Raw genomic sequence first — 56,379 nt, forward strand, 5'->3', positions numbered from 1 at the left:
CTTTCCCCCCCCCCCCCCCCCCCCCGGGAAGCCCCCCCCCCCCCGCCGCCGTACGGATGGAACGGGGTCCGGACCGGGGAGGTCAGGCACCCATCGCGTGCAGACCGCCGTCGACGTGGATGATCTCGCCGGTGGTGCTGGGGAACCAGTCCGACAGCAGCGCGACGACGCCCTTGGCGGCCGGCTCCGGGTTCGACATGTCCCACTCCATCGGGGAGCGGTGGTTCCAGACGTCCGCCAGGTCGGAGAAGCCCGGGATGGACTTCGCGGCCATCGAGCCGAGCGGACCCGCCGAGATCAGGTTGCAGCGGATCTTCTCCTTGCCCAGGTCGCGGGCGAGGTAGCGGCTGGTGGCCTCCAGCGCGGCCTTGGCCGGGCCCATCCAGTCGTACTGCGGCCACGCGTACTGCGCGTCGAAGGTGAGGCCGACGACCGAGGCGCCCTCGTTCTCCGGGAAGAGCGGCTTGCAGGCCATGGTCAGCGACTTCAGCGAGAACGCCGAGACGTGCATGGCGGTGGCGACCGACTCGAAGGGGGTGTTCAGGAAGTTGCCGCCGAGCGCGTCCTGCGGCGCGAAGCCGATGGAGTGGACGACGCCGTCGAGGCCGCCGAGCTCCGCGCGGACGAGCTCCTCCACGCGGGCCAGGTGCTCGTCGTTGGTGACGTCGAGCTCGATCACCTTGACCGGCTTGGGCAGCTTCTTGGCGATGCGCTCGGTCAGCGTCGGCCGCGGGAACGCGGTGAGGATGACCTCGGCGCCCTGCTCCTGGGCCAGCTTGGCGACGTGGAAGGCGATGGAGGACTCCATCAGCACCCCGGAGACGAGGAGGCGCTTGCCGTCGAGAATTCCGCTCATGGTGATCAGTGACCCATGCCCAATCCGCCGTCAACGGGAATGACGGCACCAGTGATGTACGCGGCGTTGTCGGACGCCAGGAAGCTGACGGCGGCCGCGATCTCCTCGGGCTGCGCGTAGCGGCCCAGGGGCACCTGGCCGACGATGCCGGCCCGCTGCTCGTCGTTGAGCACCTTCGTCATGTCGGTGTCCACGAAGCCGGGCGCGACGACGTTGAAGGTGATGTTGCGGGAGCCCAGCTCGCGGGCGAGGGAACGGGCGAAGCCGACCAGCGCCGCCTTGGAGGCGGCGTAGTTGGCCTGGCCGGCCGAGCCGAGGAGGCCGACGACCGAGGAGATCAGGACCACGCGGCCCTTCTTGGCGCGGAGCATGCCGCGGTTCGCGCGCTTGACCACCCGGAAGGTGCCGGTGAGGTTGGTGTCGACGACCGAGGCGAAATCCTCCTCGGACATGCGCATCAGCAGCGTGTCCTTGGTGATGCCCGCATTGGCCACGAGGACCTCGACCGCGCCGTGGGCGTCCTCGACCTGCTTGTACGCGAGGTCGACCTGGTCGGAGTCGGTGATGTCGCAGCGGACCGCCAGCACGCCCAGGGCCGTGAGCTCTGCCGGGGGCTCGCCCGACCGGTACGTGATCGCGACCTTGTCCCCCGCTTCCGCGAAGGCTCGGGCGATGGCGAGGCCGATGCCCCGGTTACCTCCGGTGACGAGAACCGAGCGGCTCAACGGATCACCCTTTCGACTAGCGGTCTGAATACCAAAAACCTATAGGTCAAGTACCCCTTCCGGAGAATCGAGCTCCGACAGGGCCTCGGTACGGGCTCTGTCGAGTCCCTACAGAAAGATGTAGGCACGGCAAGCCCCGACGCGACATGATCGTGCCTGCTGTCCAGACCCCCGGGAGGACCTCCGTGCCCCATTCCATCGACGCGGCCTTCACCGCGCTGCCCTTGCGGGCGCTGGCCGACGCGGCGCTCGCGCGGGCCCGCGCGCTGGGCGCCGATCATGCCGATTTCCGCCTGGAACGGATCCGCAGCGCCTCTTGGCGACTCCGCGACGCCAAGCCCTCCGGCGGGTCCGACACCACCGACCTCGGCTTCGCGGTCCGCGTGGTGCACGGGGGCAGCTGGGGGTTCGCCTCCGGTGTGGACCTGACCATGGACGCCGCCGCCAAGGTGGCCTCGCAGGCCGTGGCCATGGCGAAGCTCTCCGCCCAGATCATCAAGGCGGCCGGATCGGACGAGCGGGTCGAGCTCGCCGCCGAGCCGGTGCACGCCGACAAGACCTGGATCTCCGCCTACGACGTGAACCCCTTCGAGGTGCCCGACACGGAGAAGGCCGCGCTGCTCGCCGACTTCAGCGCGCGCCTCCTGGCGGCCGACGGGGTGGCCCACGTGGACGCCTCGCTGCTCGCGGTCCACGAGAACAAGTTCTACGCCGACACCGCCGGCACCTCCACCACCCAGCAGCGGGTCCGCATCCACCCGCAGCTGACCGCCGTCGCCGTGAACGCCGACACCGGCGAGTTCGACTCGATGCGCACCATCGCCCCGCCGGCCGGGCGCGGCTGGGAGTACCTGACGGGCACCGGGTGGGACTGGAACGCCGAGCTGGAGGCGATCCCCGGGCTGCTCGCCGAGAAGATGCGGGCGCCGAGCGTCGAGGCCGGGCGCTACGACCTGGTCGTGGACCCGTCCAACCTGTGGCTCACCATCCACGAGTCGATCGGCCACGCCACCGAGCTGGACCGGGCGCTGGGCTACGAGGCTGCGTACGCCGGGACCTCCTTCGCCACCTTCGACCAGCTGGGCAAGCTCGCCTACGGGTCCCCGATCATGAACGTGACGGGCGACCGGACGGCCGAGCACGGGCTGGCCACCATCGGGTACGACGACGAGGGCGTCGAGGCCCAGAGCTGGGACCTGGTCAAGGACGGCACCCTGGCCGGCTACCAGACGGACCGGCGCATCGCGAAGCTGACCGGCCTCGGCCGCTCCAACGGCTGCGCGTACGCCGACTCCCCCGGGCACGTGCCCGTCCAGCGCATGGCGAACGTCTCGCTCCAGCCGGATCCGGGCGGGCTCTCCACCGAGGACCTGATCGGCGGGGTGGAACGCGGGATCTACGTGGTCGGCGACCGCTCCTGGTCCATCGACATGCAGCGCTACAACTTCCAGTTCACCGGGCAGCGCTTCTTCCGCATCGAGAACGGGAAGCTCGCCGGACAGCTCCGCGACGTCGCCTACCAGGCCACGACCACGGAGTTCTGGGGCTCGATGGAGAAGGTCGGCGGTCCGCAGACCTACGTCCTGGGCGGCGCCTTCAACTGCGGCAAGGCCCAGCCGGGCCAGGTCGCGGCGGTCTCGCACGGCTGCCCGTCCGCGCTGTTCCGCGACGTGAACATCTTGAACACCACGCAGGAGGCCGGACGATGACCTCGTCGAGTCGCACCACCAAGCCCCACGAGATCGTCGAGCGGGCGCTGGAGCTGTCCACCGCGGACGGCTGCGTCGTCATCGCCGACGAGGAGTCGAGCGCGAACCTGCGCTGGGCGGGCAACGCCCTGACCACCAACGGGGTCACCCGCGGGCGGACCCTCACGGTCATCGCCACCGTCGACGGCAAGGAGGGCACGGCCTCGGGGGTCGTCTCGCGCTCCGCCGTCACGGCCGCGGAGCTGGAGCCGCTGGTCCGGGCCGCCGAGGCGGCCGCCCGCGGCGCCGGACCGGCGGAGGACGCACGGCCGCTGGTCACCGGCACCCCGTCCTCGCCCGACTTCGCCGACGCCCCGGCCGAGACCTCCTCGGCGGTGTTCGCGGACTTCGCCCCGGCCCTCGGCGAGGCCTTCGCCCGGGCCCGCGCGGGCGGCCGCGAGCTGTACGGCTTCGCCAACCACGAGCTGGTGTCCACGTACGTGGGCACCTCTACGGGGCTGCGCCTGCGCCACGACCAGCCCAACGGCACCCTGGAGCTCAACGCCAAGTCCCCGGACCGCCAGCGCTCGGCCTGGGCCGGCCGCGCGACCCGGGACTTCAAGGACGTGGACCCGACCGTGCTGGACGCGGAGCTGGCCGTGCGCCTCGGCTGGGCGGAGCGGAAGATCGACCTTCCGGCCGGGCGGTACGAGACGCTGCTGCCGCCCACGGCCGTGGCCGACCTGGTGATCTACCAGATGTGGTCGGCGGCGGCCCGGGACGCGGTGGAGGGCCGGACGGTCTTCTCCAAGCCCGGCGGCGGCACCCGGCTCGGCGAGCGGCTCTCCCCGCTGCCGCTGAACCTGCGCAGCGATCCGAACGCACCGGGCCTGGAGTCCGCGCCGTTCGTGATCGCGCACAGCTCCGGCGACGACGCCTCCGTCTTCGACAACGGCCTGCCGGTCCCGGCGACCGAATGGATCAAGGACGGTGAGCTGGCCCGGCTGACCACGACCCGGCACACCGCGGAGCTGACCGGCCTGCCGGTCTCCCCCTCCTTCGGGAACCTGATCCTGGACGCCGGCGGTGAGAAGTCCCTGGAGGAGATGGTGGCCGCCACCGAGCGCGGGCTGCTGCTGACCTGCCTCTGGTACATCCGCGAGGTGGACCCGGCGACGCTGCTGCTCACCGGGCTGACCCGGGACGGCGTCTACCTGGTGGAGGACGGCCAGGTCGTCGGCGAGGTCAACAACTTCCGGTTCAACGAGTCCCCCGTGGACCTGCTGTCGCGGGCCTCGGAGGCCGGCCGGACCGAGAAGACCCTGCCGCGCGAATGGAACGACTGGTTCACCAGGACCGCGATGCCGGCGCTGCGGATCCCGGACTTCAACATGAGCTCGGTCAGCAAGGGAGTCTGATCAAGGGCGTCCGACCAACGGGACGGATCAACAAAGCGTGAGAGGTGCGGGGCTTCCCCGCCTAGACTGGCGGGGAATCCCTCAGCTTTCTGTTCCACCTCGTTCAAGGAGACCCAGAACCGTGACGGACATCGTCGACGAACTGAAGTGGCGCGGGCTCTTCGCCCAGTCCACCGACGAAGAAGCGCTGCGCAAGGCGTTCGCGGACGGTCCCGTCACGTTCTATTGCGGCTTCGACCCGACGGCGGCCTCGCTGCACGTGGGGCACCTGGTGCAGGTCCTCACCGTGCGCCGGCTCCAGCAGGCGGGCCACCGTCCGCTGGCGCTGGTCGGCGGGGCCACGGGTCAGATCGGCGACCCGCGCCCGACCGCCGAGCGCACCCTGAACGACCCGGAGACCGTCGCGAACTGGGTGACGCGCCTGCGCACCCAGATCGAGCCGTTCCTGTCCTTCGAGGGCGAGAACGCTGCGGTCATGGTCAACAACCTGGACTGGACGGCGGGCATGTCCGCCATCGAGTTCCTCCGGGACATCGGCAAGCACTTCCGCGTGAACAAGATGCTGACGAAGGACTCGGTCGCCAAGCGGCTGGAGTCCGACCAGGGCATCAGCTACACGGAGTTCAGCTACCAGCTGCTCCAGGGCATGGACTTCCTGGAGCTGTACCGCCGGCACGGCTGCGTGCTCCAGCAGGGCGGGTCCGACCAGTGGGGCAACCTGACGGCCGGTCTCGACCTGATCCACCGGGTGGAGCCGGACGCGCACGTCCACGCCATCGCGACCCCGCTGATGGTCAAGGCGGACGGCACCAAGTTCGGCAAGTCCGAGAGCGGCGCCGTCTGGCTCGACCCGGAGATGACCACCCCGTACGCGTTCTACCAGTTCTGGCTGAACGTGGACGACCGGGACGTCTCCACCTACATGCGCATCCTGTCCTTCCAGACCCGTGAGGAGCTGGAGGCGCTGGAGGCGCAGACCACCGAGCGGCCGCAGGCCCGTGCCGCCCAGCGGGCGCTGGCGGAGGAGCTGACCACGCTGGTGCACGGCGCGGACCAGTGCGCGGCCGTGATCGCGGCGTCCAAGGCGCTGTTCGGCCAGGGCGAGCTGGCGGACCTGGACGAGGCCACCCTGGCCGCGGCCCTGTCCGAGCTGCCGCACGCGAAGGTGGCGGAGCCGGGTCTGGTCGTCGACCTGCTGGCGGAGACCGGGCTGGTCGCGAGCAAGTCGGCCGCGCGCCGGACCGTCAAGGAGGGCGGCGCCTACGTGAACAACGCGAAGGTCGTCTCCGAGGACGCGGTCCCCGCCAAGGAGGACCTGCTGCACGGGCGCTGGCTGGTGCTCCGCCGCGGCAAGAAGAACCTGGCGGCGGTGGAGGTCACCGGCTAGGCGCCGCCTCGGCAGCACAGCGGAGGGGCCGGCCCGGACAGTGCGGGGTGGTGGCGGCCCCCCTTCGGTCGCTCCCCCCATATAGGGGGTTTACTTGTTGGGGTACCCTTTGGCCGCCAAGGGGGGGGCTCCCGCCCAGCCGGTTCTCCGAGCCCCCCCCCTCCGTCGTGCTCCGCCTCGGCGAGGGCGGGAGCCCTCAGGTCATCTGCTTCTTGCCGCCGCGCAGCGAGCTGTAGATCAGGTCGCCGAGACCGACCACCACGACGGCTCCCGCAAGCTGCAGCAGGTGCCTGATCCAGTCGACGCCCTTGGTCTCGTTGACGCCGATCCACGTGGCCACGGCGTTGCCGAGGACCGCGCCGACGATGCCGAAGATGGTGGTCAGCCAAAGGGGCTGGTGCTGCTTGCCCGGCAGGATCGCCCGGGCAATCAGTCCCAGTACAAAGCCGACGATGATCGCCCACAACCAACCCATGTCGAGCCTCCTCCTGGCGCGTTGTGCGCATGTGGGCCCAGTCTCGACCCGTCCGGCCTATTGCGCATTTCGGGCGGCTCCATTCGGGGGACACCCCCTCTGCCCGGCTCCGGGCGGGCGGCGTACCGTGGAGGCGTCCGGGCCGGGGAGTGTCCGGCGATCGATCGGGTGGTGGGTTGTGGAGCGGACGAAGCGGAACGGGTCCGAGGTCTTCCGGATCACGGGGGCGCGGATGAGCCTCGCCGAGGACGTACGGGGACGCCAGCGCCGGTACGTGATCTCGATGCTGATCAGAACCCTGTCGGTCGTCGCGACGATCGTCCTGTGGAACGTGCAGCGGCCCGTGGCCATCGTGACGCTCGTCGCGGGGGCGCTGCTGCCGTACATCGCGGTGGTCATCGCCAACGCCGGGCGCGAATCGACGCCGTCCCTGCCGTCCCACTTCGTTCCGGCGCCCGTGCGCCCCGCTCTGGGCGACGGGAACCTCAAGAAAAGCTCAGATCAATCATGAAGTTCCAGTGCACCGCACCGGGTCCTGCGTGACATACTGCCTACGCGCTCCGCATCCCCCGTCGGAGCGACGGACCGACGCCGGGCAGCTCCCCCCGTGGCTGCTCGGCGTCGCCATTCCGTCTTAGGGTTGAGCCGTGAATCCCCTAGACGCACTTCTGAACGACGCTTCCGCCGACGAGGCGCCCACCTGTTCCGCCAAGGCCTGCCGCGAGCCGGCCGTGTGGGTCCTGGCGTGGAACAACCCGAAGCTGCACACCCCCGAGCGCCGCAAGACCTGGCTGGCGTGCGAGGAGCACCGCGAGCACCTGTCCCAGTTCCTGGGGGTCCGCGGTTTCCTCAAGGACGTCGTCAAGCTCGACGAGTGGGAAGCGCCCGAGGGCTCGCAGCGGCCGTAGCCACTGCGAGCCCTCGGGGTCGCTCCGAACCGCCGGTGACGGCGGTGACGGCGGTGACGGCGGTGACGGCGGTCAGCCGCCGATCGCCGACATCGGGCGGTCGGGCTGCAGGAAGGTCGGGTCGTCGAGGCCGGACCCGGCCTTCTTGCCCCACATCGCCACCTTCCACAGGCGGGCGATCTCCTCGTCCGGGGCGCCCGAGCGCAGGGCGGCGCGCAGGTCGGACTCCTCGGTGGCGAAGAGGCACGTACGGATCTGGCCGTCGGCCGTGAGGCGCGTACGGTCGCAGGCGCCGCAGAACGGGCGGGTGACCGAGGCGATGACGCCGACGGTGGCCGGGCCGCCGTCGACGACCCAGCGCTCGGCCGGGGCGGAGCCGCGCTCCTCGGACCCTTCCTCGGTGAGCGTGAAGCGGGTGCGCAGGGATTCCAGGATGTCACCGGCGGTGATCATGCCGTCGCGCTTCCAGCCGTGCTGGGCGTCGAGGGGCATCTGCTCGATGAAGCGGAGCTCGTACTCGTTCTCCACGGCCCAGGCCAGCAGGTCGGGGGCCTCGTCGTCGTTGAGTCCGGGCATCAGGACCGCGTTGACCTTGACGGGGGTGAGGCCGGCGTCGCGGGCGGCGGCCATGCCCTCGATGACGTCCTTGTGGCGGTCGCGCCGGGTCAGGGTCTTGAAGACCTCGGGCCGCAGCGTGTCCAGGGAAACGTTCACCCGGTCCAGGCCGGCGGCCTTGAGGGCCTGCGCGGTGCGCTTGAGGCCGATGCCGTTGGTGGTCAGCGACATCTTGGGGCGGGGTTCCAGGGCCGCGCACTGCTCGACGATCCCGACGAGGCCGGGGCGCAGCAGCGGTTCGCCGCCGGTGAAGCGGACTTCCTTGATCCCGAGCTGGGTGACGGCGATGCGGATCAGCCGGACGATTTCTTCGTCGCTGAGCAGATCGGACTTGCCGAGCCACTGCAGGCCCTCCTCGGGCATGCAGTACGTACAGCGCAGATTGCACCGGTCGGTGAGCGAGACACGCAGGTCAGTGGCCACGCGGCCGTAAGTGTCGAGAAGCACTGTGAGCCCCCTCCCCTGTCCGGTTTGTAGAGGTTTGCGCCGTAGTGGATGAGAGTACGAGCGCTACTGACGAGCCTACGCGACCCCCGTGACGTATAGGGGTGCCCGAATGAACGAGACGGGGCGCGGCCGTGTCGTAGGGAAATACGACACGGCCACGCTGGGTGTTCGGAGCAATCCGGTGAGGCGCAGGCCGTCAGTGGGCGCCGGTGCCGGTGAGCGAGCGGACCTCGAGCTCGGCGAACTTCTGCGGGTCGGCCTTCTCCTTGGAGAGGACGGTTCCCAGCCATCCGAGCAGGAAGCCGAGCGGGATGGAGATGATGCCGGGGTTCTCCAGCGGGAACCAGTAGAAGTCGGCGCCCTTGAACATCGAGGTGGGCTTGCCGGAGACGACCGGCGAGAAGAGCACCAGGACGACCGAGGAGACCAGGCCGCCGTAGATGGACCACAGGGCGCCCTGGGTGGTGAAGCGCTTCCAGAAGAGGCTGTAGAGGATCGTCGGCAGGTTGGCGGAGGCGGCGACCGCGAAGGCCAGCGCGACCAGGCCGGCCACGTTGAGGTCGCGGGCCAGGGCGCCGAGACCGATGGCCACGGCTCCGATGACCACGGTGGACCAGCGGGCCGCCCGTACCTCTTCCTTCTCGGTGGCCTTGCCCTTGCGGATCACGTTGACGTAGAGGTCGTGCGCGAAGGACGAGGAGGAGGCCAGGGTCAGGCCCGCGACGACCGCGAGGATCGTGGCGAAGGCCACCGCCGAGATCACGGCGAGCAGGACCGCGCCGCCGGTGGAGCCCGAACCGCCGCCGATCTCCTGGGCGAGCAGCGGGGCCGCGGTGGTGCCGGCCTTGTTGGAGGCGATGATGTCGGCCCGGTTGAGCAGGGCCGCGGCGCCGAAGCCGAGGACGATCGTCATCAGGTAGAAGGCGCCGATGATGCCGATGGCCCAGTTCACGGACTTGCGGGCGGCCTTGGCCGTGGGGACCGTGTAGAAGCGGATCAGGATGTGCGGCAGGCCGGCGGTGCCCAGGACCAGGGCGAGGCCGAGCGAGAGGAAGTCCAGCTTCGAGAGCGAGTCCTTGCCGTACTTCAGGCCGGGCTCCAGGAACTTGACGCCCTGCCCGCTGTTGTCGGCGGCCTTGCCCAGCAGGTCCGAGACGTTGAAGTTGAACTTCCACAGCACCAGGAAGGTGATCAGCAGCGTGCCCGCGATCAGCAGCACGGCCTTGATCATCTGGACCCAGGTGGTGCCCTTCATCCCGCCGATGGTGACGTAGAGGATCATCAGGATGCCGACCAGGGAGACGATCACGACCTTGCCGAAGTCGCTGGTGATGCCGAGGAGCAGCGAGACGAGCACGCCGGCGCCGGCCATCTGGGCGAGCAGGTAGAAGATCGAGACCACGATGGTGGAGGTGCCGGCGGCGGTGCGCACGGGGCGCTGGCGCATCCGGTACGCGAGCACGTCGCCCATCGTGTAGCGGCCGGAGTTGCGCAGCGGCTCGGCGACCAGGAGCAGGGCCACCAGCCAGGCGACGAGGAAGCCGATCGAGTAGAGGAAGCCGTCGTAGCCGAAGAGCGCGATGGCCCCGGCGATGCCGAGGAAGGACGCGGCGGACATGTAGTCGCCGGAGATGGCCAGGCCGTTCTGGAATCCGGTGAACTGGCGGCCGCCCGCGTAGAAGTCGGCGGCGTCCTTGGTCTGGCGTCCGGCCCAGACCGTGATGGCCAGGGTGGCGACGACGAACAGCCCGAACAGGGTGATGATCAGCGGGCGGTGCTCGGAGGCGCCGGCAGCGGTGGTCGTTCCCGCCGTGGCCGCTCCCGCGACCGCCACGTACAGCGGCGCGCTCATTCGCCCGCCTCCATCCTTGCCTTGATGGCCGAGGCCTTGGGGTCGAGCTGGGTCGCCGCGTGGCGCGAGTACAGCCAGGCGATGAGGAAGGTCGTCGCGAACTGGCCGAGGCCCAGGACGAGGGCCACGTTGATGTTGCCGAAGAGCTTCGTCCCCATGAAGCCGCCCGCGTAGTTGGAGAGCAGGACGTAGAGCAGGTACCAGGCGATGAACGCCACGGTGAGCGGGAAGGCGAAGGAGCGGTGGGCGCGTCGCAGTTCGGCGAACTCCTCGCTCTGCTGGACGCGTACGAACTCTTCGGCCGCGGGGGTCGCCGGCGGCGTTCCCGTGCTGCCCGGGGGCGGCGCTGCTTCGGTGGTCACGGGGGACTCTCCTTGTGACGCGGGTGCGGTGGGGATGACGGACAAAACAACCTCCGTGGGGGGACGGTGGTGCCGATCCCCCTGTCAACGGCACGTCCGGCGCGTCGGGGTGGTTCAACACCTGTTTGTTTCTTCGGGAACTGATTCCTCGAACTAATGGCGCAGAGGGGAACGGAAACGCTAAGTTCGCCTGTCATGAACCCGTCCGTCGCGACCGCGCCCGGACGGCTTTTTCAAGGATGATCTGGAGAACCCATGGCTCATCTGGGATCCGGCCGCCGGCGTGCTCTCGCCGTACCGGTCGGCCTGGCGCTCACCGCCTCGCTCGCCTTCCTGCCCTCGGTCGCGGCTTCAGCCGCCCCGTTGAGCATCACGGCGGACGCGGCTGCGACCTCTACGGCCGGGACGACCGGCCCGAAGCTGTCGTACGTGGCGAACTTGAAGACCTATGCCACGGTGACGGCGGCGAAGAAGGCCATCGAGCGGGCCGGTGGAACGGTGGTGACGGCCTATGAGCAGATAGGTGTCGTCGTCGCGCACTCTCAGAACCCCGACTTCGCCAAGCAGCTGCGTGCCAACCGGGGTCTGTTCGACTCGGTCGGCGCCACCCGTACGGCCCCCCTCTCGGCGGTGCAGACCACCGACGAGGGCGCGACGCAGCAGCTGAGCGCGGCGGACGCCGCCAAGGCGGCAGCGGCGGCCCAGGAGGGTCAGGAGCCGCTGGAGTCCAACCAGTGGGACCTGCGGACGATCAAGGCCGATCAGGCTCACAAGATCAACGATGGCAGCCAGAACGTCACTGTGGGCGTCATCGACACGGGTGTCGACGACACTCACCCCGACATCGCGCCGAACTTCTCCAAGGAGCAGTCGGCCAACTGTGTCGGCGGCGTCGCGGACACCAGCGAGGGCGCCTGGCGTCCGTACGTGGACGGCAGCGACCACGGCACGCACGTGGCCGGCACCATCGCGGCCCCGCGCAACGGCCTCGGCATCAGCGGTGTCGCGCCGGGCGTCAAGGTCGCCGGCATCAAGGTGAGCGAGCCCGGCACCAGCCTCTTCTACACCGAGGCGGTCGTCTGCGGCTTCATGTTCGCCGCCGAGAAGGGGATCGAGGTGACCAACAACAGCTACTACGTCGACCCCTGGCTCTACAACTGCAAGGCCGACGACGACCAGAAGGCGCTGGTGGAGGCCATCGGCCGGGCCACCAAGTACTCCGAGCGCAAGGGCACGCTGCACGTGGCCTCGGCCGGAAACTCCAACCACGACCTGGCGGGCGACTCGATCCTCGACGACACCAGCCCGAACGACACCACCCCGGTGCCGCGCACCATCGACCCGAGCGTCTGCCTCGACCTGCCCACCCAGCTCCCGGGCGTGGTCACGGTGTCGGCGACCGGTGACAAGGGCCTGCGCTCGTACTACTCCAGCTACGGCCTCGGAGTCGTCGACGTCGCCGCCCCCGGTGGCGACAAGTGGCAGATCCCGGCCACCCCGGACGCCAACGGCCGCGTGCTGTCGACGGTTCCGGGCGGCGGCTACGGCTACAAGCAGGGCACCTCCATGGCCGCCCCGCACGTCGCCGGTGTCGCGGCGCTCCTCAAGAGCGCCCACCCGTACGCCTCGCCCGCGATCATCCAGGCGCTGCTCAAGGGCCAGGCCACCAAGGCGGCCTGCCCGTCGCAGATCTTCAACGCCGCGGGCACCCTGATCGACGCCACCACCTGCGAGAGCGGCTGGGGCCAGACGGGCTACTACGGCTACGGCGTGGTCGACGCGCTGAAGGCCGTCAAGTAACCGGCTGGATCCTCCGGCACGCTGACACGCTGAAAACGCCGGCACCCTGAAACACCGAAGGGCCGGGCGGGGAACATCCCGCCCGGCCCTTCCGTGCGTCGAGGCCCTGCCGTCAGGGCTTGATCATGACCTTCAGCGCGCTGCGGTCGTCCATCGCCCGGTAGCCCTCCGGGACCTCGTCCAGGGTGACGGCCCGGTCGAAGACCGGCGACGGGTCGATCGCCCCGCTGAGCACGTCCGCGAGCAGCTCGGGGATGTACGCCCGGACCGGCGCGACCCCGCCGCGCAGGGTGAGGTTGCGGTCGAACATGACCCCGAGGTCGAGGCCGGTGCCGCTGCCGTGCGGGACGCCGACGTAGCCGATGGCTCCGCCGTCGCGGGCGATGTTCACGGCGGTGCGCATGGACATCTCGGTGCCGACCGCCTCGATGACCGAGTGGGCGCCCTGGCCGCCGGTGAGTTCGCGCACGGCCGCCTCGGCGGCCTCGCCGCGCTCGGCGACCACGTCGGTGGCCCCGAAGAGCTTGGCGATGTCCGTACGGACGGCGTGCCGGCCCAGTGCGATGATCCGCTCGGCGCCCAGGCGCTTGGCCGCGAGGACCCCGCACAGGCCGACCGCGCCGTCGCCGACGACGGCGACCGTGGAGCCCTTGCGGACCCCCGCGCCGAGCGCGGCGTGGTGGCCGGTCCCCATGACGTCGGACAGCGCGAGCAGCGCGGTCAGCAGGTGGTCGTCGGATGCGGCGTCGGCGGGCAGCTTCACGAGCGTGCCGTCGGCGTGCGGGACGCGGACGGCCTCGCCCTGGCCGCCGTCGTGGCCGACCGAGCCCCAGAAGCCGCCGTGCTCGCAGGAGGTGTAGAGGCCCTCGGTGCAGTAGGCGCAGGTGCCGTCGGACCACATGAAGGGGGCGACGACGAGGTCTCCGGCGCGCAGGTCCGAGACGGCGGAGCCGGTCTCCTCGACGACGCCGAGGAACTCGTGGCCGATCCGCTGGCCCGGCCGGCGCTTGGCCTCGCCGCGGTAGGCCCAGAGGTCGCTGCCGCAGATGCAGGCACGCAGGACGCGGACGACGGCGTCCTCGGGGCGCTGGATCGCAGCGTCGGGCACCTCCTCCACGCGGATGTCGTGCGGGGCGTGGATGACGGTGGCGCGCATGGTGGTGCAGTCCTCCGGTTAGGAAGTGGTTGAGCCCTGTAGGGCCTCCCTACCGTACGCCCGCTCCGGCGCGAGTGCTCCCGTGGCCAGCAGGTACTGGGCCGCCACGTAGGTGGCCATGACCCAGAAGTCCGCGCGGGGCAGCTGGGGCCACTCGGCGACCCCGGTGGCGATGAGCGTGTCGGAGAGCAGGAACAGCGCCCCGCCGAGCCCGGCCCTGCGCCCCAGCGCGCTGGAACGGTAGGCCATGGCGGTGAGCAGCAGGCTGTACCCGGCGACCGGGATCCGCAGTTCCGCGGGCAGGTCGCTCCAGAGCAGGGTGACGGTGGACAGCAGCGCGGCGGCGTACGCGGCCCCGAGCAGGGGGCCGGTCCGGCGGCGGCCGAACAGCACGAGGTAGCAGACGTGCCCGGCGGCGAAGGAGCCCATGCCGATCAGGAAGGCGAGGTCTGCGTCGAAGAGCAGGGCCAGGTCGCCGCCCCAGCCGAACAGCAGGGCCGCGACCAGCAGCCGGGGGGCGCGCAGGGTGATGACGTAGGCGACGAGCAGCGGCATCAGCAGCGGCTTGGCGATGAAGTGCCCGGTGTGCCAGCCCGCCAGCAGGGATCCGAGGTCCAGGGCGGTGGCTGCGGCGAAGGCCACGAGCAGCGCCCTGGTGGCGAAGCCGGAGCCCGGGGGGATGACGGGGCGCGCCCAGGCCGGCGTACGGGACCCCGCGCGCTCGGTGGATCCGGTGGCGCTCACGCGGCGTGCTCCGGGGCGGGAGCGGGCGCCTGGCCCGGGGCGGTCCGCGCGGTCTGCTCGGCCTGAGGCGCCTGCACCGTCTGCGCGGGCTGCACCGCCTGCGCGGGCTGCCAGCCGGGGCCGCGGAACACGCGTCCGGCGCGCTCGCGCCAGGTGGTGGCCCCGCGTACGTCCCGGGCGATGGAGGCGTACTCGTGGGTGGCGACGCGCAGCGGGTTGTAGGTGCCGATGTTCTTGGTGAGGCCGAAGACGGGCTTGTCGGTCTCACCGACCCAGGAGCCGAACATCCGGTCCCAGACGATCAGGATGCCGCCGAAGTTGCGGTCCAGGTAGCCGCCTTGGGAGGCGTGGTGGACGCGGTGGTGGGAGGGGGAGTTGAAGACGTACTCGATCGGCCGGGGCAGTTTGTCGATGCGCTCGGTGTGGATCCAGAACTGGTAGACGAGGTTGACCGAGTAGCAGAAGGCGATGGCGGCCGGGTGCACGCCCAGCGCGATCATCGGGAGGTAGAAGGGCCACGAGGTGGCGCTGGTCCAGGGCTGGCGCAGGGCGGTGGTGAGGTTGAACTTGCGGCTGCTGTGGTGGACGACGTGGCAGGCCCACAGGATCCGGATGACGTGGTGGCCGCGGTGCTGCCAGTAGTAGAGGAAGTCCTGGGCGAGCAGCATCAGCGGGATGGTCCACCACAGGACGGGGACGCGCAGCGGTGTGAGTTCGTAGACCGCGGTGTAGATCGCGACGATCGGGATCTTCCAGAGGAAGTCGAAGCCCAGGCTGCCGATCCCCATGCCGAGGCTGGTGACGGCGTCCTTGGTCTCGTACCCGGCGGCGTCCTCGTCGGGATGGATGCGGTAGCTCACGAGCTCGATCACGGTGAGCAGGACGAAGGCGGGTATGGACCACAGCACGACATCGGGCAGGTTCGGCATGTCCGCACCATAGAGGCGTGTTCGGGGGCTCGGCTAGAGGTTGTTACCGATCGGTATCCATCGGTGTTACCGACGGTTCACGAGATGCTTCCGGGTGAGGGTGTCCGGGCAAGGGGAGGGCATGGGGATGACGGACTCAGGGGCGGGTTTCGAGGCTGCGGTCTTAAGGACCGCCGAGGCGGTGGCGCTGGCCCTGGCGAGGTCACGGCCGGGACCGGCGCGCCGGCTCCGGCCGGCGAAACCGGGCGATCCCGCGGTACGGCGCCTCGCGCACGAGCTGGCGGGCCGGCTGACCGGGGCGCTCGCCGGGCCCGCGGGTCTCGGAGGTCTCGCGGGGCCCGCAGGTCCCGCGGAACTCGCCGAGGCCGACCGGCTGGCGGCGGTGACCGCCGTCGGCGAGGCCTTCGCCGCGCTGGGGCCGAGGGAGGCCCGGGCCCTCTTCTCGGCGGACACCGGCCCGGAGCTCGCGGACGGTCCCCCGGCGGACGCCTCCCTGAGCCGTGCCGCGGCGGCCGCCTACCGGCAGCTGTTCGCCCTGTGCCGCGCGGCGGGCGGGAGCGGGACGCAGGACCTGGCGGGCGGGAGCGCGGGCGCGGGAAGTGCAAGCGCGGCCGGCGAGGGAGCGGCCGGCGGGGGCGAGGCCGGCGGGAGCGAGGGCGCGGCCGACCGGGCGGCACGGTTCGAGGAGGAGTACGCGCACCACGTGGCCCGGGCCCAGGCGCGGGTCCAGCTGTTCGGGCTGACCTTCAGCCAGGACCGCCAGGACTGGCCCCTGGACCTCGCCTACATCAGCCTCGCCGTCAGCGGCGCACAGCTCCTGGAGGAGCCCGGCCCGCAGACCCCGGTCAAGGCCGAGGTGGCCCTGAACGCCGCGGAGCGGGTCCTGCTGCGCGGCCCGGCCGGCTCGGGCAAGAGCACCCTCGTCCAGTGGCTGGCCCTGAACGCCGCCCGCAGCAGCTTCGGCCCCCAGCTGCGCGACTGGAACACCCTGGTCCCCTTCGTCCTGCCGCTGCGCTCCTTCAACTCCCCCGCCGGGCTCCCGCGGCCCGGCGACTGGCTGACCGCGACCGGGGTCCCCCTGACGGCCCCGGAAGGCTGGGTCGAGCAGCTCCTGGCCGCCGGGCGGGCGCTGGTGCTGGTCGACGGGGTCGACGAGGTGCCGCCGCACCTGCGCAGCCGGACCGAGTCCTGGCTCCGGGAGCTGCTCACCGCGTACCCGGCGGCGCGTTTCGTGGTCACCACCCGCCCCTCGGCCGTGCCGGAGGACTGGCTCACCGCCCAGGGCTTCTCCTCGCCGGCCCTGCTGCCGATGGAACGCGACGACGTCGGCGCCTTCATCACGCACTGGCACGACTCCGCCCGCGCGGAAGCCGACGGCGAGGGCGCCGGCCGGGAGCGCGAGCTGCTCGACCGGTATGAGAAGGCGCTCCTGCAAGCCGTCGCCACCCGCCGGGACCTGGGCCGGCTCGCGACGAACCCCCTGATGTGCGCCCTGCTCTGCGCCCTGAACCGGGACCGCCGGATGCACCTGCCCCGGGCCCGCAAGGAGCTCTACGACGCGGCGCTGGACATGCTGCTGATCCGCCGCGACAGCGAGCGGGACATCTCCGGGGTCGAGGGCGTCTACCTCAGCCGGGACGAGCAGACCCTGCTGCTCCAGCGGCTCGCGTACTGGCTGATCCGCAACGGGCAGGTGGAGGCCTCCGCCGAGGAGGCGGTCAGGATGATCGCCGAATCGCTCGACGCCATGCCGCAGGTGAAGGCGCAGGGCAGCGCGCAGACGGTGTTCCGGCACCTGCTGATCCGCAGCGGACTGCTCCGGGAGCCCGTACCGGGCTCGGTGCTGTTCGTCCACCGCACCTTCCAGGACTACCTCGGCGCCAAGGCGGCCGTGGAGGCACGGGACTTCGGCGTCCTGGTCCGCAACGCCCACGAGGACACCTGGGACAACGTGGTCCGGATGGCCGTGGGGCACGCCCGCCCCGACGAACGCGCTTCACTGCTCAGGCAGTTGCTGCACCGCGCCGACCAGGTCGAAGCCGACCGAAGCCGCCTGGTGCTGCTCGCGGCCGCCTGTCTGGAGCACGCGCCGGAGCTGGACCCGGAGGTCTGGCGCGAGGTGGAGGCCCGTACGGCCCGGCTGCTGCCGCCGCGCTCCCCGAGCCAGGCCGGGGAGCTGGCCAAGGCGGGCGAGCTGGTCCTGGAGCTGCTGCCGGAGCCGGCCGGGCTCACCGAGGACGAGGCCGCCGCGACGATCCGTACCGCGGCGCTGGTCGGCGGCGACCGGGCCCTCCAGGTGATCGCGGGCTTCCGGACCGACGACCGCTACGAGGTGGGCCGCGAACTGTCCGACGCCTGGGGGCGGTTCCCCGTGGACGCCTACGTGGACACGGTGCTCGCGGACGCCCCCATGCGCGCGGCCCACCTGCACGTGCGCACCGCCGGACAGCTGCGGGCCCTGGACCGGCTCCCGCACGTCCACCGGCTGCACGTCACCTGGGACGGGCCGGTGCCGCGGGAGATCTCCGCGCGGCGGGACCTGGAGTCGCTGATCCTGCACCGCAACGCGCGCCTCGCCGACCTGTCCCCGCTGGCCGGGCGGACGGAGCTGCGGCACCTGGGCGTACTGGACTGCCCGAAGGTCACCGGCATCGAGGTGGTCGGCGAACTGCGCGCGGACAGCCTCGCCTTCGGCTACCTGCGGGACGACCTCTCGCTCGCCCCGCTGGCGGGCGCGGCCGGCCTGCGCTCGCTGGTCATCGGCTTCGAGCCGGAGCAACGGCGGATCGGGGACGTCCCCGCCGCGGACTCGCTGACCGCGCTGCACCTGTGGCAGGGCGCCCGCCGGATGACCCTCGACGGGATCGAGCGGTGGCCGCGGGTGGAGAAGCTGACGGTCGCCGGCAGCGGCCAGTACCGGCAGCTGGTGCGCTCGCTGCCGCTGAGGGGGCTGACCGCCCTGCAGATCCGGCACGCCGCGCCCGTATCGGCCGGGGCGCTCCTGCCGTACGAGCGCCTCGGCCGGCTGGTGCTGATCCGGTGCGCGCTGGAGGGCGGTCTGGAGGCGCTGCGCGATCTCCCGGCGCTGCGCCGGCTGGTGCTGAGCGAATGCCTCGGGACCGTGGACCTGTCGCCGCTCGCTCCCCTGGAGGAGCTGGTGATCGAGCTGCGCCGGGGCACGCACGTCACGGGGGCGGAGCTGATCCCGCCGGAGCGGCTCGTCCGCAGGGACTGAGCCGCACCGGCGGGACCGCCCGTGGCGCCGGCGGCCGCCGGGTCAGGCGGCCGCGTGGCTACGGGGCGTCCGCGCGCTCCCCGTCACCAGACCCGGACCGAGCCCCCGCGGGCGAAGGCCGGGCTGGTGGCGCCCGCCGGGACCTCCGTCAGGGGCTGCGCGACCTCCGAGACGAGGGGGCCGTGCTTGGCGGCCACCGCGTCGAGGAGGGCGAGGTCGAAGCCGTACACCCGGGCGGCGTTGCCGCCGACCATGGCGGCGACCTCCTCGCGGGGCAGGCCCGCGTAGGCGATGCGCAGGCCCTCGCGGGAGTAGGGCGTGGTGCCCTCGTCATGGGGGTAGTCGCTGCCCCACATGATCTTGTCGAGGCCGATCCGGTCCCGCAGCGGGACCTCGTGGGGGCGCATGAAGCTCGCTCCCACGAAGCAGTTGTCCCGCCAGACCTCGCTCGGCCCCTTGCCCATGGACTCGGCCAGGCCCGCCCCGAACTTGGCCTCGGCGGTGGACGAGGCCGCGACCAGGCGGCCGTGGTAGTAGTCCAGCATCTCGATGACGCCCGGGATCCAGCCGGAGCCCTGCTCCGTCAGGACCAGCTTCAGCCCTGGGTTGCGGCGGAAGGCGCCGCCGAAGACGAGGTGCCACAGGGCCCGGTGGGAGAACCAGGTGGTCTCCACCATGAAGACGGCCCGCGCCGCCGGCTCGTCGCCCAGGGGCGGCGAGGCGGAGCCGCCGTGGTGGTTGACCGGGACGTCCAGCTCGTCGCAGACGGCCCAGATCGGGTCGTAGACCTGCGAGTAGAGCTCGGGGACGGTGGAGCCGGGCGGGACGCCGGGCAGCAGGATGCCGCCCGTCAGGCCCGCGTTGCGGGTACGGCGGATCTCCGCGACCGCCGCGTCCACGTCGTTCAGCAGGATCTGGACCACGCCCGCCCGGCGGCCCGGCGCGTCCGCGCAGAAGTCCGCCAGCCACCGGTTGTGGGCCTGGAGCCCGGCCCAGCGCATCTCGTACTCGGCCGCCGTCGGGGGCTGGGCCATCAGCGAGGCCTTGGGGAAGAACGGCGGGATGGTGTTCGGGAAGAGCACCTCCGCGACGATCCCGTCGGCCTCCAGCTCCGCCAGCCGGCGCTGGGAGTTCCAGTTCCGGTCGGCCGTGTCCGCGAGGAGGTCCTCGTACGGGTTCACGTAGCCGGCGGCCCAGGCGTCGAACTCCTCGTGGTACCGCTTCTCCAGGTACGGCTTGTAGTCCAGCAGGTCGGCGCCCGCGTGGCAGTCGGCGGAGATGACCGTGTAGCGGTCCTCCGGGGTGGCCGGTGTCCGGGAGCTCACTCGTTCACCCCCAGCACCGGGAAGTCGTTGTCGGTCAGCCAGTGCCGGCCCACGTCGCGCGAGCGCGACCAGGAGGCTTCGACGGCCGACTGGTCCGCGCTCTGGCCGAGCTCGGCGGGGGTGGGGCCGATGCGTCGGGCGATGGGCGCCAGCTTCTCGGTGTCGAAGCCGAAGACGTCCGCCGCGGCCAGGCCCAGCATCCGGCGGGTCTCCTCGACGGGGATGTCGTGGAAGGTGTTCTTCAGCCAGTTCCGGGTGTTCGGCCAGGTCCCCTCGGGGTGCGGGAAGTCCGAGCCCCACAGGATGTTGTCCACGCCGATCTCGTAGCGCTGGGCCAGCTCGCGCCGCTTGGTGTTGGTGGCGCAGATGAACACCTGCCGGTCCAGGTACTCGCTCGGCGGCCGCTTCAGTTCCTCGAAGGGCGAGAGCTTCTTGCCGCCGTGCGCGCCGAGGTAGAGCCGGTCCATGAACCAGAGCTGGTTGGGCAGCCACCAGCAGCCCGACTCGGCGACGCCGAACTTCAGCCCCGGGTGCCGCTCGAAGACCCCGGACCAGAGCAGGAACCACAGCGGGCGGGCCGGCCACCAGGTGACCTCGGAGACGAAGATGCCCAGGTGGTCCCCGTACTCGTGGCGCGGCGAGGAGCCCGAGTGGGTGACGATCGGCATCTGCGTCTCGGCCGCCGCCGCCCACACCGGGTCGTAACGCCGGTCGTGGTACGGGGCCTTGTCCACCCACATGGCCGGGATCATCAGGGCGCCGAGCCCGGACGCCTTGGCCCGGTATATCTCGGCGACGACCTTGTCCGGTTCCCCGGTGATGGGCAGCAGGGCGACCCCGCAGTGCCGCTCGGGGTTCTCCGAGACGAACTCGGCCAGCCAGCGGTTGTGCGCCTGTGCTCCGGCCATGCCGAGCTCGGGGTCCTGGTCGCCGGAGAGGCCGAGGCCCACCCCGAAGGGGGCGGCGGTCTGGCTGTCCACGGCGTCGGCGTCGGGGAAGACGACTTCGGCGGCCACGCCGTCGCCGTCGAGTTCCTTCAGCCGCTGGGTGACGTCCCAGCCGCCCTTCAGGCCTTCCTCGTGGTCGTGGAACCACTTCTCGGCGAAGGCCTCGTTGCGCACGCCCAGCTTGGTGGCCTCGGCGCGGCGGGCGTCGCGTTCGCCGAGGAACTGGTCGAACTGCGGGTGGAAGGCGCTGTCGAGGTAGGGGCGGTACTGCTCGGTCGGCAGCCCCGCGTGGCAGTCGGAGGAGATGATCAGGTACGGGTCTTCGTACGCACTCACGATTGAGGCTCCTCAGTCGAGGATGAAGCTTTCCAGGTAGGCGGGGTTGGCGCGGTCGAGCATCGACTGCGACCGGGCGCGGATCTGCCGGTCGCTGTGCTCGCTGTCGGGCAGCATCCAGAAGCGGTCGGCGCGGATGCCCTCCACGACGTGGTCCGCGACGTCCTCGACCGGGGTGAAGTTCACCTCCTGGCCTGCCTGCTTCATGGCGGCTTCGTACTGGTCGAGGCTGCGGTACGGGGACTTGCGCGGGCGCTCCTTGGCGTACCGGTCGGGCCGGTTGCGGTGCGACTCCCACAGGCCGGTGCGCAGCATGTGCGGTCCGGGGAAGAGCACGGAGGCGCCGATGGCCGCGCCCTCCGCCTTGAGGTGGGCGTAGAGCGACTCGGTCATGGTGACCACGGCCGCCTTGGTGACCGCGTACACGGAGGCGGTGGGCAGCGGGGCGATGCCGCCGTCGCCGGAGGAGGTGTTGACGATGTGGCCGGGGCCGCCGCCCGCGATCATGCGGGGGACGAAGGCCTGGATGCCGTGGAAGACTCCCCAGACGTTGACGGAGAAGGCCCATTTCCAGTCGTTGGGCTCGTGCTCCCACATGCGGCCCTCGGCGCCGGAACCGACGCCCGCGTTGTTGCAGAGGACGTGGACCGCACCGAAGGTCTCGTACGCCGCGTCGGCCAGCGAGATCACGGAGTCCCGGTCGCTGACGTCGACGATCTTGGCGAGCACCTCGGCGCCGTCGGCGGCGAGTTCGTCGGCCGCCTTGCGCAGGGCGCCCTCCTCCACGTCGGCGAGGACCACCTTCAGCCCCTCGGCGGCGAAGCGGCGGGCCATTGCGAGGCCGATGCCGCTCGCGGCTCCGGTGACCACGGCCACCTGTCCCGGTTCGAGTCGCATCAGACGCTCCCCTCGGGCGGTCCGTCGAGGATCTGCATCGGGTCGTCGTAGCGCTGGTGGATGTACGGGAGCAGGGCCTGGGCGCTGACCCGCTCGACGACCTTGCCCCGCTGGTCGGTGGTCTTCTCGCCGATGGTGATCTCGACGAGACGGCGTACGGGGAGGTCCGCGATGGGGTCGAACATCGACTCCCGGAGCACCACGTCGCCGGTGATGTGCTCCAGCTTGCGGACCTTCTCGTTGCGGGTGCAGTGCACCAGCACCGGATCGGCGTCGAAGCCCGAACCGTCCACCGCGGGGAGGAACTTGAAGTAGAAGTCGGTCTTCACGGTGGGCTCGGGCAGCGGCAGCTCGCGGTCCACCGCCCCGCGCACCTCGACGAAGGCGATCCCGTGCCGGGCGAGGGAGGCCCGGACGACCAGGCCCTCGCGCTCGACGGTGATCTCGCCGAGCTTCTTCGGCTCGCCGAAGACCTCGCGGCCTCCGATCAGGGCACGCTCCATGCTCATCGGCATGACCAGCGGGTACCAGCCCTCGACCCCGCCGTGCTGGGCGGCGACGGCCACCGAGCCGGCGCCGAGCGGGTAGCCGGGCAGGTCCACCTTGCTGATGTTGGCCCGCACCAGGGGCCGCTCCGCGGGCTTCAGCGGCGGCGGGAGGACCGCCGCCACCACGTCCGGGTCGGTCTCCCAGACGGCCACCACACCGGTGGACCAGATGTCGGGGAGCTTGGAACCTTTTTCGCGCGCGGCGGCGATCTCTGCCTCGGTGCGCGCTCCGTACCGTACGCGTGCCATCTATCGCACCATCCTTCGTCCAGGACTCGGTCGGTTCTGACGCAGCTGGTTCTGTAACACAGTTACACCGCCACCGATGAAGGGTAAAGACCCTTGCACGTAACCGATCTGACGGATCGACAGAAAGTTGGGACGGACACGATGGCCAGAACCACGCTGACCCGCGCGGAGGTACTGGACGCCGCCGCGTCCCTGGTCAAGCAGCACGGCCCGGCCGCCCTCACCATGCGCAAGCTCGCCGCCGAGCTGGGCACCGCCGTGACCTCCATCTACTGGCACGTCGGCAACCGCGAATCGCTGCTCGACGCCCTCGTGGAGCGGACCGTGGAGGAGGTGGGCGCCATCCGGCCGGCCGGCCGCACCCCCGGCGACCGCATCCTCTCGGTCGCCCGGATCCTGCGCCGCGAGCTGCGCGAGCGCCCGCACCTGATCGCGATGGTCCACGAGCGCGGCCTCACCGACCGGATGTTCCTGCCCGCCCAACAGGCACTGGTCCACGAGGTGCACGCGGCCGGCCTGCGCGGGACCCGGGCCGCGGACGCGGTGCGCGCGATCCAGTTCCAGATCATCGGCTTCGTCCTGGTCGAGCGCAATCGCGAACGCTCCCCCGCCCAGTCCCCCGCCGAGAGCGAGCTCTGGGACCCGGCCGACGCCCCGCACGACCCGCCCCTGGCCCGCGCGCTGGCCCGGCCGGTGGATCCGGAGAGGCTGTTCCTGCTGTCCCTGAGGGCCCTGGTGAAGGCCCTGCTGGCGCCACCGGCCGGGTAACCGGCTTGCCGCCGCGCGGCCGCCCGTGATGGGATCTGCTCCACGGGGGCGGCTCCCCGGCGCGCATCCTCTCCCTTTCACGGAAAGTCCGCGCGCCCTCTCTCCGCCCCCGTTTTTCGTTCGCGGAGGGAAACGAGGGAAACCAGGCCGTGCCCGTCACCCGATCCGCCGAAGAGCTCATGCTGCGCCGGCTCCGGACCGTCTACGTCGACCGGCCGTCGGCCGCCGCCTCGCCCGGCACCGAGGGGGTCCGCCCGCTGGAGGGCGAACTCCTGGAACGCGGCCACACCCTGAGCCGGGAGCTGTACGCCGCCCTGGCCGTCCTCGCGCCGACCGACCTCGCCGAGGAGCGCTCGCGCCTGCTGGCGCTGGCCGACGGGCTCGCGGGCGACGGCCCGGGACCCCGGCCCGCCTTCCGCCGCTTCCCCTTCTCCATCCCGCACGACACCGAGCGCTGGTACACCGACCGCGTCCTCACCCTGCTGCGCCGGGACCCCGCCCGGCCGTGCTCCCTCTGCGCGGGTACCCGCCCGGTGCGTCCCCTCGCCCCGTGCGCCCATCTCGTCTGCGACTCCTGCTGGGACGGCTCCCGCCGGGACGGCGCCGACCACACCGACACCGGCTGTCCCGTCTGCCGGCGCCCCGTCGACCCGGCCGCGCCCTTCCTCTCGCTCGCCTCCCCCGCTTCCCCCGCTACCCCCGCTACGGAGCACCGCGCGGCCGACAGCGACGGAGCCGGGATCCCGCCCGGCCCGCTCCGGCTGCTGCGGCTCGGCACCGACCCCGCGGCCGACGCCGCCCGGGTGCTGGCCCCACTGCTCGCCCGGCCGGCCCCGCTGTCCCCCGAGGACCACGCCGACCTGCCCCTGCTGCTCCGGCTGGCCCCGGCCGACCACGACTGGCTGCCCGTACGGATCCCCGTACCGCAGACGCGGGCGCTGATCCTGGCCCGCCTGCTGACCGGCACCGCCCCGCAGGCCGCCGTACTGCCGCTGCTGGCCGGGCGGTTGACCAGCGCCACCGACGTGCTGCGGCTCCTCGCCGCGCTGTCCGGCGGGGATCCGGGGCTGCTCGCGCCGCCGCCGTCCGGGTTCCGCTCCCCCTCCCGGCCGCTGCGCCGCGCACTGCTCGGCGTACTCGACGCGCTGCCCGCCCCCGGCCTCGTCGAGGAACTGCTGCGGTATCCGACGGCCTGGAAGCGGGCCGCCGAGACCCTGCACCCCTTCGAGCAGTACACCCGCCGCCCCCGGGCCGCCCTGGCCTTCGCCGTGTTGCGGGGCACCGTGCTGTCCGGAGCCATGGGCGCGGCCCTGCGGGAAGGCGCCGCCGCCCATCCGGACGCCGTACGCGTCGAGGGCGACCGGCTCCGGCCCGCGACCTGGGCCGGGCGGCTGGAACAGGCCCTGGCAGGGGCGGACCCCGGGGCCGCCGCCGTGGTGGCCGGGGAACGCCCCGACGAGCTCGTCCTGCGCCTCGACCACCTGCTGCGCCTGCACACCGGCGACTGCCTGGCCCCCGAGGCGGCCCGGGAGCTGGCCCGCGCTCTCCCCGCCGTCGGCGCGGGCCCGCTGCTGGCCGCGCTCGGGGCCCTGCGCGGGCGCGCCTCGGACCGGACCGGTTCGCGGCGCGTGTTCTTCCCCAAGGGCCCGGCCGGCCATGTCCGCTCCGTGCCGGAGGCGCGCCCGCCGCTTCCGGGCCCGCTCGTCACGGCGGCACTGGCCCTGCTGGAGGCGGAGGTGCTGCGCCGGTTCGCCCTCGCCGAGGGGGAACCGTACGAGCTGGCCGTCCTGGACTCCGGCCTCGCGGAACTTCCCGTGCCCTGCGGCGGGTCCGCGGTCGCGGTGCCCCGGGGCAGTGTCCTGGCGCTGCCCGGGGGCGGGACGCTGCGACTGTTCCTGCACTGGAGCGAGGCCCGGGACCAGGTGGCGCTCCTGAACCTGGCGGTGGCCTTCTTCGACGCCGACTGGCAGTTCACCGGCCTGTGCGACCGCGACCGCCCGGGGTACGGGGCGTCCGGGGCCGGGGCCGTGCACGACGGCGGCGACGGCTGGGCTCCGGTACCGGGGCGGGACGGGCAGACGGAGTACGTCGACCTGGACCTGGCGGGGCTCGCCGGGCGCGGGGACGCGTACGCGGTGCCGCTGGTGTCCGGCTACAGCGCAGTGCCGTTCGAGGAGCTGGCCCGGGCCTTCACCGGGTTCACGTCCCGGCCTGCGGACGGCCCGCGCACGGCCGTACGGAGCTTCGCCCTGAGCGGCCCCGCGACGCGGGCCCGGGTGCCGGTGGTCGTGGACCTGGCCGCACGGCGGGCGCTGTGGGCGGACCTGCGCCTGCCGCCGTCGGGCGACTTCGAGAGCGCCACCCCGCGCGGAGACCGGGTCGCGGCCGTGGCCTCGGACGCGTGGGCGCACTTCACCTCCGGCACCCGCACCACCCTGTGGGACCTCGCCGTGTGGCGGGCGGCGGCCCGCACCCGCGTGGTGACGGTGATCCGGCGGGCCACCGGGAGTTCGGCGACCGACGAGCTGTGGCTCTACCGGGCCGCGGCCGGCGAGGAGCCGGCCGCCTTCGCCGCGCGGATCGCCGCCCTGGAGCCGCCCGAGGAGCGCCTGCCCCGCGCCGACGCGGACGCGGAGGCCGCCGAACTGGCCGCCGGGAAGCGAGCGTTCCTGGCGCTGACCCACGCGAGCGTGGCACCGGACGGCGGTTCGGGGACGGCCTACCGGCTCTTCCCCGGACCCGCCGAAGTACCCGGGTCCTTCGTCCGGGTGACGGCCGGGGAGCTCGTGGCGGAGCTGGGCTGAAAGGCCGTAGGGCTTCGAGTGTCGGCGCGGGCCGATATCCTCTGTGACCATGCTCGCCGACCGTACGACCGCAGAGACGATGTGGCCGACCGCGTACCCACAGGGGTACGCGGTCGTCGACGTGGAGACCACCGGGCTCGCGCGCGACGACCGGATAATCTCCGCCGCCGTCTACCGGCTCGACGCTCAGGGCAACGTCGAGGACCACTGGTACACGCTGGTCAACCCGCTCCGGGACCCCGGACCCGTGTGGATCCACGGTCTGACCAGCGACATGCTCCAGGACGCGCCGCTCTTCAAGGACATCGCCGAGGAGTTCGCGGACCGGCTCGCCGACCGGGTGCTGGTCGCGCACAACGCGATCTTCGACTGGCAGATGATCGCCCGCGAGTACGCGCGGGCCGAGGCCACCGCCCCGGTGCGCCAGCGCCTGTGCACCATCGCCCTGTCGAAGGAACTGAACCTCCCGCTGCCCAACCACAAGCTGGAGTCGCTCGCCGCGCACTTCGGCGTGGTCCAGCAGCGCGCCCACCACGCGCTCGACGACGCCCGGGTCCTCGCGGAGGCCTTCCGTCCGTCCCTGCACGCGGCCGCGCGGGACAACGTACGGCTGCCGCTGCTGGAATGCCGGCCGCTGACAGAGTGGTCGGACACCCCGGCCGCCCCGCGCGTCGGGTACCAGGCCTCGTACGGTGCGGGCTCGAGCTGGCGCGCCTCGCGCAAGCGGCCGCCGTGCCCGTACCCGAACCCGGGGCGGTGGGCGGACGGCACCCCGCTCAAGCAGGGCATGCGGATCGCGTTCTCCGGCGACACCTCGGTGGACCGGGAGCTGCTGGAGGACCGCGCGGTGGAGGCGGGCCTGCACATCGCGACGAGCCTGTCCCGGCTCACGAGCCTGCTCGTGACGAACGACCCGGACTCCTCGACCTCCAAGACGGTGAAGGCCAAGTCCTTCGGAACACCCGTCGTCGACGAGGCGGCCTTCACCCAGCTGCTGCGGGACGTGGCTCCGGCGCAGGACTGAGCACACGGGACCGACCGGGCGGGATCGGTCGAGGGGATGTCCGGGGGCCGCCCGTTGGGCCGGCCGGGTGCACGCTCCGCGACTCACCCCGGTGGATCTTGTTCCGGCGCTCCGCCCTGCGCAGCATGCCGCGCATGGCACGTTGCGAAGTCTGCGGGAACGATTACGGCATGTCCTTCGAAGTCCACGCACAGGGTGCTGTGCACGTCTTCGACTGCTTCTCCTGCGCCATTCACCGCATGGCGCCCATCTGCGAGCACTGCCGGGTCCAGATCATCGGACAGGGCGTCGAGGTCGAGGGACAGTGGTTCTGCGGCGGGCACTGCGCCCGTGCGGAGGGGAAGGTGGGCATCACCGACCGCGTCTGACTCCCGTCCCCCCGCTCCCCGCATCCTTTTCCTCTCCCACGACCCCGGACGGCCACCCGGCCGCCGGGGTCCTCGCCGCTCGGGGTACCGTCGTGGGCGTGTACCGCTTTGTACTGACCCGGCAGTGGGTGTGTCTCACCCTCATCGGCCTCGTCCTGATCCCCGCGATGATCAAGCTGGGCTTCTGGCAGTTCCACCGCCACGAGCACCGGGTCGCGCAGAACGAGCTGATCGACGCGAACCTGCGGGCGAAGCCGGTCCCCATGACCGAGGTCACCTCCCCCGGCCACGTCGTCCCGCGCGCCGACTACTGGCGTGCCGTGACCGCCACCGGCACCTACGACTCCGCGCACGAGGTCGTCGTGCGCATGCGCACCGACAACGACGACAAGGTCGGCTTCCACGTCCTCACCCCGCTGGTACTGGCCGACGGCCGGGCCGTGCTCGTCAACCGGGGCTGGATCGCGGGCGGCGCCGACCCGCGCGCCTACCCGCCGGTGCCGGCCGCGCCCACCGGCGAGGTCACGGTCACCGGTCGGCTCAAGGCCGACGAGACCAGCGGCGGCAGCGGCATCAAGGACCGCAAGGGCCTGCCGGACCGCCAGGTGATGCTGATCAACAGCGCCCGGCAGGCGCAGTACCTGGGCAGGCCCGTCCTCGGCGGCTACCTGGAACTGACCGCGCCGGTACCGGCCGACGACAAGCCCGAGGTGGTCGCCGAGCCCGACCACGACTCGATCGGGGCGCACATGGCGTACGCCGTGCAGTGGTGGCTGTTCGCCTCCGCGGTGCCGGTGGGCTGGATCGTGCTCGTACGGCGCGAGAAGCGCGACCGCGAGGCCGCGGCCGCCGCCGGGACCGCCGCATCCGAGCGGGAGCCGGTGGCGACCGCGTAGCGTGTCGGGCATGGATCTTGGACTGAAGGACCGTGTCTACGTCGTCACCGGCGCCACCAGGGGCCTCGGCTACGCTTCCGCCCGCGAACTGACCGCCGACGGCGCCAAGGTGGTGCTGACCGGCCGGGACGCGGCGCGCGCCGAGGCCGCGGCCAAGGCGCTGGGCCCGAACGCGGTCGGTGTGGCCGCCGACAACTCCGACCCTGGGGCCGCCTCCCGGCTCGTCGCCGCGGCCCGGGAGCACTTCGGCCGCCTCGACGGCATCCTCATCAGCGTCGGCGGCCCGGCGCCCGGCTCGGCGGCGGACAACACCGACGAGCAGTGGACGGCGGCCTTCGAGTCAGTCTTCCTCGGCGCGGTCCGCCTCGCGCGGGCGGCGGCCGCCGAGCTCTCCGACGGCGGGGTCATCGGCTTCGTCCTGTCGGGCTCGGTGTACGAACCGATCCCCGGACTCACCATCTCCAACGGCCTGCGCCCCGGCCTGGCCGGCTTCGCGAAGTCCCTCTCCGTGGAGCTGGGCCCGCGCGGCATCCGGGTGATCGGCCTGCTGCCCGGCCGCATCGACACCGACCGGGTCCGCGAGCTCGACGCCCTGTCCGGGGACGCGGACCTCGCCCGCTCCGGCAGCGAGTCGCGGATCCCGCTGCGGCGTTACGGCAGCCCCGAGGAATTCGGCCGCTCGGCGGCGTTCCTGCTGTCCCCCGCGGCTTCCTACCTGACCGGCGTCATGCTCCCGGTGGACGGCGGCTCCCGGCACGGCTTCTGAGCCCTCCGCCCCGGCTCCGCCTCATGTCACCCTTCGCGCCCGGCGGGGGGTGACGTGGAGGCGGGCCTCCGCCGGGAGGGCCTCGAGCGCCGCCGACGTGCGGGCCCGGCCCAGCACCGGGCCGGCGAGGGCCGCCAGTACATCGGCCGGCACCGCGTGGGGCTCCAGTTCCAGGGCGACCCGCAGGGCCGGGGCCCCGCGCCGGCCCCGCAGCGTGACCCGGCACCGGGCCACGCCCTCCACGGCCTGCTGGACATCGGCCTCCACGGCCTCCTCCAGCGCCCGCCCGCGCAGCACCGCGAACGCCCCGTCCCCGGTGTCCACGAGCACCTCCGCGAGCCGTGCCCGCCGCAGTTGGGACAGCAGCCACCACAGCGCCAGCAGTACGCAGGCCCCGAGGACGGCGAGCACCACCCACCAGGGCCCCGGCCAGCCCCGCCCGTGCGGTGCCAGCAGGGGTTCGTGGCGGCCCTCGAACGGCCCGGACGCGGTCAGCACCGACGCTCCCGCCGCCAGCAGCACCAGGCCGAGCAGCGCGAGCAGAACCCGGTTCACCGTCCCCAGGGTCACCGGCGGTTCACCCGCACCCTCGGCCGCAGCTCGTGGGCCAGCCCCAGCTCGTCGACGCCGACGGCCAGCACCGCGTCCAGATCGGCCCGTACCTCGTCCAGTTCGCGGAAGTGGGACACGGCCCGGACCCCGATGCGGGACCGGCCCACGCTCACCCGCACCGACCGCACCCCGGACACCTCCATGACCCGGTCGCGCAGCACCTGCGCGGCGGCCTTGCGTTCCAGTCCGCCCCGTACCTCCGGGTGCCCCGAGCTCATCGGGAGGATCCCGCGCAGGCCCGGGGTGAGGGCGTACAGCAGCAGCGCGGCCCCGGCCGCGGCCAGGACCGCGCCGCCGATCAGCACGCCGGGGTCGGCCGGGGTGTGCCGCTCCAGCGCCCGGGAGAGCTCGTCGCGCCAGCGCATCCCCGGGCGGTGGGCCCGTACCGCCGCCAGGTCGTAGAGGAAGAGCCCCGCCACCCCGAGGACGGCGAACGCCCCCACGGCGGCGGGGAGCCGCCGGGGCGAGCGGAAGCGGGCGCTCACCGGACCCGCCGGTCCCGCCCGGCGGCGGGCCGCGCGGAGTGCAGGTGCTCGATGTCCACGTCCACTTCGGGTACGGACATCTCCGCGTACTCCTCGACGCGCAGGGCGACGTGGCGGCGTACGGCCGCGCACTGGGCGGCGAGGTCGCAGGGGTAGGGGAGCTCCAGGACCACCCGTACCCGGGCGATGTCGTGGTGCACGGTGACGGTGGCGTGCGGCGGGGCCGCGTCCGGCGCCGGCCGGGTCAGCGCCTCGCGGGCTGCCTGGGCGGCGATCTTCGCCACGACCCGGTCGGCGATCCGGGTGGCTCCCCGCTCGGCGGCGGGCACCAGGGGCGGGGTGGGGCGGGGCGTGCTCATCGGTCCCGGTCCCGGTCCCGGCCCCGGTCACGGTCGCGGTCGCGGCCACCGTCCCGGTCGCCGGGGCGGCCCCCAGGGCGGAAGAAGTCCCCCGGTTCCAGGTCCCCGTCGAGGAACCGGCCCACGACGAAGCCGATGGCGCCGAGGGCGGCCACCAACAGGAAGGCCCCGAACCCGCCGAAATACCCGGCGAACCCCAGTGCCATACCGGCCACCAGGCCGACGACCGCCATGCTCATGCGGACTCCTCTACTGCAGTCGGGACTCCGGCTCCTCGTCGTCCTCGTCCGGCAGCTTGACGTCGCCGACCGCGATGTTGACCTCCACGACCTCGAGGCCGGTCATCCGCTCCACCGCCGAGACGACGTTCTCACGGACGGCCCGGGCCACGTCCCGGATCGACACGCCGTAATCCACGACGATCTCCAGGTCGAGGGCGGTCTGCACCTCGCCGACCTCCGCCTTCACGCCCCGGCTGACGGTGGACTTGGCCCCGCCGGGGACGCGGTCGCGGACGGCGCCGAAGGTACGGGAGAGGCCGCTGCCGCTGCCCATGGCGTGGACGCCGACCACCTCGCGGGCGGCCAGGCCGGCGATCTTCTCGACCACGCCGTCGGCGATGGTCGTCCTTCCGCGGTCGGCGGGGGGCTTGGCGGTGCTGCCGCCGCCCGGGGCGGATTCGGTCATGGCGGATCCCTTCGCACGATGGGCTCCCGACCACGGTAAGTCGGGACCGCTTCCGCCGCCCGCCCCGACGCGACCGCCCGGGTGGCGGCCCTGCGGGGCGAAGTCCCCTACCCGCCCTTCGCCCGTTCCCCGGGCTGCGCCCGGACCCCTCCTGGGGCTCCGCCCCAGACCCCGGTCCTCAAACGCCGGACGGCTGAAATTGCCCGGCGCGCACCGCGTGCACGTACAGGCTTACGCCAAGCCGAATCCAGCCCCTCCGGCGTTTGAGGAGCGGGGGTCCGGGGGCTGGCCCCCGTGCCGTGGCGGCGCGGCTAGTCGGAGAGGCCGGCCAGGTCCCGGAGGCGGCGGGCCTGGGCCGCGCGTTCCGCGACCCGCTGGTCGTCGTACGACCGGGCACCCGCGCCGCGGAGCAGCGCCTTCGTCTCGATCACCGCGTCCCGCGGCGGAGCCAGCAGCGCGGTGGTGAGGTCCTGGACGGCCGCGTCGAGCTCGCCCGCGGGGACGACCAGGTTGGCGAGGCCGATCCGTTCCGCCTCCTCGGCGTGGACGAAGCGTCCCGTCGCGCAGATTTCGAGCGCGCGGGCATAGCCGACCGCCGAGGTCAGGGGCTGGGTGCCGCCGAGGTCGGGCACCAGGCCCAGCCCGGTCTCGCGCATGGCGAACTGCACGTCGTCCGCGACGACGCGCAGATCGCACGCGAGGGCAAGCTGGAAACCGGCACCGATCGCGTGCCCCTGAACGGCGGCGACGGAGATGATGTCGTTGCGCCGCCACCAGGTGAACGCCTCCTGGTACTCGGCGATGGTGGAGTCGAGCAGTTCCTCCGAACCGCGCGCCAGGTCAAGGAAGGACGGCTCGCCCTCGAAGCCTTCGGGGGTGAACGCCTGCCGGTCGAGCCCTGCGGAGAAGGACTGCCCTTCGCCGCGCAGCACGACGACCCGGACGGTGCCCGGCAACGACCTTCCAGCCTCCGTCAACGCCCGCCAGAGCGCGGGGGATTGAGCGTTTCGCTTGGCCGGATTGGTCAATGTCACCGTGGCGACCGTGTCGTCGACGGTGAGCCGTACGCCGTCCTTGTCGAGCAGAGCCATCTGTGTGCCTCCGGTGTTGTGCCGTCGTTCGGCCGCGATCTCGGCCTAAGTGACTGCACAGTAACCACCCAGTCGGCCATGGAGCCGACCGGGGGTCACCGAAGGACGGTGGAACTGGAACCGTGAAGCTGAATACGGAAGAACCGTTGGAACCACGAGGAACCAAATGGTCAGGCCGTAGCCGCCTTCTTGCCGCGCGTCGCGCCACCGCGACCACGCAGCGTGACTCCGGACTCGCTGAGCATCCGATGGACGAATCCGTAGGACCGGCCAGTTGATTCGGCCAGCGCCCGGATACTCGCACCGGAGTCGTACTGCTTCTTCAGGTCTGCCGCGAGCTTGTCACGCGCGGCGCCGGTTACCCGGCTGCCCTTCTTCAGAGTTTCGGCCACCCGTGCCTCCTCTATGGGAAGTGCGCTCTGGACTTCTCATGATCACCCCTCCCCGGCTTCCTGGCCACCCATTCAGCAAGGTCGGTACGGCGGCATTTCTTCAGCCGTGGACGGCCGAGCAGAACGGAATCTCCTCTTCCGCTGCATGACCTCCGTCACATTTCCGCTCGGCCGGTATGAATCACCAGGTCAGGGGCCGGAACGGGTAAACGGAAGGCCCCGGCCGCATCGGTGAAGATGCGCGGCCGGGGCCGTCGTCGAGCACGGATCGATATGAGACCGTCTCACTCAGATGATGGATCACGCCTGAGCCGAATGATCCATAAGCAAAGGATCACGGAAGCGGAAGCGCCTCAGGCGAGCGACACCAGGTCCCGGTAGTCCGGGCCCCACAGGTCCTCGACGCCGTCCGGGAGCAGGATGATCCGCTCCGGCTCCAGCGCCTCGACCGCGCCCTCGTCGTGGGTGACGAGGATGACGGCGCCCTTGTAGGTGCGCAGGGCGCCCAGGATCTCCTCGCGGCTGGCCGGGTCGAGGTTGTTGGTGGGCTCGTCGAGCAGCAGCACGTTGGCCGAGGAGACGACCAGCGTCGCCAGGGCGAGGCGGGTCTTCTCACCACCGGACAGGACGCCCGCGGGCTTGTCCACGTCGTCGCCGGAGAAGAGGAAGGAGCCGAGCGTCTTGCGCACGGCGACCAGGTCCAGGTCCGGGGCCGAGGAGCGCATGTTCTCCAGGACCGAGCGCTCGGGGTCCAGGGTCTCGTGCTCCTGGGCGTAGTAGCCGAGCTTGAGGCCGTGGCCGGGGACGACCGTGCCGGTGTCGGGCTTCTCGGTGCCCGACAGCAGGCGCAGCAGGGTGGTCTTGCCGGCGCCGTTGAGGCCGAGGATGACCACGCGGGAGCCCTTGTCGATGGCCAGGTCGACGTCGGTGAAGATCTCCAGCGAGCCGTAGGACTTCGACAGGCCCTCGGCGGTCAGCGGGGTCTTGCCGCAGGGCGCCGGGTCCGGGAAGCGCAGCTTGGCGACCTTGTCGGAGACGCGGACGGCGTCCAGGCCCGCGAGCAGCCGGTCGGCGCGCTTGGCCATGTTCTGTGCGGCGACGGTCTTGGTGGCCTTGGCGCGCATCTTGTCGGCCTGCGAGTTCAGGGCCGCGGCCTTCTTCTCGGCGTTCTGGCGCTCGCGCTTGCGACGCTTCTCGTCGGCCTCGCGCTGCTGCTGGTAGAGCTTCCAGCCCATGTTGTAGACGTCGATCTGGGCGCGGTTGGCGTCCAGGTAGAAGACCTTGTTGACGACCGTCTCGACCAGGTCCACGTCGTGGGAGATGACGATGAAGCCGCCGCGGTAGGTCTTCAGGTAGTCGCGCAGCCACACGATCGAGTCGGCGTCGAGGTGGTTGGTCGGCTCGTCGAGGAGGAGGGTGTCGGCGTCCGAGAAGAGGATCCGGGCGAGCTCGACGCGGCGGCGCTGACCACCGGAGAGGGTGTGCAGCGGCTGGCCGAGCACCCGGTCGGGCAGGCCGAGGGCGGCGGAGATGGTCGCGGCCTCGGACTCGGCGGCGTAACCGCCCTTGGTGAGGAACTCGGTCTCCTGGCGCTCGTACTGGCGCATCGCCTTCTCGCGGGTGGCGCCGGAGCCCGAGGAGATGCGCTCCTCGTTCATCCGCATCTTCTTGAGCAGCACGTCGAGTCCGCGGGCGGACAGGATCCGGTCGCTGGCCAGCACGTCGAGGTCGCCGGTGCGCGGGTCCTGCGGGAGGTAGCCGACCTCGCCCGAGCGGGCGATGCTGCCGCCGGCCGGGGTCCCCTCGCCCGCGAGGCACTTGGTGAGGGTGGTCTTGCCGGCTCCGTTGCGGCCGACGAGGCCGATGCGGTCGCCCTTGGCGATACGGAAGGAGGCGTTCTCGATGAGGATGCGGGCGCCGGCGCGCAGCTCGATGCCGGTGGCGGTGATCACGGAAATACTCCAGGGCGGGTCGGGACGGCGGAAGGGGGGCAGGACGCGATGCTTCTACGCCGCTAATCCGCGAGGAGATTTGCCATGGGAGTCATTCTACCGGGGGTGCGCAACTACTTTCGGGCCCGCCCGCCCCTCCCGGGACCGGCGCCGCTCCCGCCCCCGCGTCCCCCGTTCGGCCCACGGAACACGCCTCCCGGTCGGGGGGCGTATGAGGATGAACGGGTTGATACTCGCCGCAGGGGCGTACTCGTACCCCCCTTGGTAGGAATGGAGGGCGGTGCGGGATGCAGTTCGACGACAACGCCAATCTGGACACTTCCGAGGTCAAGGACGTACGCGGCAGCCGCATCCCGGGCGGGAAGGCCACGATCGGCGGCGGCATCATCGGTTTCATCGCGCTGATCATGGGTCTGCTGTTCGGGGTGGGCCCGGAGCAGCTGGGCCTGTCCGACGGAAGCCCCGAGCCCGCGTCGACCTCCTCCTCCGTCGCGCAGGTGCAGCAGAGCTGCAAGACCGGCGCGGACGCGAACGCCAAGGAGGACTGCCGGCTGGTGGCGGTGATCAACAGCACCCAGGACTTCTGGAAGCAGGAGTTCGCCAGGCGCGGCGCCCAGTACAGCCCGGCGCAGACGGTGTTCTTCACCGGAAAGGTGGGCACCGCCTGCGGGGCGGCCACCTCGGCGGTCGGCCCCTTCTACTGCCCCGGTGACCGGCAGGTCTATCTGGACCTGGGCTTCTTCAACGAGCTCCGCACCAAGTTCGGCGCGAGCGGCGGCCCCTTCGCCCAGGCGTACGTGGTGGCCCACGAGTACGGCCACCACATCCAGAACCTGACCGGCACCCTGCAGAAGGCCCAGGACGGCCGGCAGGGCGCGAACAGCAATGCGGTACGGGTCGAGCTGCAGGCCGACTGCTACGCCGGGGTCTGGGCCCACAACGCGACGAAGACCCCGGACGAGTCCACGGGCAAGCCCCTGATCACCAGCCTCACGGACCAGGACATCAAGGACGGCCTGGACGCGGCGGCCGCGGTCGGCGACGACCGGATCCAGGAGAAGTTCCAGGGCCGGGTGTCCCCGGAGTCCTGGACGCACGGCTCGGCCGAGCAGCGCCAGCAGTGGTTCTACCAGGGCTACCGCACGGGCGACATGGCCCAGTGCAACACCTTCCGCTGAGTGTCGGCGGCGCCTGTCATGCTGTGACGTGGATCACCATCCGCCCACGGCACGAGAGGGAGTGATCGCCATGGCAGGCGTTCCGTCCATCTGTCCGACCCTGCTGTACACCGACGCCAAGGCCGCCATCCACCTGATCACGGAGGCCTTCGGCTTCACCCAGGTCGCGGCGTACGAGGGCGAGGACGGCGCGGTGGCGCACGCCGAGCTGTCCTACGGGAACGGCGTGGTGATGCTCGGCAGCAAGGGCACCGGCAGCGCCTTCGACAAGGTGATGCAGGCGGCCGGCCCGACCGGGGTCTACGTGCGCGTCGACGACGTGGACGCCCACCACCGCCGGGCCGTCGAGCACGGTGTGGAGATCCTGATGGAGCCGACCGACCAGGACTACGGCTCGCGGGACTACATGGCCCGCGACGCCGAGGGCAACGTGTGGAGCTTCGGGACGTACGCGCCGCAGGTCTGAGGCCCCGCGACGCGTACTGGGGCAGGCCGGTCGCGCTGCCGCCCACGGGTACTACGCGCCGCCGGTGTGCACCTGGAACGCGGCCCGGCGCACCGCCTTGGCCAGGGCGGGATCGGGATGGGCGGCGGCCAGCGCGACCAGCACCTGCACCGTGCGGGGGTGCCCGACCGCGCGGACCTCGTCCAGCAGCCGCGGAACCGTGGTCCGCACAGCCGAGTCGAGGTGCCGGGCCAGCAGCTCGGCCTCGCCGTGGTCGGCGATGGCGGCCGCGGTGTCCACCCAGAGCCAGGTCTGCTCCTCGGCGGTGAGCACGTCCTGCGCCTCGTCGGGGTCGACCCCGTCGTGCTCGGCGAGCCAGAGCAGGGCGTAGGGGCGCAGCGCGGCTTCCCGGGAGGCCTTGCGGACCTCCGGTTCGGCGGGGGCGCCGACGACGCGCAGGGCTTCGAAGGCGAGCCCGCGCAGCAGGGCGTCCTCGCCGCGGGCCGCGAGCAGCAGCTCGGAGACCGCGTGGCCGACGGGCCGGGCGGCCAGCCAGGCCTGGTACTCGGCGCGGGCCGGGCCGGGGGTGAGCCGCGCGCAGCCGTGGAGCATGGCGGCGGCGGACTGCTCGATGTTCCCGGCGGGGCTCTGCGCGGCGACGCAGATCTGCTCCAGCTTGACCCAGACGGCCCAGCTCCCGAGCGGGGTGAGGGCGGCCCGGGCGGGGCCGAGGGTGACGGCGTCCACTGCGGCGAGCCCGCCGAGCGCCCAGCGCAGCAGCCGGGCGAGCGGGACGGGTGCCGTCGCCGGCGCGGGGCCGGCCGGGACGGAGTCGGCGTGCGGGGTCCCGGCGGCCTGCGCCGTGGACTCGTAGGGGACCTCGCACCGTTCGTCGCGCAGTTCGTCGACGCGCTGTCCGAGCAGGTCCAGCAGATCGGGGACGGTCACGGGACCGGCGGAGAGCTGGAGCAGGGAGAGCAGCTGGGGCATGGCCTCGACCACCTCGGCGACGGCCGCGGGGGCGATGTCGGCGGGGGCGGGGTGGACCAGTGACCAGGCGTCGAAGAGGGCGACCCAGCCGCGCAGGACGGCGGCGTCGTCCCGGTTCCAGGCGCGCAGGCGCCAGCCCGGGCGGGCGTGTCCGCCGTGCATCTCGATCAGCCCGGCGAGCCGGGCGCGGTCCCAGCCGACCCGGATCTGGCCCGGTGTCAGGCTCAGCTGGGCGGCGGCGCGTTCGGCTTCGGCGGCGGGCAGGGCGCCCGCCAGAGCGGGCCCGGACCCGTCGGCGGCGCCGAGGTGGAGCTCGGCCCAGCGGGCGAGCCGTACGGCGTCGGCGAGGGAGGCGCGGGCCCTGTTCGCCAGGTCGGCCGTGGCGGGCGTGCCCGCCGGAGGCCGCGGGGCGGTCCGGGTGCGCCGGTCGGTCACCGCCTTGCGGGCCGTGGCCACGGACCGCGGGGCGACGAGTCGGAGTCTGGAGTCGCGAGCCAACTGCTCATCAGGCTTTCGGGACGTCACGTGAGCAGTCTCGCCCGTCACTGGCCGAAAGCCCAAACGGAACCAGCCATTGCCACAAGGCCCCACAGGGACAGAACGGTACAACCCACCCTCCCCGCCCCGTCCGTCCCACAGTCTTCGGACAACTCGTCCGACGGCCCGTCAACCGGCCTGACCGACCGGCCCGTCACATGAAGGGGGTCAGGAAGCGGCGCAGCGCCTCTTCGTACGCGGCCGGATCGGCGTTCCACATCGCTCCGTGGGCGGCTCCGGAAACGGAGTGCAGGGTGACGAGGTCGGGGCGGGCCGCGGCGAGCCGGCGGGAGGGCCCCCAGGGGGCGAGCGTGTCGTCGGGGCCGTGGAAGATCAGTACGGGCACCTTCAGCGCGGCCGGATCCGCCCCCGGGGCCTGCCGGTCGGCCCGCAGGCCCGCGCGGCCCTCGGCGGCCCTGACCGCGAACGGGAGCAGCGGGGCCGGGGTGCGGCGGGCCGCGGCGAGGGCGCGCAGGGTGGCGTGCCAGTCCAGTACGGGCGAGTCGAGGACCAGTCCGCAGATCCGGTCGGCCAGCGCCGAGCGCTCGAGGGCGTGCAGGGCCATGGTGGCGCCGGTCGACCAGCCGTGCAGGACCACGCGGCGGGCGCCGTAGCGCAGGGCGTAACGGATGGCGGCGTCGAGATCGCGCCATTCGGACTCGCCGAGGTGGCCGAGGCCGTCCGGCGGCTCGGGGGCGCCGAGGTCTCCCCGGTACCCGAGGTCCAGGACCGGGAGCTTGTTGCGGTGGAGGAAGGGCATGACCACCATCGGGTGCTCGCGGGTGGCGCCGAGCCCGTGGACGGTGATCACCCAGGTGTCGCGGGCCGCGGGCACGAACCAGGCGGGCAGCGCGCCGAGCTCCCCGGGGACGTCCACGTCGGCGTGGTCGAGTCCGAGGGCGGCGGCGGGGTTGCCCAGGTGGACCTGGGGGGTGAGGGTGACGCGGGTTCCGGGGTCGAGGCTGCCGTGGGTGACGGCGACGAGCCGGCGCACCACGGTGTCGGGGCCGTGCGGGGCGTCAGGGAGGACGGGCCCGATCACGGCGTGCACCCCGGGCGCGGTGAGCCCGTAGGTGCCGGGTGACAGGGAGGCGAGCGAGCGGGTCAGCTCGACCCGGCCGTCCGCGGTGGAGTGGACGGTGAGCCGGGGGCTGCCGGGGAGCGGACGGCCGGGCTCGGGCCGCAGGGCCGCGTCGGCGGCGTACCGGCCGGCGAGCGCGGCGGCGGTGACGGCGGCCGCGCCGGCGCCGAGCAGGGTCGTGGTGACGGCCGCTGCCGTCGCTGTAGCGGTACGCACCGCTCCAGTGTCGAGGCGGACGGGTCGGCGGGCCACCGGAGGGAATCGTTCCGGCCGGAGGTACGGTGAGGCGCCGCGGAGGGTGATCTAGGTCTCTTCGGGGGTTCCGGGAGCGCGGAGCGCCTACCGGAAGTCCCGTCCCGAAATGTGCGGACACCCCGCTGTGACATGCATTAATCGACATATCAACGCCCTTCCCGGGACGAAGGTCCCGATCGGGTGCCGTACCGATACACCGCATGAACCCTGTCAGTTCACCTTCCGTTCATCCAGGTTGCCTACGGTCCACGAACCACTGACGTCAAACAGAAGCCTGGGTAAATGGAGCACATAACGCTTCTCCTCGGGATCGTGATCATCACCGCTCTCGTGTTCGATTTCACGAACGGTTTTCACGACACGGCCAACGCGATGGCCACCACCATCTCGACCGGCGCCCTCAAGCCCAAGACCGCGGTGGCGATGTCCGCCGTGCTCAACCTCGTCGGCGCATTCATGTCCGTGGAGGTCGCCAAGACGATCTCCAAGGGACTGGTCAACGAGGAAGGCATCCAGCCGGAGGTCATCTTCGCCGCCTTGGTCGGCGCGATCCTCTGGAACCTCGTCACCTGGCTGGTCGGACTGCCCTCCAGCTCCTCGCACGCCCTGATGGGCGGCCTGATCGGTGCGGCCGTGGCCTCCGCCGGCATGGGCGCCGTCAACGGCAGCGTCGTCGTCACCAAGGTGCTGATCCCCGCGATCGCCGCGCCGCTGGTCGCCGGCTTCGCCGCGTACCTGGCCACGAAGGTCACGTACAAGGTCGGCAAGGGCATGGGTGAGAAGACCTCGGCCAAGGGCTACCGCGCCGGTCAGATCGCCTCCGCGGGTCTCGTCTCGCTGGCGCACGGCACCAACGACGCGCAGAAGACGATGGGCATCATCACGCTGGCGCTCGTCGCCGGCGGCGCCCTCTCCCCCGGCTCCAACCCGCCGGTCTGGGTCATCGTCTCCGCCGGTCTGGCCATCGCGATGGGCACCTACCTGGGCGGCTGGCGCATCATCCGCACCATGGGCAAGGGCCTGACCGACCTGCAGCCGCAGCAGGGCTTCGCCGCCCAGACCTCGGCCGCCAGCGTCATCCTGGCCTCCTCCTCCCTCGGCTTCTCCCTCTCCACCACCCACGCGTGCTCCGGCGCCGTCATGGGTTCGGGTCTGGGACGCAAGGGCGGCGTGGTCCGCTGGTCCACCGCCACCCGCATGTTCATCGCCTGGGGCCTGACCCTCCCGGCCGCGGCCCTGGTCGCCGCCGGTGCCGAGCTGGTCATGCGCACCGGGGACATCGGCATCGCCGGCGTCACGGTCTTCCTGATCGGCTCCTGCGTCGCCATCTGGCTGATCTCCCGCCGCCAGGTCGTCGACCACACCAACGTCAACGAGGTCGCCTCGGACGCCGCCGAGGAGCCGGGTGTCGTCACCACGGCCATCGCGGCCGTCAGCGTCCCGCCGGTCACGGTCGCCGCCGGCAGCACCGCTGCGGTGACGGACGAGGAGCTCAAGGCCACCATCCCGGCCTCCGCGACGACGACCCCCGCGGCTCCGGCCGCAGCGGTCTGACCCCGAGAACGACAGAGGATTCAGCGGTATGAAGATCGACTGGGAAGCACTCGGCTCCGTCTTCGGGGTCAGCCTCTCCGCCACCGTCGTCCTGGTGACCCTGTTCACCCTGGGCCTGATGGGGCTCTCCAAGCACGAGGCCGCCACCGAGCAGGGCGGCGCCGCCACCCTGGCCCGCAGCGGTGCGTACGCCTGCTTCGCGCTCTGCGCGGCGGCCGTGGCCTACGGGATCTACCTGATCGTCGCCTGAGGCGCGGGACGGCAGCACGCACGAAAGCTCCCTCCGGGTTCGTACCGGAGGGAGCTTTCGCATGCCCCGGCCCCTCCTCCCCACCACCCCACCGCAGGTCAACGGCGAGTTGACGGGCCTTCGCGCTGCGTGGTGGACTGCCCGAGCCAATACGGCGGCATGGAGAGGAAGTCCGGTGCGAATCCGGCGCGGTCCCGCCACTGTCACCGGCGCACGCGGACCTCTGGCCGTGTGCGGCCGGGAGCCAGGAACTCTCGCCGCCGGACACGTCGAACCAGGGCGCGGACCCTGAGTGAGGACATACCTGCCACCATGCGTGCCGATCGCGTCTTCGCGTACGGCGTCACGGCGGGCCTGATCGGCGACCGGATCCTCGGGGATCCGCGCCGTGGGCACCCCGTGGCCGCCTTCGGACGAGCCGCCGCCGCCGTCGAACGCGCCCTGTGGCGCGACGACCGCGCGCGGGGCGCCCTGCACACCCTGCTGTGCGCCGGAGGCGCGGCCGCCGTCGGCGCGCTGGGCGCCCGCGCCGTGCGCTCCCGGCCCGCGGCCGCCCGTATCGCCCTCACCGCCGCCGCCACCTGGGCCGTCGTGGGCGGCACCTCGCTGGGCCGGGAGGCCCGCGCCATCGGCGGGGCGCTCGCCGCCGGGGACGCCGAAGTGGCCCGCGAGCGGCTGCCCCACCTGTGCGGGCGCGACCCGCAGGCGCTGGACGAGCAGCAGATGGCCCGCGCGGTCGTCGAATCGGTCGCCGAGAACACCTCCGACGCCGTGGTCGGCGCCCTCGTGTGGGGCGCCGTCGCGGGCGTCCCCGGGCTGCTGGCCTTCCGCGCCGTGAACACCCTGGACGCGATGGTCGGCCACAAGTCCCCCCGCCACCTGCGCTACGGCTGGGCCTCGGCCCGCCTCGACGACGTGGCCGGCTGGCCGGGCGCCCGGCTGACGGCCCTGGCCGCCGTACTGGCCGGACCCGACCGGCGGGGCGCCGTACGGGCCTGGCGCGCGGACGCCGCCAAGCACCCGAGCCCCAACGCGGGGCCCGTGGAGTCCTCCTTCGCCGGGGCGCTCGGCGTACGGCTGGGCGGGACCCTGGCGTACGCAGGCCGGGTCGAACACCGGGCCGTGCTCAACGGTGCGGCCGGGCGGCCCGTGGAGGTCGCCGACATCGAACGCGCGGTGCGGCTCTCGCGCCAGGTGACGTGGGTGGCGCTGGGGGCCTGCGTGGCCGCCCGGACGCTGGTCTCCCGGACGCTGCTCTCGCGTACTACTGGGAAGGGGCGGCGCGCATGAGCGGCGGCGCGAAGCGCGGCGGGGGTCTCCTCGTCGCCGGTACGACCTCGGACGCGGGCAAGAGCGTGGTCACGGCGGGCATCTGCCGGTGGCTGGCCCGACAGGGCGTGAAGGTGGCCCCGTTCAAGGCGCAGAACATGTCGCTGAACTCCTTCGTGACGCGGGAGGGCGCCGAGATCGGCCGGGCGCAGGCCATGCAGGCCCAGGCGGCCCGCGTGGAGCCGACCGCGCTGATGAACCCGGTGCTGCTCAAGCCCGGCAGCGACCGCAGCAGCCAGGTGGTGCTGCTGGGCAAGCCGGTGGGCGAGATGAGCGCGCGCGGTTTCTTCGGGGGGTCCGGGCCCGCGGCGCAGCCGCAGTCAGGCGCAGTGTCCCCCGGCAAGGCGCTGCACGGGGGCCGGCAGGAGCAGTTGCTCGGCATCGTCACGGACTGCCTGGAGCAGTTGCGGGGCACGTATGACGCCGTGATCTGCGAGGGGGCGGGCAGCCCGGCCGAGATCAACCTGCGCCGGACCGACATCGTGAACATGGGCATCGCGCGGGCCGCGCGGTTCCCGGTGGTCGTCGTCGGCGACATCGACCGGGGCGGGGTCTTCGCGTCCTTCTTCGGTACGACGGCCCTGCTCTCCCCCGAGGACCAGTCGCTGATCGCGGGCTACCTGGTCAACAAGTTCCGCGGCGACGTCACCCTGCTGGAACCGGGCATGGAGATGCTGCGCGGCCTCACCGGGCGGGCCACGTACGGGGTGCTCCCCTTCCAGCACGGGCTGGGCATCGACGAGGAGGACGGCCTGCGGGTCTCCCTGCGGGGCGCGATACGGGAATCCGTGGTCGCCCCGCCCGTCGGCGAGGACGTGCTGCGGGTCGCGGTCTGCGCGGTGCCGCTGATGTCCAACTTCACGGACGTCGACGCGCTGGCGGCGGAGCCGGGCGTGGTGGTGCGGTTCGTGGACCGGGCCGAGGAACTGGCCGACGCGGACCTGGTCGTCGTCCCCGGCACCCGGGGCACGGTCAAGGCCCTGGCCTGGCTGCGCGAGCGGGGCCTGGCCGACGCGCTGGCCCGGCGGGCCGCCGAGGGCCGGCCGGTCCTGGGCATCTGCGGCGGGTTCCAGGTCCTGGGCGAACACATCGAGGACGAGGTCGAGTCGAAGGCCGGCTCCGTGCCGGGGCTCGGGCTGCTTCCCGTACGGGTCCGCTTCGAGCGGGAGAAGACCCTGGCCCGGCCCGTCGGTTCGGCGCTGGGCGAGCCCGTCGAGGGCTACGAGATCCACCACGGGGTGGCCGAGGTCCTCGGCGGCACCCCCTTCCTGGACGGGTGCCGGGTCGGCGAGGTGTGGGGCACGCACTGGCACGGCTCGCTGGAGTCGGACGGCTTCCGCCGGGCGTTCCTCCGCGAGGTCGCCGCTGCGGCCGGCCGCCGCTTCGTCCCGGCCCCGGACACGTCGTTCTCCTCCCTGCGGGAGGAGCAGCTCGACCTGCTCGGCGACCTGATCGAGGAACACGCGGACACGGACGCCCTGATGCGGCTCATCGAGGGCGGCGCCCCCGCGGGCCTCCCCTTCCTCCCCCCGGGCGCGCCATGAGCGGCGCAGCCCTGCGGGGGCCGTCCCCGAGCCGCCCTTCCACCGTTCCCCGGGGCTCCGCCCCGGACCCGCTGCCGGAGGCGCTGGATCTTGGCCGGCCGGGGCTGGATTTTCGGCGGCGTCGGCCAAGTCCGGTCTCGCCGGCGTTTGAGGCGCGGGGTCTGGGGCTCCGCCCCGGCGTCACCGCCCGCCCGCGCACAACCATCCGTACACACGCCCAAGAAGGGGCCACCGCATGAGCACGCCCTACCCGTTCACCGCCCTGGTCGGCCAGACCGACCTGCGCCTCGCGCTGCTGCTCAACGCCGTGAGTCCCGCGGTCGGCGGTGTTCTCGTGCGCGGTGAGAAGGGGACCGCCAAGTCCACCGCCGTCCGCGCCCTGTCCACCCTGCTGCCGCAGGTGGACGTGGTCCCCGGCTGCCGGTTCAGCTGCGCGCCCACCGCCCCGGACCCCGTCTGCCCCGACGGCCCCCACGAACCGGGACCGGCCGCCGCCCGGCCCGCCCGCATGGTGGAGCTGCCCGTCGGCGCCTCCGAGGACCGGCTCGTCGGCGCCCTCGACATCGAACGCGCCCTCTCCGAAGGCGTGAAGGCCTTCGAGCCCGGCCTGCTGGCCGACGCGCACCGCGGGATCCTGTACGTCGACGAGGTCAACCTGCTCCACGACCACCTCATCGACCTGCTCCTCGATGCCGCCGCGATGGGCGCCTCCTACGTCGAGCGCGAGGGCGTCTCCGTACGGCACGCCGCCCGCTTCCTCCTCGTCGGCACGATGAACCCCGAGGAGGGCGAGCTGCGCCCGCAGCTGCTCGACCGGTTCGGGCTGACCGTCGAGGTCGCCGCCTCCCGTGAGCCGCTCCAGCGGGTCGAGGTGGTCCGTCGCCGGCTCGCCTACGAGGACGACCCCGCGGGCTTCGCGGGCCGCTGGTCCGGGGACGAGGAAGAGGTGCGCGCCCGGGTGGTGGCCGCGCGGGCCCTGCTCCCGCAGGTGCGCCTCGGTGACACCTCGCTGCTGCAGATCGCCGCGACCTGCGCCGGATTCGAGGTCGACGGCATGCGCGCCGACATCGTGATGGCCCGTACCGCGACCGCGCTCGCGGCGTGGGCCGGGCGGACCGAGGTGCGCAAGGAGGACGTGCGGCAGGCCGCCCTGCTGGCGCTCCCCCACCGTCGCCGCCGCAACCCCTTCGACGCGCCCGGTCTCGACGAGGAGAAGCTGGACCGGATCCTGGACGGGTTCCCGGACGAGGAGCCGGAGCCCGAGCCGGAGCCGGAGCCTGAGGGGCCGGGCGAGGGTCCGCAGGACGACGGCCCGGACGGCGGCGGCCCCGACGGCGGGGGCGGCGTACCCCCGCAGGGCTCCGGACCGGAGGCTCCCGAGCCCGAGACCGAGCCGGAGACCCCCGACGCCCCCGCGCAGCAGCCCGAGACGCAGCCTTCCGCCCAGGAGAACGAGGCGGCGGCCGGTCCCGCCGAGCAGGCCCCCGTACGGGCCGCCGAGCCGTTCCGCACCAAGATGCTCAGCGTCCCGGGTCTCGGCGAGGGCGCGTCGGGCCGGCGTTCGCGCGCCCGCACCGCGCACGGCCGCACCACCGGCGCCCAGCGCCCCCGCGGCCAGCTGACCAAGCTGCACCTGGCGGCCACCGTCCACGCCGCCGCCCCGCACCAGAAGGCGCGCGGGCGCACCGGGCGCGGGCTGGTCGTCCGCAAGGACGATCTGCGGCAGGCGACCCGCGAGGGCCGCGAGGGCAACCTCGTCCTGTTCCTCGTCGACGCCTCCGGCTCCATGGCCGCCCGGCAGCGCATGAGCGCGGTCAAGGGCGCCGTGCTGTCCCTGCTGCTCGACGCCTACCAGCGCCGGGACAAGGTCGGCCTGATCACCTTCCGGGGGGCCTCGGCCGAACTGGCCCTGCCGCCCACCTCGAGCGTCGACGCCGCCGCGGCCCGGCTGGAGAACCTGCCGACCGGCGGTCGCACCCCGCTCGGCACCGGGCTGCTCAAGGCCCACGAAGTCCTGCGGATCGAGCGGCTGCGCGACCCGAGCCGGCGCCCGCTGCTCGTGGTCGTCACCGACGGGCGGGCCACCTCGGCCGGCGCCGTGGGCGGCCCGCACCATGTCACGCCGCGCGAGCTTTCCGCGCGCAGCGCCCGGCTGCTGGCGGCCGGCGGGGTCGCCTCCGTGGTCGTGGACTGCGAGTCGGGGCCGGTCCGGCTCGGGCTGGCCGGCGTACTGGCCGCCGATCTGGGCGGCCCGGTCGTCACCCTCGACGGGCTGCGGGCCGATTCGCTGGCCGGACTCGTCAAAAACGTACGTACCCCATCCCCGACCCTCAGGAGGGCCGCGTAATGCCGCAGGGACAGCCGTCCGTCGTTCCGGACGACGGACTCACGACGCGTCAGCGCCGCAACCGCCCGCTCGTCTTCGTCCACACCGGACCGGGCAAGGGCAAGTCGACGGCCGCCTTCGGTCTGGCGCTGCGCGCCTGGAACCAGGGCTGGCCGATCGGGGTGTTCCAGTTCGTCAAGTCGGCGAAGTGGAAGGTCGGCGAGGAGAACGCGCTGAAGGTGCTCGGTGCCTCCGGCGAGGGCGGCTCCGTCGTCTGGCACAAGATGGGCGAGGGCTGGTCCTGGGTCCAGCGCGACGCGCAGCTCGACAACGAGCAGGCCGCCAAGGAGGGCTGGGAGCAGGTCAAGCGCGATCTGGCCGCCGAGACGCACAAGCTGTACGTGCTGGACGAGTTCGCGTACCCGATGCACTGGGGCTGGATCGACGTCGACGAGGTCGTCGAGGTGCTGCGGAACCGTCCCGGCACCCAGCACGTGGTGATCACCGGGCGCAACGCACCCGAGAAGCTGGTGGAGTTCGCGGACCTCGTCACCGAGATGACCAAGGTCAAGCACCCGATGGACGCCGGCCAGAAGGGCCAGAAGGGCATCGAGTGGTGACCTCGTTCAACGTACCGAGACTGGTCATCGCCGCGCCCTCCTCCGGCAGCGGCAAGACCACCGTCGCGACGGGCCTGATGGCGGCCTTCTCGGAGCGCGGCCTCGCCGTGTCCCCGCACAAGGCCGGGCCCGACTACATCGACCCGGGCTACCACGCGCTGGCCACGGGCCGGCCGGGGCGCAACCTGGACGCCTTCATGTGCGGGCCCGACCTGGTGGCCCCGCTGTTCGCGCACGGGGCCGCCGGATGCGATCTGGCCGTCATCGAAGGCGTGATGGGGCTCTACGACGGGGCCGCGGGGCGGGGCGAACTGGCGTCGACGGCGCAGGTCGCGAAGCTGCTCCGGGCGCCGGTGGTACTGGTCGTCGACGCGTCCTCGCAGTCGCGGTCGGTGGCGGCGCTGGTGCACGGCTTCGCCTCCTTCGACCCGCAGGTGCGCCTCGGCGGCGTGATCCTGAACAAGGTCGGCTCCGACCGGCACGAGGTGATGCTGCGGGAGGCCCTGGAGGAGGCCGGGATGCCGGTGCTCGGCGTCCTGCGGCGGGCTCCGCAGGTGGCCGCGCCCTCGCGGCACCTGGGGCTGGTGCCGGTCGCCGAGCGGCGCCGGGATGCCCTCGACTCCGTGACGGCCCTGGCCGAACAGGTCCGCCAGGGGTGCGACCTGGAGGCCCTGATGGCGCTGGCCCGCACGGCCCCGCCGCTGGACTGCGAAGCCTGGGCTCCGGAACGGGCTTTGCTCCCCCACCCCGCCCCTTCCCGAAACCGGGCTCTGCCCGGACCTGGTCCTCAAACGCCGGACGGCTTGAACGATCCGGCCTCGCCGGCGTTTGAGGCGCGGGGTCTGGTGCGGGGTCCCAGCGGTGGCGCCGCACCCGTCATCGCCGTCGCCGGCGGGGCCGCGTTCACCTTCTCCTACGCCGAGCACGCGGAGCTGCTCACCGCTGCCGGAGCGGAGGTGGTCACCTTCGACCCCCTCCGGGACGAGGCGCTGCCCGAGGGAACCACCGGCCTGGTGATCGGCGGCGGGTTCCCCGAGGTGTACGCCCCGGAGCTGTCCGCGAACGAGCCGCTCCGCAAGGCCGTCGCCGCGTTCGCCGCGGCCGGCGGGCCAGTGGCCGCGGAGTGCGCGGGGCTGCTCTATCTGGCCCGTTCGCTGGACGGGAAGCCCATGTGCGGGGTGCTCGACGCCGACGCGCGGATGTCGGAGCGGCTCACGCTCGGCTACCGCGAGGCGGTCGCCGTCTCCGACAGCGTCCTCGCACCGGCCGGTACCCGGCTGCGCGGGCACGAGTTCCACCGGACCGTGATCGAGCCGGGCGCCGGGAGCACTCCGGCGTGGGGCTTCACGCATCCGGAACGCCGCGTCGAGGGCTTCGTGGTGGACGGTGTGCACGCCAGCTACCTGCACACGCACTGGGCGGCGGAGCCCTCCGTGGCCCTGCGCTTCGCCGAGGCAGCGGCAGCGGCAGCGCATCGGTGAACCGGAGACGCCCGGGGCCGTCACTCGGCCAGGCCCACGACCAGCCAGATCCCCGCCACCCCGCCCACGGTGCACATCAGGGTGGACAGCGCGGGGTGCTTGTGGTGGGCCTCGGGCAGGATCTCGGCGGCGGCCAGGTACAGCAGGACGCCGCCGAAGAAGCCGAGGTAGGCCCCGAGCGGTTCCTCCGGAAGGGTGAACAGCAAAGTGGACGCGGCGCCCACGACGGGGGCCGCCGCGTCCGCGAAGAGCATGAGCAGGGCCTTGCGCCGGTCGTTCCCGTAGAGCCGGGTCAGGGTGTACGTGTTGAACCCGTCGGCGAAGTCGTGGGTGATGACGGCCAGCGCCACGGCCACGCCCATCCCCCCGCCGACCTGGAACGCGGCGCCGAGGGCCACCCCGTCGGCGAGGCTGTGGCCGACCATGGCGGCGGCCGCCGCCAGGCCGACCTTGGGGACCCGCTCTCCGTGGTCCGGGTACCCGTCACCGTTCGCGCCCCCGTGGGAGGCCTGACGGACGGCCAGGACCCGTTCCACGCAGTGCGCGGCGAGGAACCCGCCGACGAAGAGCAGCAGGGCGAGCGGGACTCCGAACAGTTCCTCGCCGGCCGCGTGCATGGCCTCCGGGAGCAGGTCGAGGCCCACGACGCCGAGCATCAGCCCGCCGGCCAGTCCCAGCACGAGGTGGCGGCGGTCGGTGACGCGCTGCGCCGTCCATCCGCCTGCCAGGGTCATGAGGAACGCACCCAACGCCACGATCACGGCCATGTGCCCTTGCATACCGACTCCGCGCCGCCCGCGCACTTCCGCGCCCGGGTGGCGGACCACGGAAGGTTGACGGGCCGGCCGCACGCGGTGTCCCTGCCCGCGGCGTATCCGCGATCGGAGTGCACGGGCACGGAGTCCGCGAACGCGCGTACGGCACTATGCACGCACGCGGGCGCGAACACGTGCACGATCAGCACCACGAAGACGATGGCGGAGAACGGGTGAATCTGGTGGGCGAGTACGCGACGCAACTGGTCGTCGGGGTCGGTGGCCGCGCGGGCGTGTCCGTGGCGGAGGTGTGCGCGCTGGTGGAGGAGACCCTGCGCGGCGCCGGGCTGGCGTCGGAGTCGGTGACGGCCCTGGCCACCGTGGAGGGGAAGGCGCTGGAGGCGGGGATCGCGGGTGCGGCGGAACGTTTCGGCGTGCCCCTGCTGAGCTACCCCGCCGAGCGGCTGGCCTCGATCCCGGTACCGCATCCTTCGGACGCCGCCCGCGACGCCGCAGGCACCGCGTCGGTGGCGGAGGCCGCCGCGCTCGCCGGGGGCGGGGAACTCCTCGTGCCCAAGAGGCGGTCGGTGGCGGCGACCTGCGCCGTCGCCACGGCCCACACGCACGACCTGCGCCACCACGGGGACGCGGAGGTCTCGGACGGGGGCGCGGGGCTGGTCGACCTCGCGGTGAACGTACGGTCCCACACCCCGCCGCAGTGGCTGAAGGACCGGATCGCGGCTTCGCTCGACGTCCTGTCCGCCTACCCCGACGGCCGCGCCGCCCGCGCGGCCGTGGCCCTTCGCCACGGGCTGCCGGTCGAGCGGGTGCTGCTGACCGCGGGCGCCGCGGAGGCGTTCGTACTGATCGCGCGGGCGCTGGGCGCCGTACGGCCCGTGGTGGTGCATCCGCAGTTCACCGAGCCGGAGGCGGCCCTGCGCGACGCGGGGCACCAGGTGGAGCGGGTGGTGCTGCGGGCCGCGGACGGCTTCCGGCTGGACCCGGCGGCGGTGCCGGAGGAGGCCGACCTCGTGGTGGTCGGCAACCCGACCAACCCGACCTCGGTGCTGCACCCCGCGGCGACCCTGGCCGCGCTGGCCCGGCCCGGCCGGATCCTGGTGGTCGACGAGGCCTTCATGGACGCGGTCCCCGGCGAACGCGAGGCGCTGGCCGGCCGGACCGACGTGCCGGGCCTGGTGGTGCTGCGGAGCCTGACCAAGACCTGGGGCCTGGCCGGGCTGCGCATCGGCTACGTACTGGCCGAGCCCGGGGTGATCGCGAAGCTGGCGGCGGCGCAGCCGCTGTGGCCGGTGTCCACGCCCGCGCTGGTGGCGGCCGAGGCGTGCGTCTCCCCCGCGGCTCTGGCCGAGGCGGAGGCCGCGGCCCGGCAGATCGCGGTGGACCGGGAGCACCTGCTCGCGGGGCTCGCGGAGTTCGAGGAGATCTCGGTGGCCGGGACGGCGGCGGGGCCGTTCGTGCTGATCCGGGTCGAGGGCGCCGCGGAGATCCGCACCCGGCTGCGCGCGCTGGGCTTCGCCGTGCGCCGCGGCGACACCTTCCCGGGGCTGGACCGGTCCTGGCTGCGGCTGGCGGTCCGCGACCGCGCGACGACGGGCCGCCTCCTCCAGGCCCTCGACATGGCCCTCGCGGCACGCCTGACCGCGCGCTGACCCGGGCCGGCCACCCGCCCGGGCACGGGCCGACCCCACGCGCGTGGCACACCCACGCCGCCCGCGTGCCTCGCGCTGACGCACGCGCGTGGCACACCCCTGGCGCCCGCGTGCCTCGCGCCTCGTGCTGACGGCACGCCACCGTGGTGGGGCCCGCCCTGCGCGGACCTCACCCCAATGGCGCGTTTCCGCGGGTTGCGCAGGGCGGGGCTCGCACCGGTGCGCGATCATTTCCGCAGGCAACAACCATGCGACACCGGGGGTACGGGGATGAAGACAGCCGGCAAGATGGGCGCGGCCGTGGCCGGACTGGCCGTGGTGGGGGGCGCCGCCTACGGCGTGACGCACCTGGCCGGCCGGGACGGCGGCGCGGCGGCCGAACAGCGGCTCGCGGCGAAGCCGGGGGCGTCGGCGAGTCCGAGCCGCGACGCCTCGGCCCCGGCCGGAGCCACGGCCTCGGCCGTGCCCGGCGGGAAGCCGTTCACCCTCGTCGGCACCGGCGACATCATCCCGTACCCCTCGATCATCCAGCGGGCCGCCGCCGACTCCGCGGAGAAGGGCGGCTACGACTTCCGGAAGATACTCGCCGGGGTCAAGCCCATCGTCTCCGCCGCCGACCTGGCCATATGCCACCACGAGATACCGTACGGCCGGCCCGGCGGCCCCTACACCGGATTCCCCCTCTTCAAGGCCCCGCACCAACTCGCCGACGCCCTCAAGGACACGGGCTACGACAGCTGCTCGACCGCCTCGAACCACACCCTGGACGACGGGTACGACGGCCTCGTCCGCGTCCTCGACCACCTCGACCGCGTCGGCATCCGCCACGTCGGCTCGGCCCGCGGCGCCGAAGAGGCCAAGACCCCGGCCCTGCTCGAAGCCGGCGGGGCCAAGGTCGCGCAACTGGACTACACGTACGGGACGAACGGCATCCCGCTCCCCGACGGCAAGCCCTGGGCCGTGAACCTGATCGACCCGGCGCGGATCATCGCCGACGCCCGCGCCGCGCGCGCGGCCGGCGCGAACGTCGTCGTCCTCAGCGTCCACTGGGGCTCCGAGTGGCAGACCGCCCCGGACCGGCAGCAACTGGACCTGGCCCAGACGCTGACCGCCTCGCGCGGCGCGGACGGCCTCCCCGACATCGACCTGATCCTCGGCACCCACAACCACGTGCCGCAGCCGTACGAGAAGGTCAACGGCACCTGGGTCGTGTACGGCATGGGCGACCAGGTGGCCAGCTTCTACGAGGCCGCCAAGGCCCGCGGCAACATGGCCTCGATCCCCCGCTTCACCTTCGCCCCGGCGGCCGGCCGTCCGGGCCGCTGGGAGGTGGTGAAGGCCGAGTACCTCACCCAGTTCTCGGACATGCGGCCGCCGTTCCGCGTCGTCTGCACCTCCTGCGCGGCAGCCGCCTCCTCCGCCGACGGCACGTACGCCGCCGCCGACCGCGAGGTGACGAAGGCCGTCATGTCACGCGGCGCCGGGGCCCAGGGGCTGACGCGCGCGACGGAGTAGGGACGGTGCCGGCCCGGTCGGGCCCGGCGCCCGGCCGGGCCGTCCCGGGCCGGAAGGACACGCGCCGGGCCTACGAGGCCCTGCCCCGCCGGGTCACGACCAGCGCGGCGGCGCCGAAGCCGAGCAGGAGCAGCGCTCCGCCCGTCACGAACGGGGTGAGCGAGCCGCCTCCCGTCTCGGCGAGGTCGGGCTGGGTCCCGGAGCCGCCCGCGGTCCCCGTCTGGGGCTTGATGTCGGGCAGCGTCGAAGCACTGGCGCTGGGGGCGGGGGCGGCCGGGGATTCGCAGCGGGCCTCGGCGAGCACGATCTCCCCCTCGACCTGGGCGACGTTCAGGTCGAGCGGGTTCACCGACACCTTGAGCCGCAGCGCGGCCGCGGCGGCCGTGGTGGAGGTGGTCTCGGCCGCGGAGAGTTCCAGGCTCACCAGGCCGACCTTGGGGACCTCGACCTTGGTGGGGCCGCCCGCCGAGAGGGTGACCTTCTTGCCCAGGACGGTCACGGTGCCCAGGACGTTGGAGGTGGCGACCGGCTTCTTTCCCGCCTCGCAGACGGCCTTGGAGCTGACCTTCTCGACCTGGATCAGGGACAGCAGGGGCAGGCCCGGCACGTGGACCCGGGCCTTGGCCAGGTTGGCCTCCGCCTCGGCGCGGCCGGGGTCGGCGGTGGCCTTGGAGGTGGCGACGTCGGCGCGCAGGATGCGCACCGGCCGCCCTCCGTCGACCCCGTCGAGGGTGACGGTCAGCGCCGTCTTCTCGGCGTCCGCCGGGGCGCTGACCTCGTTGAGGGTCGCCTTCAGCGGGACGTGCACGGTCTTGTTGAGCAGGCCCACGTCCAGCGTGGTGCGCAGGACGACGGCGCTCGCCTTGCCCTTCCCCGGGTGGGATCCGGCGGAGCCGGCGGAGCCGGTGGCGAAGGCGGGCGGGGCGGTGAGCAGGGCAACCGCTCCCGTGGCGACGAGCGCGGCCACGGGCATGCGGAAGGTGTTGCTGTTCAAGGTGGTGGAACCCCCAGGGAGATGGGAGCCGTCGCGCCGCCAATGGGGGACATTGCGCGCGCCGACGGCCTCGACCCCGGAATCTTTACGCACTGAGAGTGAACGGGAGTGAACCCGGCGTGAGTTCACCCCAAAGGGTGGTTTCCAGGCATAGGTTCGAATACATGCGCCTCACCCGGAACGGGAGTTCCCTCTCATCCCGGGAATCTCTCCCTCCGGGGTCCGAGCCGGGCGTACACAACGACCGCCCGGCCGCCGACGTCACGCCCCGTCAACTCCCGCACTCCGCACGCTCCCCCACCCGGAGACGCCCGCGCCCGTTCACCCCCGCAGCCCTCAGGCCACCACCCTGCCGTTCACCACCACCCGCTGCGGCGCCGCCAGTGCCCGTACGTCGGCCCGGGGATCGGCCTCGTAGACCACCAGGTCGGCCGGCGCCCCCTCCGTCAGGCCGGGCCTGCCGAGCCACTCGCGCGCACCCCAGGCCGTCGCCGAGAGGGCCTGAAGCGGCGGGATCCCGGCCTTGACGAGCTCGCCGACCTCGGCCGCGACCAGGCCGTGCGGCAGGGAACCCCCGGCGTCCGTGCCGACGTAGACCCCGATGCCCGCGTCGTAGGCGGCGCGGACGGTGTCGTAGCGCCGCTCGTGCAGCCGGCGCATGTGCGCAGACCACCGCGGGAACTTCGCCTCGCCTCCCGCGGCCATCTTCGGGAAGGTCGCGATGTTCACGAGGGTCGGGACGATGGCCACCCCGCGCTCCGCGAACAGCGGGATGGTGTCCTCGGTCAGACCCGTGGCGTGCTCGATGCAGTCGATGCCCGCCTCGACCAGGTCCCGCAGGGAGTCCTCGGCGAAGCAGTGCGCGGTGACGCGCGCCCCGAGGCGGTGGGCCTCGGTGATGGCGGCCTCGACCTCGGCGCGCGGCCAGCAGGCGGTCAGGTCCCCTGCCTCGCGGTCGATCCAGTCCCCGACCAGCTTGACCCAGCCGTCGCCGCGCCGCGCCTCGCGGCCGACGTACTCGACGAGGTCGGCGGGCTCGATCTCGTGGGCGAAGTTGCGGATGTAGCGGCGGGTGCGGGCGATGTGCCGGCCCGCCCGGATGACCTTCGGCAGGTCCTCGCGGCCGTCGATCCAGCGGGTGTCGGACGGGGATCCGGCATCGCGGATGAGGAGGGTGCCGGCGTCCCGGTCGGTCAGGGCCTGCAGCTCGGCGGTGTCCGCGTCCACCGGCCCGTGGGCGTCGAGCCCCACGTGGCAGTGCGCGTCGACCAGTCCGGGCAGCACCCACCCGCTGACCTCGGTGATCTCCCGGGCGCCGCGCGGACGCTCGTAGGAGATCCTGCCGCCGACCACCCAGAGCTCGTCGCGAACCTCCTCGGGCCCGACCAGTACCCGCCCCTTGACGTGCAGCAGCCCCGAACTCGCGCTGTCACCGTTGACCTCGTCGCTCATGGCGGCACTCTATGCGCGGGCTCGGTAGGCTCTCCAGGTCGGTCCGGACGTATCCGGACGAACGGCCCAGGACCGGAAGAGAAGAGCGGTCCCGGACCGAGAGCGACCCCAGACCCCAGACCCCAGACTCCAGACCGAGAGAACGAAGAGAGCGGCGCCGTGACCCACCCCCTCCTGGACCTTCCGCCCCTGACCGCCGCGCGCTTCGCGTCGATCGAGCGGGGGGTCGCGGAGCTGCTCGGGACCCGGGCCGACGTTGTGATCACCCAGGGCGAGGCCCTGCTGCCGCTGGAGGGGTGCATCCGGTCGGGCGCACGACCCGGTTCGACCGCGCTGAACGTGGTGACCGGCCCCTACGGGACCACCTTCGGCAACTGGCTGCGCGACTGCGGGGCGAGCGTCGTGGACCTGGAGGTCCCCTTCGACACGGCCGTGTCCGCCGACCGGGTGGACCGGGTCCTGTCGGAGCACCCGGAGATCGACTTCGTCTCCCTGGTCCACGCGGAGGCGGCCACCGGGAACACCAACCCGGTGGCGGAGATCGGCGAGGCCGTACGGGCCCACGGGGCGCTGTTCATGCTGGACGCGGTGGCCTCGGTGGGTGCTGAGCCGCTGCTGCCGGACGCGTGGGGCGTGGACCTGTGCGTGATCGGCGCGCAGAAGGCGATGGGCGGACCGGCGGGCGTCTCCGCGGTGTCGGTGTCCGACCGCGCCTGGGCCCGCTTCGCCGAGAACCCCTCGGCGCCCCGCCGCTCCTACCTCTCCCTGCTGGACTGGAAGGAGCGCTGGATCGACGGCGGGCGCAAGGCGCTGCCGCACGCGCCCGCGCAGCTGGAGATGCTGGCGCTGGAGGCCTGCCTGGACCGGATCGCGGCCGAGGGCCTGCGGTCGGTGACGGCCCGCCACGCGGCCGCCGCGGCGGCGACCCGCGCGGGCGCGGTGGCGCTGGGGCTCGCCCCGTACGTCGGGCGGGAAGCGGCGGCGGCCCCGGTGGCCACCACCCTGCGGGTCCCGGAGGCCTCCCTGGTGGTGGCGAAGGCCCTGGCTGCGGATCCGGCGGCCCCCCTGGCGGCGGGCGGCGGCGCGCTGGCCGGGGAGATGGTCCGGGTCAACCACTACGGCACGGCGGCCTCCCCGGACGCCGTCGGCGCCGGCCTGACGGCCCTGGCCGCGGCCCTGTCGGTGGACCCGGCCGGTGCTCTCGCGGCGGCCGGCTCGGCCTGGTCGGCGGCCTGGCCGCAGGGCCTGCCCTCCGCCTGAGCCGGTCAGCCCTCCAGGAGGTTCAGCAGCCGGTCGACGT

52 protein-coding genes and 1 riboswitch (1 of these 53 cut by a window edge) are annotated in these 56,379 nt (G+C 72.9%); of the genes, 25 read left to right on the top strand and 27 right to left on the bottom strand.

From position 1 onward, the window contains the following. Positions 1 to 82 precede the first annotated feature (82 nt). Together fabI and fabG are read right to left on the bottom strand one after the other, a co-directional pair. Positions 83 to 856 (bottom strand): enoyl-ACP reductase FabI, encoded by a 774-nt coding sequence (fabI, locus tag ACFWBW_RS08475; RefSeq protein ID WP_385369654.1) that lies wholly within the window; start codon positions 854 to 856, stop codon positions 83 to 85. 5 nt (positions 857 to 861) lie between these two features. Continuing rightward, a complete protein-coding gene (gene fabG / locus ACFWBW_RS08480; protein ID WP_385369656.1) occupies positions 862 to 1,581 on the bottom strand; it encodes a 3-oxoacyl-[acyl-carrier-protein] reductase in 720 nt (239 codons plus the stop codon). Between the two features lie 146 nt (positions 1,582 to 1,727). On the opposite strand from fabG, the gene ACFWBW_RS08485 reads away from it, so the two are divergent. The 3 genes from ACFWBW_RS08485 (at position 1,728) to tyrS (ending at position 6,074) form a co-directional block, all read left to right on the top strand. Next, positions 1,728 to 3,290: a TldD/PmbA family protein gene (locus ACFWBW_RS08485; RefSeq protein WP_385369658.1), complete on the top strand. Its 1,563-nt coding sequence runs from the start codon at positions 1,728 to 1,730 to the stop codon at positions 3,288 to 3,290. Beyond that, positions 3,287 to 4,687 (top strand): metallopeptidase TldD-related protein, encoded by a 1,401-nt coding sequence (locus ACFWBW_RS08490; protein WP_385369659.1) that lies wholly within the window; start codon positions 3,287 to 3,289, stop codon positions 4,685 to 4,687. Before ACFWBW_RS08485 ends, ACFWBW_RS08490 begins: the two co-directional genes overlap by 4 nt. Positions 4,688 to 4,808: 121 nt before the next feature. Further along, positions 4,809 to 6,074 carry a tyrosine--tRNA ligase gene (tyrS, locus tag ACFWBW_RS08495; protein WP_385369661.1) on the top strand — a complete coding sequence of 422 codons (1,266 nt, stop codon included), beginning with the start codon at positions 4,809 to 4,811 and terminating at the stop codon, positions 6,072 to 6,074. Positions 6,075 to 6,270: 196 nt separating this feature from the next. Here tyrS and ACFWBW_RS08500 read toward each other — a convergent pair whose 3' ends face one another. Beyond that, the gene (locus ACFWBW_RS08500) at positions 6,271 to 6,549 is read right to left on the bottom strand and encodes a GlsB/YeaQ/YmgE family stress response membrane protein (protein WP_385369663.1); all 279 of its coding nucleotides are present in this window, start codon (positions 6,547 to 6,549) and stop codon (positions 6,271 to 6,273) included. Between the two features lie 178 nt (positions 6,550 to 6,727). Here ACFWBW_RS08500 and ACFWBW_RS08505 point away from each other — a divergent pair, with 178 nt between their 5' ends. Both ACFWBW_RS08505 and ACFWBW_RS08510 read left to right on the top strand, forming a co-directional pair. Further along, complete coding sequence (locus ACFWBW_RS08505; RefSeq protein ID WP_375954655.1) at positions 6,728 to 7,060, top strand: DUF3099 domain-containing protein; 333 nt, start codon at positions 6,728 to 6,730, stop codon at positions 7,058 to 7,060. A gap of 136 nt (positions 7,061 to 7,196) precedes the next feature. Further along, the gene (locus tag ACFWBW_RS08510; RefSeq protein ID WP_385369665.1) at positions 7,197 to 7,457 is read left to right on the top strand and encodes a hypothetical protein; all 261 of its coding nucleotides are present in this window, start codon (positions 7,197 to 7,199) and stop codon (positions 7,455 to 7,457) included. Between the two features lie 72 nt (positions 7,458 to 7,529). Here ACFWBW_RS08510 and moaA read toward each other — a convergent pair whose 3' ends face one another. The 3 genes from moaA to ACFWBW_RS08525 form a co-directional block, all read right to left on the bottom strand. Continuing rightward, a complete protein-coding gene (gene moaA, locus ACFWBW_RS08515; RefSeq protein WP_385369667.1) occupies positions 7,530 to 8,519 on the bottom strand; it encodes a GTP 3',8-cyclase MoaA in 990 nt (329 codons plus the stop codon). Positions 8,520 to 8,715: 196 nt separating this feature from the next. Then, positions 8,716 to 10,371, bottom strand: a complete 1,656-nt coding sequence (locus ACFWBW_RS08520) for a cation acetate symporter (protein WP_385369669.1) — start codon at positions 10,369 to 10,371, stop codon at positions 8,716 to 8,718. Then, on the bottom strand, positions 10,368 to 10,733 hold the full coding sequence (locus tag ACFWBW_RS08525; protein ID WP_385369670.1) for a DUF485 domain-containing protein: 366 nt from the start codon (positions 10,731 to 10,733) through the stop codon (positions 10,368 to 10,370). The genes ACFWBW_RS08520 and ACFWBW_RS08525 overlap by 4 nt, the downstream gene beginning before the upstream one ends. Before the next feature lie 255 nt (positions 10,734 to 10,988). On the opposite strand from ACFWBW_RS08525, the gene ACFWBW_RS08530 reads away from it, so the two are divergent. Next, on the top strand, positions 10,989 to 12,533 hold the full coding sequence (locus tag ACFWBW_RS08530) for a S8 family serine peptidase (protein WP_385369672.1): 1,545 nt from the start codon (positions 10,989 to 10,991) through the stop codon (positions 12,531 to 12,533). Positions 12,534 to 12,645: 112 nt separating this feature from the next. Here the strand turns inward: ACFWBW_RS08530 and ACFWBW_RS08535 are convergent, their stop codons facing one another. Genes ACFWBW_RS08535 through ACFWBW_RS08545 form a run of 3 tightly spaced genes read right to left on the bottom strand, consistent with a single transcriptional unit; the run spans position 12,646 to position 15,362 of the window. After that, a complete protein-coding gene (locus tag ACFWBW_RS08535) occupies positions 12,646 to 13,689 on the bottom strand; it encodes a zinc-dependent alcohol dehydrogenase family protein (protein WP_385369674.1) in 1,044 nt (347 codons plus the stop codon). Between the two features lie 18 nt (positions 13,690 to 13,707). Beyond that, on the bottom strand, positions 13,708 to 14,370 hold the full coding sequence (locus ACFWBW_RS08540) for a lysoplasmalogenase (protein WP_385369852.1): 663 nt from the start codon (positions 14,368 to 14,370) through the stop codon (positions 13,708 to 13,710). Positions 14,371 to 14,429: 59 nt separating this feature from the next. Then, the gene (locus ACFWBW_RS08545) at positions 14,430 to 15,362 is read right to left on the bottom strand and encodes a sterol desaturase family protein (protein WP_385369676.1); all 933 of its coding nucleotides are present in this window, start codon (positions 15,360 to 15,362) and stop codon (positions 14,430 to 14,432) included. A 127-nt stretch (positions 15,363 to 15,489) separates the two neighbouring features. On the opposite strand from ACFWBW_RS08545, the gene ACFWBW_RS08550 reads away from it, so the two are divergent. Beyond that, positions 15,490 to 18,597: an NACHT domain-containing protein gene (locus ACFWBW_RS08550; protein WP_385369678.1), complete on the top strand. Its 3,108-nt coding sequence runs from the start codon at positions 15,490 to 15,492 to the stop codon at positions 18,595 to 18,597. 83 nt (positions 18,598 to 18,680) lie between these two features. Here ACFWBW_RS08550 and ACFWBW_RS08555 read toward each other — a convergent pair whose 3' ends face one another. The 4 genes from ACFWBW_RS08555 to ACFWBW_RS08570 are packed head-to-tail and all read right to left on the bottom strand — an operon-like array spanning position 18,681 to position 22,899. Beyond that, a complete protein-coding gene (locus ACFWBW_RS08555; protein ID WP_385369680.1) occupies positions 18,681 to 19,922 on the bottom strand; it encodes an amidohydrolase family protein in 1,242 nt (413 codons plus the stop codon). Continuing rightward, positions 19,919 to 21,205 (bottom strand): amidohydrolase family protein, encoded by a 1,287-nt coding sequence (locus ACFWBW_RS08560; RefSeq protein ID WP_385369682.1) that lies wholly within the window; start codon positions 21,203 to 21,205, stop codon positions 19,919 to 19,921. The genes ACFWBW_RS08555 and ACFWBW_RS08560 overlap by 4 nt, the downstream gene beginning before the upstream one ends. Before the next feature lie 12 nt (positions 21,206 to 21,217). After that, positions 21,218 to 22,102: an SDR family NAD(P)-dependent oxidoreductase gene (locus ACFWBW_RS08565; RefSeq protein ID WP_385369684.1), complete on the bottom strand. Its 885-nt coding sequence runs from the start codon at positions 22,100 to 22,102 to the stop codon at positions 21,218 to 21,220. Continuing rightward, positions 22,102 to 22,899 carry an acetoacetate decarboxylase family protein gene (locus ACFWBW_RS08570; RefSeq protein ID WP_385369686.1) on the bottom strand — a complete coding sequence of 266 codons (798 nt, stop codon included), beginning with the start codon at positions 22,897 to 22,899 and terminating at the stop codon, positions 22,102 to 22,104. The genes ACFWBW_RS08565 and ACFWBW_RS08570 overlap by 1 nt, the downstream gene beginning before the upstream one ends. A gap of 141 nt (positions 22,900 to 23,040) precedes the next feature. Between ACFWBW_RS08570 and ACFWBW_RS08575 the strand changes: the two genes are divergently transcribed. The 6 genes from ACFWBW_RS08575 to ACFWBW_RS08600 all read left to right on the top strand — a co-directional run bounded on the left by ACFWBW_RS08575 (position 23,041) and on the right by ACFWBW_RS08600 (position 29,525). Continuing rightward, positions 23,041 to 23,667, top strand: a complete 627-nt coding sequence (locus ACFWBW_RS08575; protein ID WP_385369688.1) for a TetR/AcrR family transcriptional regulator — start codon at positions 23,041 to 23,043, stop codon at positions 23,665 to 23,667. Between the two features lie 149 nt (positions 23,668 to 23,816). After that, on the top strand, positions 23,817 to 26,471 hold the full coding sequence (locus tag ACFWBW_RS08580; RefSeq protein WP_385369690.1) for an MXAN_6230/SCO0854 family RING domain-containing protein: 2,655 nt from the start codon (positions 23,817 to 23,819) through the stop codon (positions 26,469 to 26,471). A 49-nt stretch (positions 26,472 to 26,520) separates the two neighbouring features. Further along, the gene (locus tag ACFWBW_RS08585; protein ID WP_385369692.1) at positions 26,521 to 27,495 is read left to right on the top strand and encodes a DEDDh family exonuclease; all 975 of its coding nucleotides are present in this window, start codon (positions 26,521 to 26,523) and stop codon (positions 27,493 to 27,495) included. A gap of 134 nt (positions 27,496 to 27,629) precedes the next feature. After that, positions 27,630 to 27,863: a hypothetical protein gene (locus tag ACFWBW_RS08590; protein WP_112453882.1), complete on the top strand. Its 234-nt coding sequence runs from the start codon at positions 27,630 to 27,632 to the stop codon at positions 27,861 to 27,863. Between the two features lie 98 nt (positions 27,864 to 27,961). Further along, a complete protein-coding gene (locus tag ACFWBW_RS08595; RefSeq protein ID WP_385369694.1) occupies positions 27,962 to 28,759 on the top strand; it encodes an SURF1 family protein in 798 nt (265 codons plus the stop codon). Between the two features lie 10 nt (positions 28,760 to 28,769). Continuing rightward, positions 28,770 to 29,525, top strand: a complete 756-nt coding sequence (locus ACFWBW_RS08600) for an SDR family oxidoreductase (RefSeq protein ID WP_385369696.1) — start codon at positions 28,770 to 28,772, stop codon at positions 29,523 to 29,525. 21 nt (positions 29,526 to 29,546) lie between these two features. Here the strand turns inward: ACFWBW_RS08600 and ACFWBW_RS08605 are convergent, their stop codons facing one another. The 8 genes from ACFWBW_RS08605 to ACFWBW_RS08640 form a co-directional block, all read right to left on the bottom strand. After that, positions 29,547 to 30,089: an alkaline shock response membrane anchor protein AmaP gene (locus ACFWBW_RS08605; protein WP_385369854.1), complete on the bottom strand. Its 543-nt coding sequence runs from the start codon at positions 30,087 to 30,089 to the stop codon at positions 29,547 to 29,549. Positions 30,090 to 30,091: 2 nt separating this feature from the next. After that, positions 30,092 to 30,622, bottom strand: a complete 531-nt coding sequence (locus ACFWBW_RS08610; protein ID WP_385369698.1) for a DUF6286 domain-containing protein — start codon at positions 30,620 to 30,622, stop codon at positions 30,092 to 30,094. Further along, positions 30,619 to 30,981 carry a hypothetical protein gene (locus ACFWBW_RS08615; protein ID WP_385369700.1) on the bottom strand — a complete coding sequence of 121 codons (363 nt, stop codon included), beginning with the start codon at positions 30,979 to 30,981 and terminating at the stop codon, positions 30,619 to 30,621. Before ACFWBW_RS08615 ends, ACFWBW_RS08610 begins: the two co-directional genes overlap by 4 nt. Continuing rightward, positions 30,978 to 31,220 carry a hypothetical protein gene (locus tag ACFWBW_RS08620; RefSeq protein WP_385369702.1) on the bottom strand — a complete coding sequence of 81 codons (243 nt, stop codon included), beginning with the start codon at positions 31,218 to 31,220 and terminating at the stop codon, positions 30,978 to 30,980. Before ACFWBW_RS08620 ends, ACFWBW_RS08615 begins: the two co-directional genes overlap by 4 nt. A 10-nt stretch (positions 31,221 to 31,230) precedes the next feature. Further along, positions 31,231 to 31,668 (bottom strand): Asp23/Gls24 family envelope stress response protein, encoded by a 438-nt coding sequence (locus ACFWBW_RS08625; RefSeq protein WP_385369704.1) that lies wholly within the window; start codon positions 31,666 to 31,668, stop codon positions 31,231 to 31,233. Positions 31,669 to 31,979: 311 nt separating this feature from the next. Beyond that, on the bottom strand, positions 31,980 to 32,759 hold the full coding sequence (locus tag ACFWBW_RS08630) for an enoyl-CoA hydratase/isomerase family protein (RefSeq protein ID WP_385369706.1): 780 nt from the start codon (positions 32,757 to 32,759) through the stop codon (positions 31,980 to 31,982). A gap of 170 nt (positions 32,760 to 32,929) precedes the next feature. Further along, positions 32,930 to 33,151 carry a helix-turn-helix domain-containing protein gene (locus tag ACFWBW_RS08635; RefSeq protein WP_204357858.1) on the bottom strand — a complete coding sequence of 74 codons (222 nt, stop codon included), beginning with the start codon at positions 33,149 to 33,151 and terminating at the stop codon, positions 32,930 to 32,932. Positions 33,152 to 33,504: 353 nt separating this feature from the next. Continuing rightward, positions 33,505 to 35,103, bottom strand: a complete 1,599-nt coding sequence (locus ACFWBW_RS08640; protein ID WP_385369708.1) for an ABC-F family ATP-binding cassette domain-containing protein — start codon at positions 35,101 to 35,103, stop codon at positions 33,505 to 33,507. Between the two features lie 287 nt (positions 35,104 to 35,390). Here ACFWBW_RS08640 and ACFWBW_RS08645 point away from each other — a divergent pair, with 287 nt between their 5' ends. Beyond that, entirely contained in the window at positions 35,391 to 36,281 is an 891-nt protein-coding gene (locus ACFWBW_RS08645) for a neutral zinc metallopeptidase (RefSeq protein WP_385369710.1), read from the top strand. Positions 36,282 to 36,351: 70 nt separating this feature from the next. Continuing rightward, a complete protein-coding gene (locus ACFWBW_RS08650; protein WP_385369712.1) occupies positions 36,352 to 36,747 on the top strand; it encodes a VOC family protein in 396 nt (131 codons plus the stop codon). 51 nt (positions 36,748 to 36,798) lie between these two features. Here the strand turns inward: ACFWBW_RS08650 and ACFWBW_RS08655 are convergent, their stop codons facing one another. Next, entirely contained in the window at positions 36,799 to 38,241 is a 1,443-nt protein-coding gene (locus tag ACFWBW_RS08655) for a hypothetical protein (RefSeq protein ID WP_385369714.1), read from the bottom strand. 166 nt (positions 38,242 to 38,407) lie between these two features. Next, positions 38,408 to 39,550, bottom strand: a complete 1,143-nt coding sequence (locus tag ACFWBW_RS08660; protein ID WP_385369716.1) for an alpha/beta hydrolase family protein — start codon at positions 39,548 to 39,550, stop codon at positions 38,408 to 38,410. Positions 39,551 to 39,871: 321 nt separating this feature from the next. Here ACFWBW_RS08660 and ACFWBW_RS08665 point away from each other — a divergent pair, with 321 nt between their 5' ends. The 7 genes from ACFWBW_RS08665 (at position 39,872) to ACFWBW_RS08695 (ending at position 48,693) form a co-directional block, all read left to right on the top strand. After that, complete coding sequence (locus tag ACFWBW_RS08665) at positions 39,872 to 41,143, top strand: anion permease (protein WP_385369717.1); 1,272 nt, start codon at positions 39,872 to 39,874, stop codon at positions 41,141 to 41,143. A 28-nt stretch (positions 41,144 to 41,171) separates the two neighbouring features. Further along, positions 41,172 to 41,393 (top strand): hypothetical protein, encoded by a 222-nt coding sequence (locus ACFWBW_RS08670; protein ID WP_243338472.1) that lies wholly within the window; start codon positions 41,172 to 41,174, stop codon positions 41,391 to 41,393. A gap of 163 nt (positions 41,394 to 41,556) precedes the next feature. Continuing rightward, a riboswitch (cobalamin riboswitch) is annotated at positions 41,557 to 41,647 on the top strand. A gap of 58 nt (positions 41,648 to 41,705) precedes the next feature. After that, positions 41,706 to 42,683, top strand: coding sequence for a cobalamin biosynthesis protein (locus ACFWBW_RS08675; RefSeq protein ID WP_385369719.1), 978 nt, complete (start codon positions 41,706 to 41,708; stop codon positions 42,681 to 42,683). Further along, positions 42,680 to 44,266, top strand: a complete 1,587-nt coding sequence (locus tag ACFWBW_RS08680; protein WP_385369721.1) for a cobyric acid synthase — start codon at positions 42,680 to 42,682, stop codon at positions 44,264 to 44,266. Before ACFWBW_RS08675 ends, ACFWBW_RS08680 begins: the two co-directional genes overlap by 4 nt. 235 nt (positions 44,267 to 44,501) lie before the next feature. Then, on the top strand, positions 44,502 to 46,613 hold the full coding sequence (locus ACFWBW_RS08685) for a putative cobaltochelatase (protein WP_385369723.1): 2,112 nt from the start codon (positions 44,502 to 44,504) through the stop codon (positions 46,611 to 46,613). Continuing rightward, positions 46,613 to 47,212: a cob(I)yrinic acid a,c-diamide adenosyltransferase gene (gene cobO / locus ACFWBW_RS08690; RefSeq protein ID WP_243338462.1), complete on the top strand. Its 600-nt coding sequence runs from the start codon at positions 46,613 to 46,615 to the stop codon at positions 47,210 to 47,212. Before ACFWBW_RS08685 ends, cobO begins: the two co-directional genes overlap by 1 nt. Beyond that, a complete protein-coding gene (locus ACFWBW_RS08695) occupies positions 47,206 to 48,693 on the top strand; it encodes a cobyrinate a,c-diamide synthase (protein WP_385369726.1) in 1,488 nt (495 codons plus the stop codon). The genes cobO and ACFWBW_RS08695 overlap by 7 nt, the downstream gene beginning before the upstream one ends. Before the next feature lie 20 nt (positions 48,694 to 48,713). Here ACFWBW_RS08695 and ACFWBW_RS08700 read toward each other — a convergent pair whose 3' ends face one another. After that, complete coding sequence (locus tag ACFWBW_RS08700) at positions 48,714 to 49,460, bottom strand: ZIP family metal transporter (RefSeq protein WP_385369727.1); 747 nt, start codon at positions 49,458 to 49,460, stop codon at positions 48,714 to 48,716. 221 nt (positions 49,461 to 49,681) lie between these two features. On the opposite strand from ACFWBW_RS08700, the gene cobC reads away from it, so the two are divergent. Together cobC and ACFWBW_RS08710 are read left to right on the top strand one after the other, a co-directional pair. Beyond that, complete coding sequence (gene cobC, locus ACFWBW_RS08705) at positions 49,682 to 51,118, top strand: Rv2231c family pyridoxal phosphate-dependent protein CobC (RefSeq protein ID WP_385369728.1); 1,437 nt, start codon at positions 49,682 to 49,684, stop codon at positions 51,116 to 51,118. A 270-nt stretch (positions 51,119 to 51,388) separates the two neighbouring features. Then, positions 51,389 to 52,633, top strand: a complete 1,245-nt coding sequence (locus tag ACFWBW_RS08710; protein WP_385369730.1) for a CapA family protein — start codon at positions 51,389 to 51,391, stop codon at positions 52,631 to 52,633. Positions 52,634 to 52,703: 70 nt separating this feature from the next. On the opposite strand, the gene ACFWBW_RS08715 is transcribed toward ACFWBW_RS08710, so the two are convergent. Further along, complete coding sequence (locus ACFWBW_RS08715; protein ID WP_385369732.1) at positions 52,704 to 53,627, bottom strand: SCO1860 family LAETG-anchored protein; 924 nt, start codon at positions 53,625 to 53,627, stop codon at positions 52,704 to 52,706. A 336-nt stretch (positions 53,628 to 53,963) separates the two neighbouring features. Then, positions 53,964 to 55,079, bottom strand: a complete 1,116-nt coding sequence (locus ACFWBW_RS08720) for an amidohydrolase family protein (RefSeq protein WP_385369734.1) — start codon at positions 55,077 to 55,079, stop codon at positions 53,964 to 53,966. Positions 55,080 to 55,238: 159 nt separating this feature from the next. Between ACFWBW_RS08720 and ACFWBW_RS08725 the strand changes: the two genes are divergently transcribed. After that, the gene (locus ACFWBW_RS08725; protein ID WP_385369736.1) at positions 55,239 to 56,339 is read left to right on the top strand and encodes a pyridoxal-phosphate-dependent aminotransferase family protein; all 1,101 of its coding nucleotides are present in this window, start codon (positions 55,239 to 55,241) and stop codon (positions 56,337 to 56,339) included. A gap of 5 nt (positions 56,340 to 56,344) precedes the next feature. Here the strand turns inward: ACFWBW_RS08725 and ACFWBW_RS08730 are convergent, their stop codons facing one another. Beyond that, positions 56,345 to 56,379, bottom strand: partial view of an aminotransferase class V-fold PLP-dependent enzyme gene (locus ACFWBW_RS08730; RefSeq protein WP_385369738.1) — the end only. Its footprint extends 1,024 nt past the window's final position; only the last 35 of its 1,059 coding nucleotides appear in the window; the start codon falls outside the window, past its right edge; its stop codon occupies positions 56,345 to 56,347.

The sequence above is a fragment of the Streptomyces sp. NPDC059957 genome (genome assembly GCF_042730015.1).
Classification (GTDB): domain Bacteria; phylum Actinomycetota; class Actinomycetes; order Streptomycetales; family Streptomycetaceae; genus Streptomyces.

Coding starts and splice junctions, on each gene's coding strand:
- fabI (WP_385369654.1), bottom strand. CDS start 856: ATGAGCGGAATTCTCGACGGCAAGCGCCTCCTCGTCTCCGGGGTGCTG.
- ACFWBW_RS08485 (WP_385369658.1), top strand. CDS start 1,728: ATGATCGTGCCTGCTGTCCAGACCCCCGGGAGGACCTCCGTGCCCCAT.
- ACFWBW_RS08490 (WP_385369659.1), top strand. CDS start 3,287: ATGACCTCGTCGAGTCGCACCACCAAGCCCCACGAGATCGTCGAGCGG.
- ACFWBW_RS08500 (WP_385369663.1), bottom strand. CDS start 6,549: ATGGGTTGGTTGTGGGCGATCATCGTCGGCTTTGTACTGGGACTGATT.
- ACFWBW_RS08520 (WP_385369669.1), bottom strand. CDS start 10,371: ATGAGCGCGCCGCTGTACGTGGCGGTCGCGGGAGCGGCCACGGCGGGA.
- ACFWBW_RS08530 (WP_385369672.1), top strand. CDS start 10,989: ATGGCTCATCTGGGATCCGGCCGCCGGCGTGCTCTCGCCGTACCGGTC.
- ACFWBW_RS08535 (WP_385369674.1), bottom strand. CDS start 13,689: ATGCGCGCCACCGTCATCCACGCCCCGCACGACATCCGCGTGGAGGAG.
- ACFWBW_RS08545 (WP_385369676.1), bottom strand. CDS start 15,362: ATGCCGAACCTGCCCGATGTCGTGCTGTGGTCCATACCCGCCTTCGTC.
- ACFWBW_RS08550 (WP_385369678.1), top strand. CDS start 15,490: ATGACGGACTCAGGGGCGGGTTTCGAGGCTGCGGTCTTAAGGACCGCC.
- ACFWBW_RS08565 (WP_385369684.1), bottom strand. CDS start 22,102: ATGCGACTCGAACCGGGACAGGTGGCCGTGGTCACCGGAGCCGCGAGC.
- ACFWBW_RS08570 (WP_385369686.1), bottom strand. CDS start 22,899: ATGGCACGCGTACGGTACGGAGCGCGCACCGAGGCAGAGATCGCCGCC.
- ACFWBW_RS08575 (WP_385369688.1), top strand. CDS start 23,041: ATGGCCAGAACCACGCTGACCCGCGCGGAGGTACTGGACGCCGCCGCG.
- ACFWBW_RS08585 (WP_385369692.1), top strand. CDS start 26,521: ATGCTCGCCGACCGTACGACCGCAGAGACGATGTGGCCGACCGCGTAC.
- ACFWBW_RS08590 (WP_112453882.1), top strand. CDS start 27,630: ATGGCACGTTGCGAAGTCTGCGGGAACGATTACGGCATGTCCTTCGAA.
- ACFWBW_RS08600 (WP_385369696.1), top strand. CDS start 28,770: ATGGATCTTGGACTGAAGGACCGTGTCTACGTCGTCACCGGCGCCACC.
- ACFWBW_RS08615 (WP_385369700.1), bottom strand. CDS start 30,981: ATGAGCACGCCCCGCCCCACCCCGCCCCTGGTGCCCGCCGCCGAGCGG.
- ACFWBW_RS08620 (WP_385369702.1), bottom strand. CDS start 31,220: ATGAGCATGGCGGTCGTCGGCCTGGTGGCCGGTATGGCACTGGGGTTC.
- ACFWBW_RS08625 (WP_385369704.1), bottom strand. CDS start 31,668: ATGACCGAATCCGCCCCGGGCGGCGGCAGCACCGCCAAGCCCCCCGCC.
- ACFWBW_RS08630 (WP_385369706.1), bottom strand. CDS start 32,759: ATGGCTCTGCTCGACAAGGACGGCGTACGGCTCACCGTCGACGACACG.
- ACFWBW_RS08645 (WP_385369710.1), top strand. CDS start 35,391: ATGCAGTTCGACGACAACGCCAATCTGGACACTTCCGAGGTCAAGGAC.
- ACFWBW_RS08650 (WP_385369712.1), top strand. CDS start 36,352: ATGGCAGGCGTTCCGTCCATCTGTCCGACCCTGCTGTACACCGACGCC.
- ACFWBW_RS08665 (WP_385369717.1), top strand. CDS start 39,872: ATGGAGCACATAACGCTTCTCCTCGGGATCGTGATCATCACCGCTCTC.
- ACFWBW_RS08670 (WP_243338472.1), top strand. CDS start 41,172: ATGAAGATCGACTGGGAAGCACTCGGCTCCGTCTTCGGGGTCAGCCTC.
- ACFWBW_RS08675 (WP_385369719.1), top strand. CDS start 41,706: ATGCGTGCCGATCGCGTCTTCGCGTACGGCGTCACGGCGGGCCTGATC.
- ACFWBW_RS08680 (WP_385369721.1), top strand. CDS start 42,680: ATGAGCGGCGGCGCGAAGCGCGGCGGGGGTCTCCTCGTCGCCGGTACG.
- ACFWBW_RS08685 (WP_385369723.1), top strand. CDS start 44,502: ATGAGCACGCCCTACCCGTTCACCGCCCTGGTCGGCCAGACCGACCTG.
- cobO (WP_243338462.1), top strand. CDS start 46,613: ATGCCGCAGGGACAGCCGTCCGTCGTTCCGGACGACGGACTCACGACG.
- ACFWBW_RS08700 (WP_385369727.1), bottom strand. CDS start 49,460: ATGGCCGTGATCGTGGCGTTGGGTGCGTTCCTCATGACCCTGGCAGGC.
- ACFWBW_RS08710 (WP_385369730.1), top strand. CDS start 51,389: ATGAAGACAGCCGGCAAGATGGGCGCGGCCGTGGCCGGACTGGCCGTG.
- ACFWBW_RS08720 (WP_385369734.1), bottom strand. CDS start 55,079: ATGAGCGACGAGGTCAACGGTGACAGCGCGAGTTCGGGGCTGCTGCAC.